General features: G+C 44.5%; 46 protein-coding genes (1 of these 46 running past the window's edge). 29 read left to right on the top strand and 17 right to left on the bottom strand.

Annotated features, from left to right (window positions below; all coding sequences use genetic code 11):
• A protein-coding gene (gene mnmA, locus BGI33_RS10145; protein ID WP_100091061.1) for a tRNA 2-thiouridine(34) synthase MnmA crosses the window boundary here: on the top strand, positions 1-317 show its final stretch. The gene continues 790 nt to the left of window position 1, outside the view; only the last 317 of its 1,107 coding nucleotides appear in the window; its start codon lies off the left edge, out of view; it ends in the stop codon at positions 315-317.
• A gap of 151 nt (positions 318-468) precedes the next feature.
• The gene (locus BGI33_RS10140; RefSeq protein ID WP_100091060.1) at positions 469-2,133 is read left to right on the top strand and encodes an AMP-binding protein; all 1,665 of its coding nucleotides are present in this window, start codon (positions 469-471) and stop codon (positions 2,131-2,133) included.
• Positions 2,134-2,681: 548 nt separating this feature from the next.
• Here the strand turns inward: BGI33_RS10140 and BGI33_RS10135 are convergent.
• The 5 genes from BGI33_RS10135 to BGI33_RS10115 all read right to left on the bottom strand — a co-directional run bounded on the left by BGI33_RS10135 (position 2,682) and on the right by BGI33_RS10115 (position 5,489).
• A complete protein-coding gene (locus BGI33_RS10135) occupies positions 2,682-3,170 on the bottom strand; it encodes a PTS sugar transporter subunit IIA (RefSeq protein WP_100091059.1) in 489 nt (162 codons plus the stop codon).
• 228 nt (positions 3,171-3,398) lie between these two features.
• Positions 3,399-3,896, bottom strand: coding sequence for a 5-(carboxyamino)imidazole ribonucleotide mutase (purE, locus tag BGI33_RS10130; RefSeq protein ID WP_100091058.1), 498 nt, complete (start codon positions 3,894-3,896; stop codon positions 3,399-3,401).
• Between the two features lie 25 nt (positions 3,897-3,921).
• The gene (locus BGI33_RS10125; RefSeq protein ID WP_100091057.1) at positions 3,922-4,587 is read right to left on the bottom strand and encodes a tetratricopeptide repeat protein; all 666 of its coding nucleotides are present in this window, start codon (positions 4,585-4,587) and stop codon (positions 3,922-3,924) included.
• Between the two features lie 30 nt (positions 4,588-4,617).
• Positions 4,618-5,286 (bottom strand): O-methyltransferase, encoded by a 669-nt coding sequence (locus tag BGI33_RS10120; protein WP_100091056.1) that lies wholly within the window; start codon positions 5,284-5,286, stop codon positions 4,618-4,620.
• A 17-nt stretch (positions 5,287-5,303) separates the two neighbouring features.
• Positions 5,304-5,489, bottom strand: a complete 186-nt coding sequence (locus BGI33_RS10115) for a DUF3460 family protein (RefSeq protein WP_100091055.1) — start codon at positions 5,487-5,489, stop codon at positions 5,304-5,306.
• 206 nt (positions 5,490-5,695) lie between these two features.
• Between BGI33_RS10115 and pcnB the strand changes: the two genes are divergently transcribed.
• The 12 genes from pcnB to BGI33_RS10055 all read left to right on the top strand — a co-directional run bounded on the left by pcnB (position 5,696) and on the right by BGI33_RS10055 (position 18,827).
• On the top strand, positions 5,696-7,030 hold the full coding sequence (gene pcnB, locus BGI33_RS10110; protein WP_100091054.1) for a polynucleotide adenylyltransferase PcnB: 1,335 nt from the start codon (positions 5,696-5,698) through the stop codon (positions 7,028-7,030).
• Entirely contained in the window at positions 7,027-7,533 is a 507-nt protein-coding gene (gene folK, locus BGI33_RS10105) for a 2-amino-4-hydroxy-6-hydroxymethyldihydropteridine diphosphokinase (RefSeq protein WP_100091053.1), read from the top strand. The genes pcnB and folK overlap by 4 nt, the downstream gene beginning before the upstream one ends.
• Before the next feature lie 13 nt (positions 7,534-7,546).
• Complete coding sequence (locus tag BGI33_RS10100; protein WP_100091052.1) at positions 7,547-8,179, top strand: deoxynucleoside kinase; 633 nt, start codon at positions 7,547-7,549, stop codon at positions 8,177-8,179.
• A 585-nt stretch (positions 8,180-8,764) separates the two neighbouring features.
• Complete coding sequence (gene panB / locus BGI33_RS10095) at positions 8,765-9,556, top strand: 3-methyl-2-oxobutanoate hydroxymethyltransferase (protein ID WP_100091051.1); 792 nt, start codon at positions 8,765-8,767, stop codon at positions 9,554-9,556.
• 166 nt (positions 9,557-9,722) lie between these two features.
• Entirely contained in the window at positions 9,723-10,553 is an 831-nt protein-coding gene (gene thiD, locus BGI33_RS10090) for a bifunctional hydroxymethylpyrimidine kinase/phosphomethylpyrimidine kinase (RefSeq protein WP_306807380.1), read from the top strand.
• Between the two features lie 86 nt (positions 10,554-10,639).
• Positions 10,640-11,299 (top strand): uracil-DNA glycosylase, encoded by a 660-nt coding sequence (ung, locus tag BGI33_RS10085; RefSeq protein WP_100091049.1) that lies wholly within the window; start codon positions 10,640-10,642, stop codon positions 11,297-11,299.
• 86 nt (positions 11,300-11,385) lie between these two features.
• On the top strand, positions 11,386-13,386 hold the full coding sequence (rep, locus tag BGI33_RS10080) for a DNA helicase Rep (protein ID WP_100091048.1): 2,001 nt from the start codon (positions 11,386-11,388) through the stop codon (positions 13,384-13,386).
• A 94-nt stretch (positions 13,387-13,480) separates the two neighbouring features.
• On the top strand, positions 13,481-13,960 hold the full coding sequence (locus BGI33_RS10075; protein WP_100091047.1) for an FKBP-type peptidyl-prolyl cis-trans isomerase: 480 nt from the start codon (positions 13,481-13,483) through the stop codon (positions 13,958-13,960).
• 209 nt (positions 13,961-14,169) lie between these two features.
• Entirely contained in the window at positions 14,170-16,863 is a 2,694-nt protein-coding gene (gene glnE / locus BGI33_RS10070; RefSeq protein ID WP_100091046.1) for a bifunctional [glutamate--ammonia ligase]-adenylyl-L-tyrosine phosphorylase/[glutamate--ammonia-ligase] adenylyltransferase, read from the top strand.
• 146 nt (positions 16,864-17,009) lie between these two features.
• Complete coding sequence (gene hda, locus BGI33_RS10065; RefSeq protein WP_100091045.1) at positions 17,010-17,678, top strand: DnaA regulatory inactivator Hda; 669 nt, start codon at positions 17,010-17,012, stop codon at positions 17,676-17,678.
• Positions 17,675-18,340: an HAD family hydrolase gene (locus BGI33_RS10060; RefSeq protein WP_100091044.1), complete on the top strand. Its 666-nt coding sequence runs from the start codon at positions 17,675-17,677 to the stop codon at positions 18,338-18,340. The genes hda and BGI33_RS10060 overlap by 4 nt, the downstream gene beginning before the upstream one ends.
• Positions 18,341-18,350: 10 nt before the next feature.
• Positions 18,351-18,827, top strand: coding sequence for a GNAT family N-acetyltransferase (locus tag BGI33_RS10055; RefSeq protein ID WP_180297079.1), 477 nt, complete (start codon positions 18,351-18,353; stop codon positions 18,825-18,827).
• Between the two features lie 107 nt (positions 18,828-18,934).
• Here BGI33_RS10055 and BGI33_RS10050 read toward each other — a convergent pair whose 3' ends face one another.
• The gene (locus BGI33_RS10050) at positions 18,935-19,309 is read right to left on the bottom strand and encodes a hypothetical protein (protein ID WP_100091042.1); all 375 of its coding nucleotides are present in this window, start codon (positions 19,307-19,309) and stop codon (positions 18,935-18,937) included.
• A 476-nt stretch (positions 19,310-19,785) separates the two neighbouring features.
• On the opposite strand from BGI33_RS10050, the gene BGI33_RS10045 reads away from it, so the two are divergent.
• Positions 19,786-20,001 (top strand): hypothetical protein, encoded by a 216-nt coding sequence (locus BGI33_RS10045; protein ID WP_100091041.1) that lies wholly within the window; start codon positions 19,786-19,788, stop codon positions 19,999-20,001.
• Positions 20,002-20,018: 17 nt separating this feature from the next.
• Positions 20,019-20,309, top strand: coding sequence for a DUF4760 domain-containing protein (locus BGI33_RS10040; RefSeq protein WP_180297078.1), 291 nt, complete (start codon positions 20,019-20,021; stop codon positions 20,307-20,309).
• A gap of 604 nt (positions 20,310-20,913) precedes the next feature.
• On the opposite strand, the gene BGI33_RS10035 is transcribed toward BGI33_RS10040, so the two are convergent.
• Both BGI33_RS10035 and BGI33_RS10030 read right to left on the bottom strand, forming a co-directional pair.
• Positions 20,914-22,182 carry a glycerate kinase type-2 family protein gene (locus BGI33_RS10035; RefSeq protein WP_100091039.1) on the bottom strand — a complete coding sequence of 423 codons (1,269 nt, stop codon included), beginning with the start codon at positions 22,180-22,182 and terminating at the stop codon, positions 20,914-20,916.
• Between the two features lie 31 nt (positions 22,183-22,213).
• Positions 22,214-23,071: a LysR family transcriptional regulator gene (locus tag BGI33_RS10030; RefSeq protein WP_100091038.1), complete on the bottom strand. Its 858-nt coding sequence runs from the start codon at positions 23,069-23,071 to the stop codon at positions 22,214-22,216.
• 114 nt (positions 23,072-23,185) lie between these two features.
• Here BGI33_RS10030 and BGI33_RS10025 point away from each other — a divergent pair, with 114 nt between their 5' ends.
• Complete coding sequence (locus BGI33_RS10025; protein ID WP_100091075.1) at positions 23,186-23,605, top strand: DoxX family protein; 420 nt, start codon at positions 23,186-23,188, stop codon at positions 23,603-23,605.
• An 850-nt stretch (positions 23,606-24,455) separates the two neighbouring features.
• Here BGI33_RS10025 and BGI33_RS10020 read toward each other — a convergent pair.
• Positions 24,456-28,358, bottom strand: a complete 3,903-nt coding sequence (locus tag BGI33_RS10020; protein ID WP_180297077.1) for a translocation/assembly module TamB domain-containing protein — start codon at positions 28,356-28,358, stop codon at positions 24,456-24,458.
• A complete protein-coding gene (locus BGI33_RS10015; RefSeq protein WP_257379385.1) occupies positions 28,358-30,241 on the bottom strand; it encodes an autotransporter assembly complex protein TamA in 1,884 nt (627 codons plus the stop codon). Before BGI33_RS10015 ends, BGI33_RS10020 begins: the two co-directional genes overlap by 1 nt.
• Positions 30,242-30,552: 311 nt before the next feature.
• On the opposite strand from BGI33_RS10015, the gene kdsA reads away from it, so the two are divergent.
• Positions 30,553-31,392: a 3-deoxy-8-phosphooctulonate synthase gene (kdsA, locus tag BGI33_RS10010; protein WP_100091074.1), complete on the top strand. Its 840-nt coding sequence runs from the start codon at positions 30,553-30,555 to the stop codon at positions 31,390-31,392.
• Positions 31,393-31,474: 82 nt separating this feature from the next.
• On the opposite strand, the gene BGI33_RS10005 is transcribed toward kdsA, so the two are convergent.
• Positions 31,475-32,041: an adenine phosphoribosyltransferase gene (locus tag BGI33_RS10005; protein WP_100091035.1), complete on the bottom strand. Its 567-nt coding sequence runs from the start codon at positions 32,039-32,041 to the stop codon at positions 31,475-31,477.
• 195 nt (positions 32,042-32,236) lie between these two features.
• On the opposite strand from BGI33_RS10005, the gene BGI33_RS10000 reads away from it, so the two are divergent.
• Positions 32,237-34,447 carry a RelA/SpoT family protein gene (locus BGI33_RS10000; RefSeq protein WP_100091073.1) on the top strand — a complete coding sequence of 737 codons (2,211 nt, stop codon included), beginning with the start codon at positions 32,237-32,239 and terminating at the stop codon, positions 34,445-34,447.
• Between the two features lie 426 nt (positions 34,448-34,873).
• Here BGI33_RS10000 and BGI33_RS09995 read toward each other — a convergent pair whose 3' ends face one another.
• From BGI33_RS09995 to BGI33_RS09980, 4 genes are all read right to left on the bottom strand, one after another.
• Positions 34,874-35,209, bottom strand: a complete 336-nt coding sequence (locus tag BGI33_RS09995) for a hypothetical protein (protein WP_100091034.1) — start codon at positions 35,207-35,209, stop codon at positions 34,874-34,876.
• 602 nt (positions 35,210-35,811) lie between these two features.
• On the bottom strand, positions 35,812-36,306 hold the full coding sequence (locus BGI33_RS09990) for a hypothetical protein (protein ID WP_100091033.1): 495 nt from the start codon (positions 36,304-36,306) through the stop codon (positions 35,812-35,814).
• Positions 36,307-36,358: 52 nt separating this feature from the next.
• Entirely contained in the window at positions 36,359-38,221 is a 1,863-nt protein-coding gene (uvrC, locus tag BGI33_RS09985; RefSeq protein ID WP_100091032.1) for an excinuclease ABC subunit UvrC, read from the bottom strand.
• A 99-nt stretch (positions 38,222-38,320) separates the two neighbouring features.
• The gene (locus BGI33_RS09980; RefSeq protein ID WP_257379384.1) at positions 38,321-38,767 is read right to left on the bottom strand and encodes a DUF4124 domain-containing protein; all 447 of its coding nucleotides are present in this window, start codon (positions 38,765-38,767) and stop codon (positions 38,321-38,323) included.
• 186 nt (positions 38,768-38,953) lie between these two features.
• Between BGI33_RS09980 and guaB the strand changes: the two genes are divergently transcribed.
• The 8 genes from guaB (at position 38,954) to BGI33_RS09940 (ending at position 50,219) form a co-directional block, all read left to right on the top strand.
• Positions 38,954-40,414, top strand: coding sequence for an IMP dehydrogenase (gene guaB, locus BGI33_RS09975; RefSeq protein ID WP_100091031.1), 1,461 nt, complete (start codon positions 38,954-38,956; stop codon positions 40,412-40,414).
• Between the two features lie 309 nt (positions 40,415-40,723).
• Entirely contained in the window at positions 40,724-41,857 is a 1,134-nt protein-coding gene (gene carA / locus BGI33_RS09970; protein WP_100091030.1) for a glutamine-hydrolyzing carbamoyl-phosphate synthase small subunit, read from the top strand.
• 56 nt (positions 41,858-41,913) lie between these two features.
• Positions 41,914-42,591 carry a leucine efflux protein LeuE gene (leuE, locus tag BGI33_RS09965; RefSeq protein ID WP_100091029.1) on the top strand — a complete coding sequence of 226 codons (678 nt, stop codon included), beginning with the start codon at positions 41,914-41,916 and terminating at the stop codon, positions 42,589-42,591.
• A gap of 72 nt (positions 42,592-42,663) precedes the next feature.
• On the top strand, positions 42,664-45,888 hold the full coding sequence (gene carB / locus BGI33_RS09960; RefSeq protein WP_100091028.1) for a carbamoyl-phosphate synthase large subunit: 3,225 nt from the start codon (positions 42,664-42,666) through the stop codon (positions 45,886-45,888).
• A gap of 1,555 nt (positions 45,889-47,443) precedes the next feature.
• Positions 47,444-48,196: a Nif3-like dinuclear metal center hexameric protein gene (locus tag BGI33_RS09955; RefSeq protein ID WP_100091027.1), complete on the top strand. Its 753-nt coding sequence runs from the start codon at positions 47,444-47,446 to the stop codon at positions 48,194-48,196.
• A 160-nt stretch (positions 48,197-48,356) separates the two neighbouring features.
• On the top strand, positions 48,357-48,962 hold the full coding sequence (locus BGI33_RS09950) for a glutathione S-transferase N-terminal domain-containing protein (RefSeq protein ID WP_100091026.1): 606 nt from the start codon (positions 48,357-48,359) through the stop codon (positions 48,960-48,962).
• 25 nt (positions 48,963-48,987) lie between these two features.
• A complete protein-coding gene (locus BGI33_RS09945) occupies positions 48,988-49,428 on the top strand; it encodes a ClpXP protease specificity-enhancing factor (RefSeq protein ID WP_100091025.1) in 441 nt (146 codons plus the stop codon).
• Between the two features lie 491 nt (positions 49,429-49,919).
• Positions 49,920-50,219, top strand: coding sequence for a hypothetical protein (locus tag BGI33_RS09940; RefSeq protein WP_100091024.1), 300 nt, complete (start codon positions 49,920-49,922; stop codon positions 50,217-50,219).
• 98 nt (positions 50,220-50,317) lie between these two features.
• Here BGI33_RS09940 and BGI33_RS09935 read toward each other — a convergent pair whose 3' ends face one another.
• A complete protein-coding gene (locus BGI33_RS09935; RefSeq protein WP_100091023.1) occupies positions 50,318-50,941 on the bottom strand; it encodes a DUF2238 domain-containing protein in 624 nt (207 codons plus the stop codon).
• A gap of 445 nt (positions 50,942-51,386) precedes the next feature.
• On the opposite strand from BGI33_RS09935, the gene ahpC reads away from it, so the two are divergent.
• Together ahpC and ahpF are read left to right on the top strand one after the other, a co-directional pair.
• Positions 51,387-51,953 carry an alkyl hydroperoxide reductase subunit C gene (gene ahpC / locus BGI33_RS09930; protein WP_100091022.1) on the top strand — a complete coding sequence of 189 codons (567 nt, stop codon included), beginning with the start codon at positions 51,387-51,389 and terminating at the stop codon, positions 51,951-51,953.
• Positions 51,954-52,108: 155 nt separating this feature from the next.
• The gene (ahpF, locus tag BGI33_RS09925) at positions 52,109-53,677 is read left to right on the top strand and encodes an alkyl hydroperoxide reductase subunit F (protein ID WP_100091021.1); all 1,569 of its coding nucleotides are present in this window, start codon (positions 52,109-52,111) and stop codon (positions 53,675-53,677) included.
• 253 nt (positions 53,678-53,930) lie between these two features.
• Here ahpF and BGI33_RS09920 read toward each other — a convergent pair whose 3' ends face one another.
• Complete coding sequence (locus BGI33_RS09920; RefSeq protein ID WP_100091071.1) at positions 53,931-57,437, bottom strand: autotransporter outer membrane beta-barrel domain-containing protein; 3,507 nt, start codon at positions 57,435-57,437, stop codon at positions 53,931-53,933.
• Between the last annotated feature and the right edge of the window lie 234 nt (positions 57,438-57,671).

Raw genomic sequence — 57,671 nt, 5'->3', positions numbered from 1 at the left:
TGCCGCGTAATGAGCTTGTGGTGGTGCAGGGGCATGATCACCCACTATTATTCAGCCACAGCCTGATTATGCATGATTTGAGTTTTACTACTCCACAGCGACCGGCTGAAGGCCGTTATGGGGTAAAAACCCGTTACCGGATGCCAGACGCACAGGCTACTTTGCGCTATCTGGATGATGGTTGTGCCGAGCTGGTGTTTGATGAACCGCAATGGGCAGTGACGCCCGGGCAGTCTGCAGTACTGTATGCTGGCGATATTTGTCTGGGTGGTGGTATTATCAGCGATACCGATAGTCACAGTATTTATAATAATTAGTTTGGTTTCAACAGATTGTCTGGATACAGGCAGTCATCTTACTGGCAATGATGCTGAAGTTCTGATTTGATGTTTTCTTTACAGTCGGTTTCGACTGAAATTTCCTTACTTCCTTTTAAATCAGACGCGTTGTTGCAAAGGATAAAAGATAATGGAAAAAATCTGGTTAAAAAGTTATCAGGAAGGGGTGCGGGCAGAGGTGGATGTGCGTGCTTATTCGTCGATTATTGACGTGCTGCACACCAGTGTGAAGAAGTTTGGCCCGCAGCCAAGTTTTTCCAATATGGGCACAACGCTTACTTATACGCAAACTGCTACTTATGTGAATCAGTTTACTTCTTATTTACAGAATGTACTGAAGCTGCAAAAAGGTGAGCGGGTGGCCATCATGATGCCTAATGTATTGCAATATCCGATTACCGTATTTGGTGTATTGCAGGCCGGTGGCGTAGTGGTAAATGTCAATCCGCTATACACACCAAGAGAGCTGGCACATCAGTTAATTGATTCGGGTGCTACTGCCATTATCGTGCTGGAAAATTTTGCCCATACAGTGGCCGAAGTATTGGCGCAAACAGCAGTCAAACAGGTAATTGTGGCCAGTATGGGCGATATGCTTGGCCGGCTGAAAGGCAGCTTCGTCAATTTCATGCTGCGCAAAGTTAAAAAAATGGTGAAGCCTTTTCATCTGCCCCAGTCGATTACTTTTGTTCAGGCATTGGCGTTGGGGAAAAAGCAGCGTTTTACCCCAGTACCATTGGAACTGGAAGATTTGGCACTATTGCAGTATACCGGCGGCACAACTGGTGTTTCCAAAGGGGCAATGCTGACACATGGCAATATTGTGGCCAATATGCAGCAGGCATCGGAATGGATTAAGGCCAATCTCACGCCGGGCGAGGAAGTGGTGGTAACGCCATTGCCGCTGTATCATATTTTTTCACTCACTGTGAATATTATGATTTTTGCCAATACTGGCTCCAAGAATATTCTGATTACCAATCCGCGTGATATCAATGCTTTGGTTAAAGTATTGAAAAAGAATCGGGTAACGGTAATGAGCGGAGTCAATACACTGTTTAATGCCCTGATTCATAATGAGGAATTTAAAACGATTGATTTTTCATCATGGAAATTGGTTCTGGGTGGCGGTATGGCTACTCAGAAAGTAGTGGCGCAGGAATGGAAAGCTATTACCAATGTACCGATTATCGATGCCTATGGCCTGACTGAAGCCAGCCCGGGCGTGTGTGCTAATCCTTTAAATAATCCTGAATACACAGGTACAGCAGGCTTGCCAGTATCGAATACGGATATCGAAATCCGTGATGATAATGGTAAAGTGCTGGGTATTGGTGAAGTAGGCGAATTATGGGTACAGGGGCCGCAGGTGATGAAAGGCTACTGGAACCGGCCGGAAGAAACCGCTAAAGTGCTGGATAGCCGTGGCTTTGTGGCTACTGGTGATATGGCTGAAATTGATGCAAAAGGCTATGTGCGTCTGGTTGACCGCAAGAAAGACATGATTCTGGTATCGGGATTTAATGTTTATCCGAATGAAGTGGAAGAAATAGTAGCCGCTATGCCCGAAGTATTGGAAGTAGCCTGTATTGGCGTACCCAATGAGAAAAGTGGTGAAGCGATTAAATTATTTGTGGTTAAGCGCGACCCCAATCTGACGCGTGAACAGATTATTGCTTATTGCCGCCAGAATTTGACTGGCTATAAAGTGCCAAAAGATATTGAGTTCTGCACTGAATTGCCTAAATCTGCGGTAGGCAAGATTCTGCGTAAAGATTTACGCACCAACAAATAACTTTTCAGGTACAGAAAAACGGTTACTGCTATTATGCAGTAACCGTTTTTGTTCTATCCGTGTGCATTCTCAGCAGACAGGATAATAGCTAGTTCTATAATAAGTGATATGATAATAACTATGTTATAAAGTCTAAATAACAGATAATCTGCTAATGATTTATATAATCACTCATTAGTCAGTTCAGTTTGTAATATTTAGCTGTGATTAAATTTTATTCGTATTTTATTTATAGTTTTAGCTAATGAAAATAGGTAGTCTGCAAATATATTTATAAAAAAACAATGACTTTAAATTATATTAATCAATTAATTGTTATGATGTATAGGATTTTTGATTAAATGATTTGTTGTCAATATTTAAAATAGAAATGAAGCCTATGCGGGGTAGGCGAGAATTCTCAAAATTCAATAATGTTCGTTTGCGTATAACTAGATTATGGGTAAAAATGAAAATAAGTAATTATGCGTTTAATTTATTGACTATTTCGCACGAGTTCGGTTGCACCGATGGCATAAATAGTCAGAGCTTGATAATGAATCTAAAAATTAAAAAATTATTGAGTCTAGCAAAGCGTCAATGGTGTGCTCGAGCAATGTTACTTTATCATTTTTTCCAGTCAAAATATTAATAACATCTTCGACAGTTTTTATATTTTTGATTTTTTCTTCAATACCGTCCTTACTTATATTGCGTGTTAATTTGTCAAGAAAAGTGAGTTGTTCATCTGAATTTGCTGCAATGCTGATTACGATATAAGCCAATTTACCATTCTCACCCCAAACAATACCTTGAGGAAAGTGAAATATTTGTACTCCGGCTTTTTTAATTAAATGACGGAATACGGTTGTAGATATTATTGCGATTCCATTATCCAAATAGCTTGCCGCTTGTTGTTCACATTGCTGTATCTCTTCACTATAGCCATCTTCTACTAAATCTGCGTCAACCAAAGCTTGGGCAATACTCTTGATTGCTTGTATTTTACCGGTTGCACTTTGATTTAAATGAATATCCTTTTTAGTTAATTTAAACATTCAATACCTCTGTATTTTATTAAATGTATTGATTCAGCACTAAAGTTCGGCAATAGAGCAGCAAACAGGTAATGATGTGATAACTAATCTGAACAGGTAATGAATATGTGTCGTGGCAGCAATACTATACAGGTTTTTATCTGAATAAAATGCTGTAGGAGCAGCAATAGGGTAATTCTGTTCAGCACGGGCTGTTATTCAGAAGATGGCTATAAGAAGTTATGGCAATCAGGCAGGCTGGCTGGGTAAATTCATGGCCAGAACGCTTTGTTTCTGGTTTTCACGAAAATCAGCCAGTTTTTGTGCCAGCTCGGGATTATCATTGGCTAGTAGTGAGATGGCAAACAGGGCAGCATTGGCTGCACCAGCCTCACCAATGGCGAATGTGGCTACGGGTACCCCTTTAGGCATTTGTACAATAGACAATAATGAATCTTCACCACGCAGATATTTGCTAGGAACAGGTACACCCAGTACTGGAATGGTGGTTTTGGCGGCAACCATACCTGGCAGGTGAGCAGCACCTCCGGCTCCGGCAATGATCGCTTTCAAACCACGAGCACGTGCATTTTCGGCATATTCAAACATTAAATCCGGAGTACGATGGGCGGAAACAACGTGTATCTCATATGGAATGCAGAATTGTTGCAGAAACTGTTCTGCCTGCTGCATTACCGGATAATCGCTGTTACTGCCCATAATGATGCCGATTAGTGGAGTGTTCATGTTGTACCTTATTTACTATAACAGGTTATTTTTTTAACAAATGTCTGGCTCTGCTGGCCGCACTGCTGTTGGGGTAGCTGCTGATAATGCGCTGATAGGTGGTACGAGCAATATCCTGCTGCTGTAAATGTGCCTGACATTGTGCCACCTGATACAGCGCATTGGGACTATGGCTGTTCTGCGGGAATAAGTTGGTAAAGCGTTTGCCAATATTGATAACCGATTCGCAGTTGTTTAATCGGGCATGGCTTTGCAGGAGTAACCACATGCGTTCCTGTGCCGAAGCGCTGCCATTGCCACCACTATCAGCATTTTTAAGCAATCGGATACTTTGTGCATAGAGCCCTGCATTGTATAAGCGGCGTGCTTCGCTGGTATTATCGTTAGCGGCCGAGTCGCTGGTCGCACTCACCTCACTGGCCGGAATACGTACATTTATATAACGCGACAGGGTTGTCTGTTGCTGGCGAATATCGTTCATCTGATTTTGCAGACCATCAATCTGGGTTTGCAGGCTGGCCAGTTGTGTCTGAATCTGGCTGAGCTGGTCAGCAGTTTGGGTAGTATCAGATGCTGATTTAGTTGAAGTGACGGTAACCGGTGCGCCAGAGGAAGACATGGTGCTACATGCGCTGATGGTGAGAATGGCTATTAGTGCCAGACTGAAATGGCGATAGTTTGAAAGTGGCATGAAATGCTTTTCTCCTCTGGGTAATCGTTATTATTTTTTCTGAATAAGTGTCAGGCCATCGCCTAGCGGTATGGTTAATGGGCGTATGCGCTGATCGTATATCAGGCCAGCATTAAACTTACGCATGATAAGGACACTTTCAGACTCACTACCACCGGCTGCCTGAGCAACACGGCCATGCAGCAGTACATTATCTATGGCAATAATGCCGCCGGGGCGAACCAATTGCAGGCAGCGTTCAAAATAATGGGGAGTGGGTGTTTTGTCGGCATCTATCAGTGCGATGTCGTAATGATTAGCCTGATTACTGGCAATCAGTTTATCCAGTGTGATTAGCGCCGGTTGCAGGTGTAACTGTATTTTGTGGCTGACATTAGCCTGCTGCCAGTAGCGACGGGCAATATCGGTATAAGTAACATTGATGTCGCAGGCTGTAATGTGCCCGTCTTCAGGCAGTGCCAGTGCCATTGCTGTACTACTGTAGCCGGTAAATACACCGATTTCCAGATAGTTGCGTGCCTGAATTAGCTGTGCCAGCCACACCATTAATTTTGCCTGTTCCTGTGCAATACTCATGGCGCCCTTGCGATGCCGCGCAGTTTCAGCCCGCAGCTGTACCAGCAATGGCTCTTCTACAGGATTAATCCCGGCCAGATATTGCTCCAGTGCCGGCGTACTCAGACAGGTATGTTGACTCATGACAGGTCAGCCAGCGATTATTCAGTCAGATAGGTATAGCCTTTTTTTGGCAGTTTGGCTGCGGCGAAGTTTGCTTCATCTTCTGGATTGAGCTGAACATCCCATAACATGGCACGATGTTTTAGCTGAACCTGAGCTTCTTCGGGGTGTTTAGCCATAAATTCATTCAGAAATTGGGTAGTGTCAGACTGATAATTGTACATATTGGTTTCTTCTTGGATATGGTATTCAGAAACGAGAGTATTATTATATACAAATTAGACCGTACTGGTGTAAATGCTGGTCTAATTGCACTGGTTTTAGCAGCAGGGAATGATGAGAGGTGAACAGATAGGTTATACTATGCCGCTTTATCGGTCGTGTTTGCTGCGGCACGCGAGTATTTTTTTCATAAATTATTGTATTATTTATGCTAACAAAGTGGTTACACAGGGTTTTACCGCGAAAGACTGCCCGCGGTGGCAGAAAACGGGAAATACCATTAGCACAACACCATATTCAGGCAGATGAGCTTAGTTTTGCTGCGGAAAAAGTAATTGTCCGCTTGCAGAAAGAAGGATATCAGGCCTATGTGGTGGGTGGTGCCGTGCGTGATTTGTTGCTTGGTGTGACACCTAAAGACTTTGATGTGGCGACTAATGCCACGCCTGAGCAGGTACGTAAGCTGTTTAGACGTAGCCGCATTATTGGCCGGCGTTTTCCGATTGTACATGTTATGGTGGGCCCGGAAACGATTGAGGTAACAACTTTCCGGGGTGGAGTCGTCAACAGCCACAATGAGCTGGGTCGGATTATGAAAGATGCCAGTTTCGGCACTCTTGAGCAAGATGCAATGCGCCGCGACTTTACCGCCAATGCTTTGTACTATGATCCGAAACGTCAGGTTATTCTGGACTTCCATCATGGCGTTGAAGATATCCGTAACCGGCGTCTGGTGATGATCGGCAATCCACTGGAACGCTATCAGGAAGACCCGGTACGGATGTTGCGTGCGGCTCGACTATCAGGCAAACTTGATTTTACTGTGGATAAACATACGTCTAGGCCGATTGCTGAATGTGCGCAATTACTACAGCGTGAACCGCCAGCCCGGCTATTTGACGAAGTGCTGAAGATTTTATTCAGTGGGAATGCGCAAGCATGCCTGCACCAGATGGCTGTTCTTGGGCTGAAAAATGTTCATCCATTGCTGGATGCACTGATGCCGGGCGGTGAAAGTAATGATAATATTGTTGCACTGGCTCTGCATAATACGGATGAACGTCTGCGGGCAGATAAATCGGTTTCGATGGGCTTTGTACTCGCTGCTGTATTATGGCCGCACATCAGAGATGCATGGCAGCGCGAACAGGCTGCTGGCATGCGTACCAATGCGGCTATGAATGCGGCAATCGCTTCGGAGCGCCAGTATGTGGACAAACGCTGGGGTGTGCCGCAGCGGTATAGTATTACCATGCGTGAAATCTGGTCTTTACAACCTCAGTTTGAAATTATGCGTGGGGCACGGCCTTATCGTTTACTTGGCCAGCCGCGTTTTCGCGCCGCTTTTGATTTTATGTGTCTGCGTGCAAATCTGGGAGAAGTGCCACAAGAAGTTGTTCAATGGTGGCAGGCTTTTCAGCATGGCTCGGATACAGAACGTGAGCAGTTGATTGGTACTGCCATGCAAATGGAAAAAACATCAATAAGACAAAAACGATATCGTAACAAACGAACTAAGCAATCTAAGCAGGAGGAAGCATGAATACAGTGACAGCGGTTATTGCTTTAGGGGCTAATCTGGAAAATCCGCGCCAGCAGGTTGAAGCAGCCATGGCTGCTTTAAATCAGGTTAAAGGAATTCGAGTTAAGGCAATTTCACCACTTTACACTACTAAGCCTGTAGGGCTGACTGACCAGCCTGATTTTGTTAACGCGGTGGTATTGGTTCATACCTCGCTGAGTGCATCGGAGCTGTTACACACCTTGCTAAAACTGGAAGAGCAGCAGGGCCGGGTACGCGATATCCCTAATGGCCCGCGTGTAATTGATTTGGATCTGATTGATTATCATCATCAGATTTTTAATGATGCTGATTTGGTTCTGCCTCATCCGCGTGCGCATGAGCGTGCCTTTGTGATGGTTCCGCTTGCGGCTATTGCGCCGTATTATGTAATTGGTACACACGGTAGTGCCTCAACTCTGGCCGCAAAATTATTAAAGGCACAGCCAGATGCGGTGACGATTATTGCAGACGGTCAGGACTAGGGCGGAGGAAAATATGGATTATCGCTACATTGTCGTAGAAGGGTCTATAGGCAGTGGCAAATCAGCTTTAAGCCGTCGTCTGGCGCAGTATTTCGATGCCTTGCTGTTATCGGAAATACCGGAAAGCAATCCATTTCTGGAAAAATTTTATCTGAATGCCACTAATCATGGCTTGGCCACCGAGATGCATTTTCTGATGCGTCGTTGTGAGGCAATCAATGTGATTTATGCTGAGGATGAGCGGCGTTCACGGATTATTGCTGATTTTCTGCTGGAAAAAGACCAGATATATGTACCGGTAATTTTGCGTGAAGGTGAACAGACTCTGTACTGGCAAATCAAACAGAAAGTGATGCCGAAATTTCCAGTACCCGATCTGGTGATTTATCTGGAAGCAGATGATGATTTACTGGACAGACGTCTGCATCAGCGTGAAGATGGGATGATAAACCTGTTTCCTGCGGGTTATTTACAACAGATTCATGCAGAGTATCGTCGTTTTTTTCATTTATACCAGCACGCGCCTTTGTTAATTGCTAATACCAATGAGCTGGATTTTTTGGGTAATGACGACCATTTTGAGCTGTTGCTCAATACCATTGCCAATATGAAGGGTAGTCGCAACTATCTGAATTTGAGCGAGTAACTTTCTGATGTGGCTTCCGAAAAGGCTGTTAATATCTGCTGGTTCTGGTAATTATTGAAGCCTGTGTTTGTCGTAAATGTGCTATTTTAGCTAGCTACGCTGTTTAACCTAGGTAAAAATATATCAATGATATTATGCTTTTTGTCTGGTATTTAGTAGACTGATTTACAAATGAGCATGGTAGTGAACTGTATTTTTCCATTGGAAAAGTACAGTTTTTGTATATTGGCTAACTGAATAATTGGTTGTTGGACGCAAAATTCAGCAGTAAATAAAACAGATAAAGTCTGGTGGTAAACGAGTGCTGCCGATTTTAGCTGCATAGCCTGATTATTTTGCTCGAATTGAATTAAATGTTAGAGATTATTTATTAGGCTAATGAAAATGCGGCTGCTGGCAAAATGTTTGTTAATCTGCTCTGGTATGGCGGGCGGCTGTGGTATTTTGCCGGTCATTAATCCAGGCTGGATGCTATTTGCGTTAACTTACACAGATGTCTTTTGTCAGTGTGCTGACGACAGGTAAATAAGCAGTAGCCACCGGCAGTATTTTTCTAATGAACATAATTAACGGATTTATCTGTTTATGCATACTATTCACACTTTAAGAAAGATGAAAGCAGCTGGCGAAAAAATTGCTATGCTGACTTGTTATGATGCCAGCTTTGCCCGCCTGATGAGCGATGCAGGTGTTGATGTGCTGCTGATTGGTGATTCACTCGGCATGGCGATACAGGGGCAAACTTCTACCATACCGGTTAGTGTAGAGGATATTTGCTACCACACGGCAGCGGTGGCGCGTGGCAATCAGCAGGCACTGATTCTGGCTGATTTGCCGTTTGGTGCCTATCAGCAAAGTAAGGAGCAGGCTTTTGCTGCCGCGGTGCGTCTGATGGTGGCTGGTGCGCACATGGTTAAACTGGAAGGTGGTGCGTGGATAGCAGAAACCACGCAGTTTTTGCAGCAGCGTGGTATCCCGGTTTGTGCGCATATTGGTCTAACTCCGCAATCCGTTCATACGCTGGGCGGCTATAAAGTGCAGGGGCGTGGTGAGGCTGCGGCACAATTGCTGGCTGATGCTCAGGCGCATGCTCAGGCAGGGGCGGATATGGTGTTGATGGAATGTGTACCCAGACAGCTGGCAGCACAGGTTACTGCTACAGTAAGCTGCCCAACCATCGGTATCGGTGCTGGAGTGGATTGTGATGGTCAGGTACTGGTAATGCACGATATGTTGGGTATTTATCCGGGTAAAACAGCTAAATTTGTTAAAAACTTTATGCAGGGGCATGACACTATTCAGGCGGCAATCAGTACTTATGTAAATCAGGTAAAGGCAAAAGTTTTTCCGGGCGTAGAGCACAGTTTTACTGACTGATTGTTTTAGTTAATTTTTTGTTTTTATTTGAAAGCATCCCCGCTTTGCGCAATTTTGTCTTTACAAACGGGCAGATTGGGCAGCGGGCGGATATTTTTACAGGCTTGTTTTTTTTGCAGGAAGTATATATAAGTTAATTCCTTGACTAATAGAAATATTTAGAGAGATGCCTATGGCGCTGGCCAAGCCTTACCCTCGTGCAATGACTATTGCTGGTTCTGATTCCAGTGGTGGTGCTGGTATTCAGGCGGATTTAAAAACCTTTGCTGCACTTGGCGCATATGGCACCAGTGTCATTACAGCCATCACTGCACAAAATACTTTTGGTGTACATCAGGTTATGGTTGTACCTCCTGATATGATTGAGGCGCAGTGTGCTGCTGTGATGTCGGATATTCGGATTGATGCGGTTAAAATAGGTATGCTCGCCGATACTGACAGTATTCGTAAAGTGTCAAAGACGCTACAGCGGTATCATCTGCCTTTTACTGTGTTAGATCCAGTGATGGTGGCTACGTCTGGTTCGGCATTGTCTATAGAGAATACAGTACAGACATTGAAGCAACTGCTAATGCCGCTGGCTGATATTGTTACGCCTAACCTGTTTGAACTGTCTACGTTAACGCAGAAACCGATTGCCACCACGGATCAGGAAATGCTGGAACAAGGGCAGATATTGCTGGATGAGGGATGTCAGGCTGTACTGGTAAAGGGCGGGCACCGTAATGATTCTGAAGAAGCTACTGACTGGCTGCTGGAGGTGGATTGCGAACCAGTATGTTTCAAAAGTTTACGGATTAATACTTCTCATACCCATGGTACCGGCTGCACACTTTCAGCTGCGATAGCCGCATTGCGCCCCAAGCATGAGAATCTGGCCAATACGGTTGCAGCAGCTAAAAGCTATGTGCATGGTGCGATTGAGGTGGGCCAGCACTGGCATCTTGGACATGGTTATGGTCCGTTAGCCCATTTCTGGCGCATAAAACGTGATTAGTGGTTTCATCTGTATGCTAAAATTGGCTGCTTGACAGCTAATCAGGGTAAGGCAGTAATTGCCATTTTTCAGACAGGGGAGTGCTAATGCAGACATGGCATCAGGCAATTGGTGCAGAAAAACAGCAACCATATTTTCAGCATATTCTTGAAGTGGTACGCGCGGAGAGGCTAGCCGGCAAGGTAATCTATCCGCCTGCTCAGGATGTGTTCAACGCATTCAAGGCAACTGAGTTTGCTCAGGTTAAGGTGGTGATTCTTGGGCAGGATCCTTATCATGGTCCGCAACAGGCACATGGTTTATCTTTTTCTGTACGGCAGGGTATTGCCATTCCACCTTCATTAGTCAATATCTATAAAGAGCTGGCGGATGATATTCACGGCTTTCATATTCCACAGCATGGTTATTTGCAGCATTGGGCAGAACAGGGAGTACTGCTGCTGAATACTGTTTTAACCGTACGCGCCGGACAGGCGCATTCACATGCTGAACTGGGCTGGGAAACTTTTACTGATCGGGTTATTGCTGTGCTCAATGCCGAGCGTGAGCACGTGGTATTTATGCTGTGGGGTAGCCATGCACAGAAAAAGGGTGCCATGATAGACCGACATAAGCATCTGGTATTGTCTGCGCCACATCCCTCGCCGTTATCGGCTTATCGGGGCTTTTTTGGCTGCAAGCACTTTTCCAAAGCCAATGCATACCTGCAAGAGCACGGCCTGACTCCGATAGACTGGCAGCTATAGTATGCTGTTTATCGGCCAGCATGCCGCAGCTACGGTTTTCAGGTAAATAACCTTGTTCTGCCTTGCTGGAAAGCATCATTAAAACCATGTTAAATCTAAACCCGCAACAACACGAAGCCATTCATTATCTTGCTGGGCCGCTCTTGGTACTGGCTGGTGCCGGCAGCGGCAAGACGCGTGTTATCACCGAGAAAATTGCCTATCTGATTACTCAGGCAAATTATCCGCCACAGCAGATTGCCGCTATCACTTTTACCAATAAAGCAGCACGTGAAATGCAAGAGCGGGTGGGGCATTTATTGCGTAAACCGCAAACGCGTGGTTTGACCATATGTACTTTCCATTCACTGGGCATGCGCTTTCTGCGCGAAGAAGCGGCTGCGGCCGGATATAAGAAACAGTTTTCCATTCTGGACAGTGCCGATGCCGGCAAAATTATCAGTGAGTTATTGGGCAGTAGCGGCCGGGAAATGGTATTTAAAGCGCAACACCAGATTTCACTGTGGAAAAACAGCCTACTCACACCTGAAGCAATTATTCAGCAGGCAGAAGACCCGTGGACACATCAGATCGGGCAGTTATACGCTTCCTATCAGGATACCCTGACCAGTTATCAGGCGGTGGATTTTGATGATTTAATCCGCATTCCGGTTGAGCTGTTACAAAATGAGGCAGAGATTCGTTATAAATGGCAATTACGTTTGCGTTATTTGCTGGTAGATGAATGTCAGGATACCAATACCTGCCAGTATGCCTTGATGCGTCTGCTTACCGGCGCGGAGGGTAAATTCACCGCCGTGGGTGATGATGACCAGAGTATCTATGCGTGGCGTGGCGCCAATATGGAAAACCTGCGCCTGTTACAGCAGGATTATCCGGATTTGAAAATTATTAAGCTGGAGCAGAACTACCGCTCTACAGCACGCATATTACGGGTTGCCAATCAGGTAATTGCGCATAATCCCAAGCTGTTTGCCAAAACCTTATGGAGTGAATATGGCCTTGGCGACATGATTGATGTGATTGCCTGTAAAAATGAAAGCCATGAAGCTGATTTGGTGGTAAGCCGGATTGCCCATCAGAAGCTGGTTGGTGGTGATGCAGTGCATTACCGGGATTTTGCTATTTTGTATCGAGGTAATCATCAGGCAAGGGTATTTGAAGAAGCCTTGCGCAGCCGGCGTATCCCGTACCGGCTTTCCGGCGGACAAAGTTTTTTTGATAAGGCTGAAATCAAGGATGTGCTCGCTTATGTGCGTTTGCTGGCCAATCCCGATGACGATCCGGCATTTTTACGCGCAGTGACGACACCGCGGCGAGGAGTGGGCGAAACCACGCTGGCCAAACTGAATAATTATGCCAAAGTGGCACAATGTAGTCTGTTTGAGGCAGCACGCAGTATGGATGCCTTAGCGGAACTGTCGCCAAAAAGCCGCGAACCTTTACAGCAGTTTATGGCTATGCTGGCTGATTATCAGGCACGTGCCAGTACAGAAGCCGCCGGTAGCCTGCTGCATAATCTGCTGGCTGATATCGCTTATGAGGCTCATCTGCTCAATACCGAAGAAGGGCGCGCCGGAGAAATCAAATGGTGCAATGTTCGGGATTTACTTGGCTGGATAGGCAAAAAAGGTGAAGAAGACGGCAAAAATATCCTTGAAATAGCCCAGACGATTGCACTGATGACATTGCTTGAGGGCAAAGAAGATGAAGATGCGGATATGGTAAGCATGTCAACGCTGCATGCTTCCAAAGGACTGGAATATCCGCATGTATTTCTGGTGGGTTGCGAAGAAGGTGTTTTCCCCCATGCCGACAGTGTGGAAGAAGGCAATATTGATGAAGAACGCCGGCTGATGTATGTGGGTATTACCCGGGCACGGCAAACCCTGACGCTGACTCATTGTCATAAACGCAAACGTGCCGGTTCATGGGAGTTTCATGAACCCAGCCGTTTTATTGACGAGATGCCGGCTGAAGATATTCGTTTACTTGGACGCAAGGGCAGTGAACCCATTGTTAGCCAGTCGGAAGGCAAAAGTATTCTGGCCAGTATGATGGCGCGGCTGAATAGTCTGCAATCCTGATAGTGCACTTTACGGCTGTTGCATGTGGCTTTACCTGTTCCATGTTAAACTAGACACTGTTTGCTGCGAATGCAGTTTATTATGGAAAAATATTATGAAAATCGCCAAAAACTCTGTTGTGACGCTGGATTATGAAATGTTTAATGCTGATAACCAGCTAATAGACAAGACTGAAGAACCGATTAGCTATTTGCATGGTGGTTATGATGGTATTTTTCCACTGGTGGAAGAACAGTTACACGATAAAGCAGTAGGCGATGTAGTGGATGTAACCATGTCACCGGATGACGCATTTGGTGAACAGGAAGAAGATTTGATTCGCATTGAACCGCTGGATGTTTTTCCGGTTGAAGTGGAAGTGGGTATGATGTTTGAAGCTGACGACCCGGAAACTGGTGAGGTAATGGTATACCGTATTACCGATGTGGCCGATGGCAAAGCAGTGGTGGATGGTAATCATCCATTGGCAGGCCAGCGCATTCGCTTCATCGCAACGGTGAAAGACATTCGCCCAGCTACTGCTGAAGAGCTGGAACACGGCCATGTGCATGGCGCGCACGACCATCACCACTAATGACTGGTACAGCCACGTAGTGGCTGTCCGCAGAAATAAAGGGAATATTTGCTCAGGGCTGAATATTCCCTTTATTTTTACCTAATTAACTGGCGCTGACCAGTGTTGCGTGGTTAGCCAGAAAACGATTGTATTTTGGCTGCCAGTTCACAGCACTAGAACCAGACGGTATGATGTAACTATGCGTTAATTTTCTTATTGATAGCATCATGACTCCCTCACAAATTCTCGCCGCTGCCCGCCCATATTCACTATTTCTTAGTCGTTTACTGGATAATCATTTACTTGATCAGGACAAGCTGTATCCATGGCTGCAACGGCGTCTGACAGCAGATGATTTTCATGATTTTGCTGATTGGAGGCAATTACAGGTTAGTGAAAATGAAGCCGAACTGGCACGGCAGTTACGCCTACTTCGTCGTTATGTGATGGCACATATCATGGCGCGGGATTTGGCACGTGTGAGTGACCTGGCTGAAGTTACCACCACCATTACCCATCTGGCTGATTTTGCCATTAATGTTGCCGAGCAGTATGTGCATGCCTATTATGCTGGCCTATATGGCGAACCGATTGGTTATCACAGTGCCACGCCTCAGCGCCTCAGTGTAGTGGGTATGGGCAAAATGGGTGGTTATGAACTGAATGTTTCTTCTGATATTGATTTGATTTTTGTTTTTCCCGAAGCCGGTGACACTAATGGCAAACGACAGAAAAGCAATCAGGAATTTTTTACCAAAGTTGGTCAGAAAATCATTGCTTTATTAAATGATATTACTGGCGACGGGCAGGTTTTTCGTGTTGACATGCGTCTGCGGCCTGATGGTGATGCCGGAGCGCTGGTGATTAATGAAACGGCACTGGAACAGTATCTGATTCAGCACGGACGGGAATGGGAGCGTTATGCATGGACAAAAGCGCGTCTGATTACTGATTATCCGAATAATATAGCGACACTGGTGCGGCCGTTTGTGTATCGTAAATATTTGGATTTTAATGCCTACGATGCTATGCGCAGCCTGCATCAGCAGATTCAGCGCGAAGTTACCCGTAAGGGCATGGCCGATAATATCAAACTTGGCGCTGGTGGCATCCGCGAAGTGGAATTTGTCGCACAGATTTTCCAGTTGATACGTGGCGGACAAGTACGCAGCCTGCAACTGAAAGGTACACAGGAAACCCTGCAAACACTGCTACAGCAAGGCATGCTGACACAGGATAACGTGGATACATTGCTGCAAGCCTACCATTTTCTGCGTGATACCGAGCACCGCTTACAATACTGGGATGACCAGCAAACCCAGATGCTGCCCACAGGCGCAGAACAACAGCAAATGCTGGCACAGAGTATGGGTTATGGCAATTATGCCGATTATCTGGCTGCACTGAATCAGCACAGAGAGGCTGTAAACCAGATTTTTAATGCCATATTTATTGATCCGGATGATAAAGCCAAGCCACAAAACCCGGATATGGTACGCGTATGGCAGGATGAAAGCGACTGCGAAGAAAAAACAGCCCTACTGGCAACGTATGGATTTGATGCTAAAAAGGTATTGCCGCGTCTGCAACAGCTACATCATGGTAGTCAGTACCGACAGTTATCGCCCGCAGCGCAACAGCGTTTTGATGAAATGATACCATCTGTGCTTAGTGTGGCGGCCAAATATGCCCAGCCCGACACCACATTAACTCGCTTACTGGATTTTCTCGAAGCCATAGGCCGGCGCAGCTCCTATCTGGCCTTTATGCATGAGCATCCGGAAGCGCTGGAAAAACTGGCCGGACTGATGAGCCAGAGTAGCTGGGTGGCTACCTATTTACAACAGCATCCGGTGTTATTGGATGAACTGCTCAGCAATGAATTAATGCGCATAGATACCGACTGGGCAGCACATGCACAGGAACTGGTACGCGTACTTGATGACTGCCATGGGGATGTTGAAACACAAATGGATGTTTTGCGCCGGTTTCAGCATGCGTGGACTTTCCGTCTGGCCGTGCAGGATTTGGCAGGTTTGTGGACGGTGGAAGCATTGTCTGACCAGCTTTCTGCTCTGGCCGATTTAATCATTGAAACCGCATTGGCAAGAGTGTGGGCACAATTGCCACGCCGGCACACCGATACTCCTCATTTTGCCGTGATTGGCTATGGCAAACTGGGTGGCAAAGAGCTAGGCTATACCTCTGATTTGGATCTGGTTTATGTATTTGCCGATGATCATCCGGATGCTATCGATATCTATACCCGTCTGGCACGCCGTCTGACTAGCTGGCTTACCGTACCTACTGGTGCCGGTATGCTCTATGATATTGATTTACGCCTGCGTCCGAACGGCGATTCAGGTTTTACTGTTACCCATATACAGGCATTTGAACGCTATCAACGCGAAAGTGCGTGGATATGGGAGCATCAGGCCTTAACCAGGGCGCGCTTTATTGGCGGAGACAGTACAGTGGGTACCCGCTTTGATGCGGTGCGGGACGAAATCCTGTGCCGTCAGCGTGATACAGATGAGTTGCGCACTGAAATCATTGCCATGCGCGAAAAAATGTTTCCTACTCATCCACCCGTAGACAGCAATGTGAAATATGCCCGGGGTGGCGTCGTGGATGTCGAATTCATCGTGCAGTATCTGATACTGGCCTATGCACATCAGTACCCGCAATTATTACAGAATTATGGCAATATCGCCCTGCTCAGCATCGCAGCCGAACTGGGACTGGTAGACAGCAGTCTGGCCGAAGGCGGCCGCGCTGCCTACCGCTATTATCGTCAGCAACAGCATAATACCCGCCTGCGTGATGCCGTCACTACCCCCATAGACGCCACTTTACTGGCGCATTATCAGGTGGTGAAGCAGCTATGGACACAAGTGTTTGCCGCCGTGCCGACTGAATGAATATTTCTGTGTATCTGTCCAAACAGTACTGGCAGACATAAAATCCTTATTCCTCAGCAGAATTACTCCATTGTGCTGCTTGAAATAAACAAAGCAGACAGCGTACAATCAAAGGCCGCACTACCTTTTCAAACTGGTCTACCGTAGTGAACCAACTGATATTTGACTTTGATGATCGCAGCTATCCCGGATTTGATAAATTTCTTGGCCATACCAATGCAGAATTGATTTACGTATTACAACAGCAGGCCGACCCATTTATTTTTGTCTGGGGAGAGGCCGGCAGCGGTAAAAGCCATTTGCTCAAAGCATGGGTGGCACAAGCACAGTCGCGCGGGTTGAAAGCTGAATATGTTGATGCCGCCAGAGAAGGCCTTGGCTACTGGCTGTTTGATCTCGATTGCGTTGCCGTAGACCAGATTGAATTACTTAGTGCCACCGAGCAGCAGCAACTATTTTCTCTCTTCAACCATTTTCGTAACAGCCGTCGTGGTAACTTACTCCTGAGCTCAGCCATCCCGCCCCAGCAGCTCATGATTCGTGAAGATTTACGTACACGCATGGCCTTTTGTCTGGTGTACGAAATCAAGCCATTAAGCGATGATGAAAAATTCAATGCTCTGGTAGGCATGGCACATGCGCGGCAGATACCTGTGGATGCCGAAGTTATCCGCTACCTGCTTGCTCACTGGCGGCGCGATCTGGACAGCCTGCTTCTGATGCTCAATACCCTGAATGACTACTCACTGGCGCAGGGACGGCGCATCACCCTCACATTACTGCGCCAGCTACTCAAACAACAGGAACATGCATGAATCTGGCTATTTTTGACCTTGATAACACCCTGATTAACTGTGATTCGGATAATGAATGGCCGAAATATCTGCTGCAAAAAGGATTGGTAGACAAATCATTTGTCGATATGAAAAACGACAAATTCTATCAGGATTATCTCAATGGCTGCCTGGATATAGATGAATTTCTGCAATTTCAGCTCGCTCCACTGGCACGTTTCAGCCGTGCTGAACTGGATGAAATGCATACCGAATACATGCGCGACTTTATCGTGCCGCATATTTCTACCATGGCAAAAATGCTGGTACAGGGGCATCGTGATGCCGGTGATGAAATGTTGCTGTTATCCGCTACCAATGAATTTATTATCGCTCCGATTGCAAAAACATTTGGTATTCAGAATATTATCGGCGTACAGTTAGAAACGGATGCAGCAGGTAATTACACCGGACGCTATATTGGCACACCCAGCTTTAAAGAGGGCAAAGTTACCCGCCTGCAACAATGGCTGGTACAGCGCGGGCAGCAGCTGAGCGATTTTGCCAAAGTGTATTTCTACAGTGATTCGCACAATGATCTGCCACTGCTGAAGGAAGTAACCGACCCAGTGGCCGTTAATCCTGATGAAAAACTGGCGCAATATGCGCGCCGCCATGGCTGGCCGATACTCAATTTCATGTAAAGGATGCAGCATGAGCGCAACAGAAAAAATGCAGATTGTCGATTATAACGACCGCTATCAGTCTGCTTTTCGGGATTTAAATGCAGCATGGATAGCCAAATACTTTGAAATGGATGACCGCGATTATCAGTTACTCGATAATCCCAGACAGGCCATTATTGAAAAAGGTGGCTACATACTGGTTGCACTGGATAATGGAAAGCCCGTAGGCGTATGCGCGCTGGTAAAACTGGATGGTGATCCCTACGATTTTGAACTGGCCAAACTGGCTGTAGCGCCAGAAGCTCAGGGCAAGCACATTGGTTCACAGCTAATAGAGGCCGTGATAGCCAAAGCGCGAGAGCAGGGCGCGAAAAAACTGTATATAGAAAGCCATACCAGCCTGAAACCGGCCATTCATCTGTACCAGAAAGCTGGCTTTAAAGAAATCACCGACCATCCCAGCTCATTTAAGCGAGTGAATATCCAGATGGAGCTAACCCTGTAATACTCGGAACATAGCTGCATAAATAGTTGTGAATCACGCCGGTATGTGGCAAAAAAGCCAGTATATCTGTCGAACGGATACACTGGCTGCTTTTTAGCCTCAAAGCATTATTGTTTTATGGTGCTCGCATGATATAGGCTGATAGCAAGTGCCTGTTGCCTGATTTCGGCCATACAGTACCACAATCCTCCTATCAGTGTATTCAAACTGCCAGAAAAACTCAGCATTTCTGTCATACTCACCGTAGCCATGCCACCCAGATTTTCACGTTCTATTAACAGCTTGCCCAGTATTTGCATTAGTTCCTGTAAAATATAATCTTCTGATTCGCAGCAGTGTAGCAGCAGTGCAAGGTCTTCTGGGCTAATCAGTCTGGCTTTTTCTGCTACCGATAAATCTGGATTGCGAATAATACCTATAGCCTGAGCATTGAGCAGAAGAGTGGCGGCACCGTCTGCCAATTGTGGTGATAATTTAGTCATAGCATATTTCCTGTTTCAGTATTGTTATTGAAAATAGCTATACTATTAATAATGATTTATGCATTCGCAGAAGAAACTGTTTTGAGATAGGTATAAAATGCTGAATTGATAATTTTAAAAAGAATAAATATCGTCTCTATAGATAAATTTATCAATGGAACTTATTGAACAGTGAACTACTTCAAATACTCAGATTTTATGTTATCTGCTTGAAGATAAGTTTAAGTAAATAAATAGAAAATTTCGATCTGGATATGAGTGTGCTGGCTGCGATCTAGATATAATAGTAAACAGGCTGTTGTTGATACAGTAATAATCGGAGTAACCATATGCTAAACTATATAAATAATTATTGATTATTGGTAACTTTTTGATAATAATGTCTTATGTAAATGGTAAGTTTATTTATTTTGAAAACGAATTATGCCAGCCATAAAGGATTGAATTGATGAAAAGAATTTATTTTGAAGGTTGGGATGGAAATTGAAATTACAAAGCAGGCCAATTTAATACTTGGCGAATCGTATGGCTTCTGGGTGCAAACAGGAGCAGTAATTTTATCTGCGATTACTGCTGTTTATGTTATTTATTTAAATGGGAAAAGGGAGCGTAGACGAACTACTATTGATTTAATCATTGCTACGGAACAAGACAAAGTTTATAAGGAAAATATGCAAGTATCAGCAAATTAATTAATAATGATGTTTGTTTGGTTAATTATGCTGAATTTATTGATACTGTGCATGAACAATTAAATAATATACGATACGTATTGAATCGACTTGAATTTACTGCTTTAGGTATCCGTAGAAAAGCTTTTGATGAGAAAATCTATAAAGAATATATTTGTACAAATTTGCTAAAAATCTGGGAAGCTGTTGCACCCATAGTAGCAGAGATTCGCAGAAGAAAAGAAGTTTTCACCTATCATCAAGAAATAGAATGGCTATCAAATAAATGGGAAAATAAAAAAGTAAACAGAATCAATTCAGTTAGATAATATCTTTTAAGTTAACATTAAATTGTTAATTGATTTGGCATTTATTAAAATAAATCATATAGTCAAGATGGAGATGATATTGAAAATCTAACCACAAATTTCAGGTCAGATATATGGGATATAAAGTTCAAATTTACATTGCAAAAAATTTGTTTATAGTACCAACAGACAATATAAATTTCTATTAAGTTATCTATAATATTTTCAGAAAACTATTTCTATAAATTTATAAATATCATTTAATAATTATATGATTATAATCAACTAAATCACCTTTATGCATACCTGCAACGATTAATATAGGAAGATTCATAGCGGCAGATATCAATCTTGCCTTACTTGCTCCAGTAAAGATTTTAAGTTCGGCATAATATGGCTATTCCTGCAATAGTAGTAGGCAAATTATCACAACTAAAAGTAATCTTTTGAGCACATGCCGCTAAAAGAAATAATATGAATAAGAACGTTATTTTTTCATAATTGTTAGGCATCCTTGTAAATACGGAATTATTTATATTGGCAGTTGTATATATAAATATATGATTTATATTAATTGTTTATGAATTAAGTCTGAGCAGGCTAATTTCTGTTGTATTCAGTTCTGTTATAGCACCAGTATGGCACGAAAATCGTTGATATTGGTGCGGGTGGGGGTGGTCAGCAGTAGTTGTTCTGTTGAGGCAAAGAAGTCGTAAGCACGGTGTTGCTGGAGCATGGTAGTAGCGCATAGTCCGGCCTGCTGTGCTTTGAGCAGGCTGTCTGGGGTAAGCCATGCGCCGGCGTTGTCTTCGCTGCCATCAATGCCGTCGGTGTCTGCAGCCAGGGCGTAGATGTTATCGACACCATTCAGGGCAATAGCCAGTGCCAGCAGAAATTCGCTGTTACGGCCGCCACATCCCTGTTGCTGGTTCAGAGTAACGGTGGTTTCTCCGCCGCTGAGAATTAACAGTGGTTTGCTGTTCTGGCGCTGATGACGCTGAAACAGGGCAATTCCGGCCATAACCTGAGCAACTTCCCGTGCTTCGCCACCAATACGGTCGCCCAGATAAAGTACATCGATATTTTGATTTTGTGCCCAGTTTTGCGCGGCGCTGAAAGCCTGATGCGGGGTAATGATGATATGTGCGCTGCTGTTAGGCAGTTTTTTAGGCGTTTCTGCTTCGGCTGTGTGCAAATAGGTGGCTACACTGGCAGGCAGGTTGAGCTGATACTGGTTTACGATATGTTCAATGTCGGCCAGTGTGGTTGGATCAGCTACTGCGGCGCCGGAACCAATGGTGCTGATATCGTCGCCGACTACATCGGAGATGGCCAGTGTGGTGATATGTGCTGGCGCAGCAGCTTCTGCCAGCCGGCCGCCCTTGATGCGCGACAGATGTTTGCGCAGGGTATTCATGGCTTCTATGGGGACGCCGTGGCTGAGCAGCTGGCGGTTAATATATTGTTTATCGGCCAGTGTAATACCCGCTACCGGCAGGGTAGTCAGGGCTGAGGCACCGCCTGATACCAGATAATATACCTGATCATCTGCATTTAACCCGCTTACCGCATTGAGTAAAGCCTGAGCGGCTGCCTGTCCGGCAGAATCCGGCAGGGGATGGCTGGCTTCCAGTACTTTGATATGCTTTGTGGGTACGCTGTGGCCGTAACGGGTCACAACTACGCCGGATAGTGGCGGATAATCGTGTGGCCAGATTCTTTCCCATTCAGCGGCCATGGCTGCTGCTGCTTTGCCTGCGCCTACGACAACTACCCGTCCACAGGGCTTTTGTGCTGGCAGCCACGCGCTCATTTTATTAATCGGGCTGGCTTCTTTGACGGTGTAATGAAACAGTTGCTGTAAAAAGCTGATGGCGTTGGCGTGGTTGAGCATGCAGTTTCTCCTAGGGCTGTTTGGTTGAATTTTAGTGGTTTTGGTCGGTTGCAAATTTCATGGCCAGAAAGTCGATAAAGCTGCGTACTTTGGCACTGAGAAATTCGCGGTTCATATAGGCGGCATACAGAGTATGGCTTTGGGGACAGGCGAAGTGGTCAACAGCTTGTAAACGCTGGTGTTCGATATCTCCTTTTATCATCCACTCGGGCAGGTAGGCCAGTCCCATATGGTTGAGTGCCATCTGGTGTAATAGCAGGGCGCTGTTGCTGGTGCAAGCAGGGATAAGGGGTAAATCAAGATGGACATACTGTGGTAACAGGCCATAGTGCTGTTTCAGATCGGCGATGGTGTGCGGTATACCGTGCTGGTGCAGATATTGCGGGCTGGCTACCCATAAAAAATCAATTTTGGTAATGGGTTTGACAATCAGGTTTGGTTCGGGATGATTGGTAACGCGCAGAGCCAGATCGATTCCTTCGGCCACTAAATCCGTACGCCGGCTGTCGAGGTAGATGGATAAACTTACATTCGGATATTGCTGTCGGTATTCGGCCATCAGTTCGCCAAAATGACGTGAGGCACACCAGTTGGGGGCGGTAATTTTAAGCAAACCCTGTGGTTTGATTGTACCAGCCTGAGCAATGTGTTTGGCTTCGGTAAGCGTATCAAGTGCTTCTACACAGCGGTGATAGTATTCCTGCCCGGCTTCGGTAAGGCTGATGCGGCGGCTGGTGCGGTTGAGCAGTTTTGCCTGTATGCTTTTTTCCAGATGATGCAGGTGCTTGCTGGCCATTGCAGTGGAAATATCCATGAATTCAGCTGCTTTGGTAAAGCTGCCTAATTCTACTACATTACGGAAAACCCACATGCTTTGTAATGTGTCCATTTATTTTTCTTTACAGGAAATAATTATTCTATAAAAATGATATCGTTTCTCAATGGTAAATTCAATACACTGCCGTTCGTTTTCTTTATTTATGAACAAAGAGAAGGAATTACCATGATTTCTATACAAAAAATTCATGCTGAGGATGCCGGCTATGCACTAGGTTTACTGCGTATGGTTACAGGGTTTTTGTATATTCAGCATGCCACGGCGAAATTCTGGCAATGGCCGCTATCCATGACTGATGGACATGGTGCGGTGCCGCTATTCTCGATGATGGGCGCGGCAGGTGTGTTGGAGTTAATTGGTGGTGTTTTATTGTTGCTTGGTCTGTTTGTGCGGCCTACGGCTTTTATTCTCTGCGGCCAGATGGCAGTGGCGTACCTGTTTATTCATATGCCGTCTGCCGGTATCCATACTTTGCTTATGCCACAATTGAATAAGGGAGAGATGGCGGTATTATACTGCTTTATTTTTCTGTATCTGTCTGTTGCAGGTGGCGGCTGTTTGGCGCTGGATAACCAGCGTAAATAATTTTTTGGATTAGCGTCAGTAATTGATTTGCTGATGTATATAGGAGCAGGTATGTAGCTGGCATACCTGCTGGAACTGTGCTTTTGGACAGCAATATCAGCCGGGTACGCGCAATGCTAGTAAAATTATGCCAGTTTTGAAAAAACTGTCAGGTATTGGTGATGGTTTTATATTACTTATGGATAATTATTCGGCATTTACTAGCGGCGTGATTTTGATTCGATAAAATTAAAATAACTTTAAATTTACGCTAAAAATAGCATCCATATTGCATTGCAATGCTTTGGTCGAAAATAATTGTTTAGCTTACATTGCTGTCAGTTGCTTAATAAAATAATTCGAATTTTAATCTTATATTAAAAAGATGATAAGGATAAAAAAATCGAATAGATATACGATTAAATTATTTTTGTGTATTCGATTGTCTTTGTTATCTGCTATTCTGGGTGAGAATTTATTATAAACAATGTTGACTTGTTGCCAATATTGGCGCTGTTTTTGGTTTTGTTTGTGCTGATGATTATAAATTTTATTATTTTTATCAGTAAATTCGGCTGTAAGTCTGTAAATTGCTGATATCTGTATTGTTATGATAATTAAATATACCTAATGCTGGGTAAAATAATAAAGCCAGATGTGCAGTATATGCAAAAAAGATTCTGGAGTTTTAATTTGCTTGGATGTTATAGAGAATTAAGTAGCCAGTATGGGTATAGATTATTTATTTATCTTAATTTAATTAATCAGCCCCGAACAGATTAAGCCAGTTATAAAGTTTTCAGAGTGCTTGTGCCCATGTTAAAAAATTATGCTGGTTCTACACTCTGAAAACTCTGATTGGTGATGTGCTTTAATCAAAACGGCGGGTATAACGGATTTCACCACCAGCTGATTCGGTACCCACATGTATGATGCTTTGCAGGGCGCGGCTGATCTGGTAGGTAATGCTAACTGTCTGGGTGGCACTTTCAATACCATACAGATAGCTGACATACAGGTTGTTGGACAGATGCTTGCCGATGGTAATGGCCTGTTCTGCCGGATTCATTTCACCAGTCTGGCTATTGCGGGTTTGCTGGCTGGTGAGGCCGATTTCGTCGAGCAGGCCGAGTTTGTCGTTCAGGCCACCGGCCAGCCAGGCACTGGCGGCGGCAGCAATGGCTGCTTCGTCGCCGGCACTGCCGCTGCTGGGGCGGTTCAGTATCAGCCATGACAGTTTGTCTTTTTCGCTCATGGGCTCGTTGGCTATAAGGTTAATGCGCGGGCTGTCGAGGCGACCCAGTGCTTCAACGCCGGCGCCTACCTGTGAATAACGGCGTTTGGCACGGATTTTCAGGTTGGGATTGTCCATCGGGCCGACAAAGGAGATGGTGCTGCCATGCTGAATGACCAGATACTGTCCATAAGCTTTGTACTGGCCGCGAACGACGTTTACGGTACCGACAATCTGGATGGTGCTGCCAGGGTTGGCGGTGGCGGTAAGCTGACCGCCAAGCAGGACATCAATGCCTTCGCCGCTGAAGCGGAAGGCGTCATTCATGTCTAAATCAAGGTTGAGGCGGATTGGGGTAGCACGCTGCTGTTTGGCTGTTTTTTCGCGACCGAGTACGACAACATCGTCGTCCAGTTGGGGCATACCGGATTTCTGCATGCCAAAGAGGCCTTTATCTACTTTGAGTTTGCCACTTAAAACGATGCCATGGGCAATGGTGTAAAGTAGTTGGGCGTCACCGCTGAGGGTGAGGCGGCGGTTTACCTGGTCGAAGATGTTGTAGTGGTCAAGGTGGGCGGTAACGTTGATATCAGGCGTGAGTTTGGTCATGTCAACAACGCCGTTGAGTTTGATGGTGCCATCGCGGCGGGCAAAGCTGAGGCTGTCAATTAGCCAGCGCCGTCCCTGAAAATGGCTTCGGAGGCTGCCGTTTTCGAGGATGGTACCGTTGGCCTGATCGCGGTAATAAAGGTTGTCGCCGATGAGGTTGCCATTGAGCAGGGGTTCATTCAGGTGGCCGCTGATGGTGGCATCTGCATGCATATTGCCTTTAAGCTGCATGCCGATGGGCAGCAGGTTACGGGCGGTGCTGAGGTCGGGGCTGTCGATTTTAATGTGTCCGCTGATGGGCGCGGTGCTGATTTTGCCATTGCTGTTAGGGGTAATAATCAGTATGGCATCGGTAGTGCCATAACGGGTAAGGCCGTTCAGGTGGTTATTGATATGCCCATTCTGAAACTGGGTATCCAGCCGTACGTTTTGTAAGCCAAGTTTTTGCTGGTGCTGGGGCAGGGTGATGTCGCCGCCCTGTTGATAGAGTTTCAGATAGCCTTGCATATTATGGCTATAGCTGAAGTTCCAGTCGCCACCTATGACCAGATTCTGTTCGACGGGTAATTCGATGACGTTGTGCAGTTCGCGCAAGGCCAGATTGCTGGCTGTCCCCCGGGTAGTCAGGCCTTTGTTTTTGTCCCAGTTGAGATTGCTCAGGTTAAGGTTGCCACCCAGTGCTGCCCAATGTGCATTCTGCATGTTCACGCGCTGGGTTCCGGCTTCGAGCTGGATGGGGTTGAGCAGTTTCAGATTGAGGACGCCGCTGATATCCAGAGCGTTAACTCGTCCACGCCACTGGTAGTTTTTGTCCAGACCGCCATGAGCGTTGATATTCAGATGATAGGGTTTCCCATCCAGAGACAAGTTGCTGCTGCCCTGTAACTGATGCTGGCTGCCGCGGCCGTTGATTTTGATGTCGGTGTTGTTGATTACGGTGGGTTTGCTGCCGTCACTGCCGGCGATGTCGATGTGGTCGGCAATCATGTTTACCAGCAGGGGCTGATTGATGTCTGGAGAACCAATGATTTTGAAATCCAGCTGATTGATGTTGAGTAGCTGACCGATTTGCAGGTTGCGTGCTGCGCCGTTTAAATTGGCCGTGATTTTTTTCGGTTCGCCGGCGATAAAGCCTTTGGTGTTGAGCAGGCCTTTCAGGCCAAAGCCGAATAGTCCCAGATTGGGTGCATTGATGTCGAGATTAAGCTTGTCGCTGGCTTTGCCGAAGCTGCCATTGGTGAAAATCCGGTTTTGGCCGGCAATAAGGTTGATGTTGGCCTGTTCCAGATGCTGATTGCGGTAACGGATAGTGGCTTTGCCTGAAAGGGCTGCACCGGAAAGTATGCTGTTATGCCATAGCATGTCTGCCTGAATGGCTGGTTGTTGTGCCAGCTGGCCGTTAATTTTAATGTGGCCGTTAATGCTGCCGCTGGGAAAGCTGGCATTGACTCTGGCAGGATTGAAGTTGTTGCTGTTGATGATAAGTTGCAAAGCTTTGTTCTGATACAGTGCCAGACTGCCCTTGGCATTGAAGCTGCCGCCGCCATTTGGTGTCAGGTTTAATTTGTCGAGTATCAGGGTTTGCTGATGTTTTTGTTCATCGGTAATAATCTGGATGGCACCGTCGCTATTGCCTTTTTCGCTGGCCAGCAGCCATTGAGTGGTTAAGCCATTAAAGCTGCCGAAAACGCGAATATGGCCATTGAGTGAGCCAGACAGCGGTGTGGTGAGCGCATCACTGGCGTAGATGCGTAACAGTTCACTGTTGATGTCGAGCTGTCTGGCTGCGTTGTCTACACTGCCGCGGGTGATGATTTGTCCCTGTTGCAGCAGGCGTGTGGTCAGGGCAGGTAATATCAGTTTGCCATTACTGTCGATGTTGATGTCGCCATCGATGCTGCGAATAGGTAGTCCAGTGGTTTTGGAACCATTATAGGCACGGGGTTGTTCATTGCCGAGTTTGATGTGGCCTGTAAGCTGGTTTTTGCTGTCATTGACTGGCGCCAGATTCAGGTCCAGGTTGAGATTAAGGTCGGCAAAAGGTAGGCTGCTGCTGAAAGCTGCCGGATTAATGTGGCGGCTTTGCAGGTTGATGCTGACGATTTTGTGATTTAGTTGCAGGGCATAGGGTTTGAGGATGGCATGGGTACGAAAGTGGATATTGCCACCATCCAGACGGGCAAAGAGGTCGGGCTGTTGCAGGCTGCCCTTGATGAGGGCTGCACTTTCAACTGCGGTTTTATCAAGAGTACCGTTGCCGTCAAGTTGTCCGCTCAGGGCAAACGGCGTCTGGGTAGCGATGCTTACTGTGCCCTGAAGGTTTTGCCACGGGGTATTCAGCTCATTGAGGACAAGCTGGTGTTTGCGATGATCATAAATATAGCTGGCCTGACTGGCGAGTATAATCGGCGTTTGATTTTTGCCAAGGGTAAAGCCGCCAAGCTGAAGCTTATCAATATTAATCTGTAGTGGCAGACTGATGCTGTTGGGCAAGGTGGAAACAGGTTTGTGCTTGGATTGGGGTACGCTGTGGTTGATGTAGTTGATTTTACCTATGTCCAGTAGCTGTACGTGAAAGCGTCGTTGCCATAGTTCGCGGTTGTTCCAGTTGAACTGAATTTTAGCAATGGATAAGTCAAAATCGCGGTGGCTGACGCGAATATCGGTGCCGGCAAAACCACGCCAGATGGTGCCTGTTAGCTTGTCCGTACTGATATGCACGCCAAACCATTTTGGGATGGTGTGAACGCTGAAACGCAGACCTGATTCGGTACCAGCCAGCCAGCATAATATGGCGATAATCATGATGAGTAAACCAAGCAGAAAATACAGGCTGGCTTTCAGCCAGTGTTTCCAGAGTGGTTTGCGTGGCGGTACGGGTGCAGTAGTGGTGGCTGATGATTCGCCTGAATTGAGTGTGGTTTCAGCCATTAGAATTTGGTTCCCAAACTGATAGACCAGCGCCATTTTTTATCATGATGGCCATAGGCAATGTCAAATGCAAATGGAGCCACAGGGCTAAACCAGCGTACGCCGAAACCGCTACCATGACGCCATTGCATGTCACTGAAGTTTTTTGAGACAGAACCGGCATCGTGAAACAGTGCCAGTGCAACATCTTTATACACCGGAATCTGGTATTCCACACTGGCTACAGCCAGTGTACGGTTGGGTAAAACCGAGTTTTGTGAGCTGTTGATACCGATGCTGTCCATTTCATAGCCGCGTACGCTGTTGGCACCACCGGCGCGAAACATCAGGATGGAAGGTACATTGACTGTATCACCGGTATGTACATAGCCAATCTGGCTGCGTAATACCCAAGTGCCGTATTTTTTGTTTTCTGGTGTGAAATAGTAGCCGCCACTGGCAGTTACCCGCTGCATGGATGCTGATGACAGCAGTTTACCCATGGTGGTGCCGATTTTACCTTCCAGATAATAGCCATTGGCCGGACGCAGCTGAGTTTCGATATTTTGCCGTTTCCACGAGGCAGTAAGCATGGTGGCGTAGCTGTGTCCGAGGTCGGGGCCGTTTTCAATTTTGCTGCTTTCGGTAACATACTCAACGCCAACACGGGAGTCAATTTCGTCACGGTCGCGTACTTTCCAGAAGCCGCTGGATAAGGCGCGGCTTTGAAGGTGTTGTACAGTAGAGTAGGTATAGTTGAGATTGCTGGTCCAGTAGTGGCCGCGGTTATTACGTGGCTGGCTCAGGCCGATGCCGAAAGTGGTTTCGTAGCGGTCGGTATCGAGCAGGGTAGAACCAACAAAGCCTTTATGAAAAACATTATAGTGGTCATAGCCACCGCGGAAACCGGGGCCATTTTTGGTATCGTAGCGTAAACCAAAGGTGAGTTTCTGGCGCTGCATTTCGCTTACTTTTACCAGCACTGGCACATGGTCGTTTTGCATATGGTCAAAGTCTGCGCTGACAACAGCGTTGCCATAATGACTATCCTGCTCCAGTGCCTGCTGATAGTCGAGCAATTTGTCCAGATCATAGGGCGAACCCGGGCTGAAGCTGGCCATGCCGGTAACAATGGAAACAGGATAACGCTCATTACCGCTAACCTGAATATCACCAAAATAGACAGGCTGTTTGCTGTCTACCGTGAGCGACAGTTCGGCCTGATTTCTTTGCGGGTCAATGGTGGCTCGGCTGGCACTGATGGTTGCCAGCGGATATTTTTTGCGCACTATGGCGGTAAGTACAGATGATTTACTTGCCGACCAGTTACTCTGGGTAAATGGGTCACCTACTGGCAGCACCCAGTTGTCAATGGCGCTTTTGTAGTAATTGGTCAAACTGTCATCAGCAGTAACATTGCCGGTAAGGGAAACATCCACATTTTCAATGTGGGTACGAGGACCAGTTTCAATATGGACAATGTAACCATTGGCCTGTTTCTCCACATTTACTCTGGCATTGAAATAGCCTTCAGTTTCAAGCATGGTTTGTGTCTGTTCCGGCGCTTCTTCGGCCAGAAAGCTGACCTGTTCGTCATCCAGATCTTCAATTAGCTGTTGAGTAATCAGTGGCAAATGGTCATTAATCAGTTTGTGCAGGGTTGCATTATCTATATCAATGATGACAGGAACCCGCGGCGTTTTAGGTGGCTGGGGTTTTCTTTCTTCACGATGTTCCCGGCCATGCAGCAGTCTGTGCAGCAATCCGGTTTTAGGTGGTGGAATATCGTCATCTACATCATCACTATCCGCTGGCAGGCTGGCTGCCCATACCAGTGAGGTAAGGGAAGACAGTAACATGCTCAATAGCAACCAGTGCAAGCGTTTCTGCGTGAAGTATGCCAAGATTGATCCTGAATGGTTATAAAGTTGTTACTTTTAAAAGGATAAAATTTATGTCAAGTGGGTGTGGCAAAGTTATTTTGTTATTGTAGCGCGAAAATAGTTGCTAAACCTATATCTGAAACGGTGCTATTTGCAGATTAGAGTAAAATATATCTGTAAATTTGTATTAAAAGGTTTGATATGGTTAATGGTTATCAGAGTCATGCCGGTTTGGACGCTGGGCTGACTATTTTGTAGAATGCTGGTTTTGTGGTGGTCTGGGCATTGATGTCCATGAGCCGCAACCTTACTGAGGATTGATTGTGACCAAGATTATTCGTGTAGGCAATATTGAAGTAGCTAATCATTTGCCGCTGGTGTTGTTTGGTGGCCTGAATGTACTGGAAAATCTGGATTTGACTTTGCGTACCTGTGCACATTATGTAGAGGTAACACGTAAACTGAGTATTCCACTGGTGTTTAAGGCATCATTTGATAAGGCCAACCGTTCTTCAATTCACTCATATCGTGGTGTGGGTCTGGAAGAGGGAATGAAGATTTTTACGGCGGTGAAGCAGGAATTTGATGTACCGGTGATTACTGATGTTCATGAACCTTTTCAGGCTGCGCCGGTGGCCGAGGTGGTTGATGTGTTGCAGTTACCTGCATTTTTAGCCCGACAGACTGATCTGGTGGTGGCGCTGGCACAAACTGGTAAAGTGATTAATATCAAGAAACCGCAATTTTTAAGCCCGCATCAGATGAAAAATATTGTGGAAAAATTCTATGAAGCCGGCAATAAACAACTTATTCTGTGCGAACGTGGCAGTAGCTTTGGTTACGATAATCTGGTGGTTGATATGCTGGGCTTTGGCGTAATGAAAAAAGTTTGTGCTGATTTGCCGATTATTTTCGATGTAACCCATGCCTTGCAGCAACGTCAGGCAGATGCAGCCGCTTCAGGCGGGCGTCGCAGTCAGGTACTGGATTTGGCTTTGGCCGGTATGGCCACCCGTCTGGCTGGTTTGTTTCTTGAAGCGCATCCAGACCCAGACAAAGCTCTCTGTGATGGTCCCAGCGCTTTGCCATTAGCGATGCTTGAACCATTTTTGGCACAGGTTAAGGCAGTAGATGATTTGGTGAAAACCATGCCGGTACTGGATATTAACTGAACATAAACTGACACTAAAAAAGCAGGGTTTTAAAAACCCTGCTTTTTTATCTGTCTGGCTGAAAATCAGGCAGCAAGAATTTTTATTGCTCAACTGAACCGGAATTCTGATACAGAGTAAAAAGAGGTACACCCTCATCACGGATTTTTTTGCCGCCGGGTAAATCGGTAAATTCGATAATCGCGGCGGCTTCCACCACTTCTGCACCCAGCTTGCGAATCAGCTTTACGCCTGCGGTCATGGTACCGCCAGTTGCTACCAGATCATCCACCAGCAATACACGGGTACCGGATTTTACCGCATCAGTATGCATTTCAATGGTAGCATGGCCATACTCAAGCTGATAACTTTCTGCAATGGTAGTAAAAGGCAGCTTGCCTTTTTTACGGATGGGCACGAAACCTACATTTAGCTGATACGCCAGCGCAGCACCGATAATAAAACCACGTGCATCCAGACCGGCAACAACATCGATTTTCTGCCCCATATAACGGTAAACCATTAGATCCACCAGCAAACGAAAGTACTGCGGACTTTGCAATACCGGAGTAATGTCGTGAAATAAAATGCCTTCCTGTGGCCAGTTCGGAATTTTGCGAATTTTTGCAGCCATCGCGTCAATACCTATGACTTCTGGGTGAGTCTGCATTATAAATCCTTTAAAAATAAAGACTATATGCGAAAGTTATAAACGCAGGACGAGCGAAGTTATTTGCATATAGTGTATGCGAAAGGTGCGCATAATAGCACTATTCCCATTTTTCTACAGCCCATTATGAAGCAGAAAATGATGGCTTTTGGTACAATTGCCAGCATAATTTACACAAATCAACAGGTTGATAACATGGTTAGCACACCTGATCAAGTTCTTGCCACCAATTCCTGCTCACCCTGTGTCTGGTTAGACGATTATATTGCTTCTGTATCGCCGGCCATGGGAACAATGCTGCGGCATGCACAGGTTTTGGTCAACAGTAGCTATCCGCAGGATGCGGTTACTTTTTGTGGCGAAAACCTGTATACCAATCTGATGATTGCCGCCAAAACAGTAGCAGATATGGATTTAATGGCTGATGCTGTAGCCGCTACCATGCTGAGCTGTCTGCCTAACTATGTAACCGATTGGAAAAACATTGTACAAGAACAATGTGGTGACAGTGTAATGCAGCTGGTGACTGGTTTGTATCAGGTACAGAAGCTTACCTATTTTGTCAGCATCAGCCCGCCGGCTACTCAGGAGGAGCGTCAGCAGCAGGCAGAAGCAATGCGCCAGATGCTGCTGGCGATGGTGTCCGATATCCGGGTGGTATTAATCAAGCTGGCTATGCGTGCTCAAACCATGAATTATCTGAGCAAGGTTACCGATGAGGTATTGAAAAAAACGGTTGCCAAGGAAACCATGACAGTATTTGCACCTCTGGCCAATCGTCTGGGGGTATGGCAGCTGAAATGGCAGCTTGAAGATTTAAGCTTTCGCTACCAGAACCCGGATGAATACAAAAGAATTGCGCGCCTGCTGGATGAAAAACGGACAGAGCGGCTGAATTATATTGAGCATTTTGTCGAAACCCTCAAACAGCAGTTGAGCCGGCTGAATATGCACTTTGAAGTAGCAGGACGGCCAAAGCATATTTATTCCATTTACCGCAAAATGGTAAAAAAGAAGCTGAATTTTGATGGCCTGTACGACATCCGTGCTGTGCGCATTCTGGTAGACACTGTGGCAGACTGTTATGCCACGCTGGGGATTGTGCACAGCTTGTGGCAGCCTATTCCGGGTGAATTTGATGATTATATTGCCCATCCCAAACCCAATGATTATCAAAGTCTGCATACCGTAGTGGTGGGGCCGGATGACAAAGGAGTGGAAATCCAGATTCGTACCTTTGATATGCACCGGTATGCTGAATTCGGCGTGGCAGCGCACTGGCGCTATAAAGAAGGCGGCAAGAGCAATGAAGCCTACGAGCACAAAATTGCGTGGCTACGCCAGTTACTCGACTGGCGCGAAAATATTGCGGAAAGCGGTAATGACCGCGAAGATTTGTCGCGTGCTTTCCAGACTGAACTTTTTAACGATACCATTTACGTCCTGTCTCCGCATGGCAAAGTATTTTCCTTACCAGCAGGTGCCACGCCGATTGATTTTGCCTATGCTTTACACACCGATATCGGTAATCGCTGCCGTGGTGCCAAGGTGGACGGACAGATTGTGCCTTTATCCACGCCACTGGAAAATGGTCAGCGCGTAGAAATCATTACCGCACGGGAAGGCAAACCTTCAGTAAACTGGCTACATGATGGCTGGGTGAAAAGCAATAAAGCCATCAGCAAGATTCGTGCTTATATTCGTCAGCAGAATGGCGAGTCGATACGCGAGTCCGGTCGTACCGCACTGGAAAAACAGCTAGTGAAAATGCAGGTACAGCCGAATACGCATAAACTGGCTGAGGCACTTGGGTTCAATAATGTAGACGACTTATATCTGGCCATGGGGCATGGAGAAGTTACCGGCCGCATGATTCAGAAGGCAGTCGATACCTTACTGGAAAAACCGGAAGTTCCAGTAACCGAAAACCATTTAGTCAAACGCAGTAAAATCAAAAACAATTTTGGCGGTGTGCTGGTGGATGGCGAATCCGGCCTGCTCACTACGCTGGCCAAATGCTGTAAACCAGCGTTTGGAGACAATATTATCGGGTTTGTAACGCGTGAACGGGGTATTTCCATTCATCGCAGCAATTGTTCCTCATTTCAGTATCTGGCGCATATCTCACCAGACAAGGTATTACCTGCTTCCTGGGCTGATGAATCAGCCAATCAGGTTTTTGCCATTGATATCGAAATCCGTGCTCAGGATCGCAGTGGCCTGTTACGCGATATTTCTGAAACACTGGCACGTAATCGCCTTAATGTTACCGCCGTGCAAACTTTATCGCGTGACCTCGAAGCGCAGCTGCGTTTTACAGTTGAAGTCCATCAGGTAAATGATTTACCGCGGGTACTAAGTCAACTGAGCGATGTAAAAGGCGTATTAGCTGTGACGCGATTATAGGATATACTTTTTGTATGTCAGGCAGAGTATCAATTTGTCTCAGAGAAAAACCATAAAAAAGCCACGCACTAAAAACGATACGTTCGTGGCAGCATACCTGAGAATGCACTAAAACACGTTTATCTGTTTATTCAGAGTTTATGTGGCGGAAAAATATTTTTCTGCCAGAGTATACAGACTGGCTGTGGTTTCACTGGGCAGAGTGCCAGCATAATTTTTCGGACAAAAGTGGCGCTGAAAAGCACGGGTTAATTTTCTGAACTGTACTGCATCAGTATCTGCACCAGTAATATCATAGTCATAGTGATTTAACTGCTTCAGAATAGTTGCATTATCAGGTATCCCTAGTTTTTAAACTGAGCGATATAATGTGCTTTAATTTTTGCATCATACCACTACCACCAATAAGCAAATTTTCCGACCAAGTCAACGAACGGTGGTTTTATCGCTAGCAAAGCGCAGATAAAGGTATTTAGTGGTTTTGTTGAAAACAATAATAAAAAGGATGATACCGCGACAAAGCAAAAAGAAAAGTATTGTTAAATAAATAAAACCAAAAGCAAAAATACCCGTAATAGCTGAATCTGAATCCCAATTCAAAGGTAAATAACTTAATAATAAACACCCAGCGTAAAATAATAAAAGTATAAATGCTGCTGATGCTAATTCGATAAATAAAGACTTAAATGCAGGTGGCTGGCTATTGCCAAAGCAAGAAAAAATATCTATGATGGTTTTAAAAAAGATGATAATGTTTAACATTATAAGAAAGCTGATTACTCCACTCCATAAAATAAAATCAAGTGTAATCTGCTTAAAATTATTAATGTATATCCCGCCAAATATTGACATTGTGAATATAAAGTGAAAAATTAAGAACAGCACTGTTTTTTTAATCAGTTGTCTGTTACGTATATAATTTTGAATTCTTTTTAATATTTTCATTTTCTCTAAATAAAATATGTATTATTGAATTGATATATTTGTTTTAATGTAAAGTAGTGTAGACTTACATAGTCAGTATTCAGAATGATATTTTCAATCTGGCCGCATCCATCCCGTGCAAATTGTAAAACCGGTTAATAGTACTTGTTGCTGTTTACTATAACTACCGAGAATATTGTACAGATATAAAATCACTCTGATATTTGCACCTTTGTGGCGGAGGCCGGTAATTGCAAAGTGGTGTGATTCATCATGCACACCGTACAATAAGTGTAGAAGAGAGTAGTGTAATCTAGCCGGATATTACATTACTGATATGGAATTATCAGTTTTACCAGTAAGAAAAAATTTATTTTCTGTTGATTCAGTATTATCCGGCCTTAACCCGTTATCAATAAATAGCGATTCCTATCCTCTGTTCAAGAAACGGTATTATTGTGAGCTGAACGCAAAAAAAGCAATTTTATGGTTTTGGCAACAAAAAGAATAAATAAGCTTATACAGCAACAAAGCAAAAAGAAGAGTATCCATATATAAACAGCTGTAAGCATTGATTCCGGATTGAAACCAATATCGAATGAAACTAATAAATATCCACAGCCATAAAAATATAAGAAAAATACAAGTATGAATAATGTTAATTGAATAAACAATGCCTTAAAAGAAGGCGAATTGTTATCGTTAGAACGTGAAAAGATAGATTTAAGGGTTTTATAGTTGACAATAACTAAATATACAAAAAAGGTAATTAGTCCGCATATACCCAAAAAAGCACACGAACCAGCCTGTTCACAATTATCAAAGTAATACCAGCCAACAGTACCTAATATAAATACAAAATAACTTGCTAATAAGATTACTAATTCTTTAAACAGTTTTTTTGTACGTAAGTTAGTAACAATTTTCTCAAACATTTATTATTCTCTGTAAAATTAAGTATCATTGTATTATATTTATGTATGTATCTTAATGTAAAGCCGCATAGATTTTTTCAGCCAGAGCCAGGCTAATACCTTCAGTCTGGCTTAAATCATGCACGCTAGCAGCAACCACACCCCGTAACCCGCCAAAACGGGTCAATAATGCCTGCCGGCGTTTGCTGCCAATGCCCGGTATATCGTTTAGTGACGAAGTCACTCTGGCTTTGGCTCGTTTCTGGCGATGGCCGGTAATCGCAAAGCGGTGTGATTCATCACGTACTGTTTGCAGTAAATGTAAAGCCGGATTATGTGGTTCTACCCGGATATTGCGCTGCTGATGTGGAATGATTAGCTCTTCCAGACCGGCTTTGCGTTCCGGGCCTTTGGCAATGCCAACGATTGGAATATGAATGCCTAGTTCCTGCCATACATCCAGTGCCATATGTACCTGACCTTTACCGCCATCAATCAGTACCAGATCCGGCCATGTGCCAATGCTTTCATCATTGTCAGCCAGACGGCCATAGCGGCGGGTTAATACTTCACGCATGGCGGCATAATCATCACCAGCTTTGGCTGTTGTAATATTGTAGCGGCGGTATTTAGCCGGCTGCATGGCTTCGTCTTCATATACCACGCAAGAAGCAATAGTGGCTTCACCCTGAGTATGGCTGATATCGAAACACTCAATACGGTTCAGACTTTCAGCATCCATATCCAGTAGTTGTGCCAGTGCTTCAATACGGTGTTGCTGACTGTGCTGTTGCAGCCGGTGTTGTTCAATGGCCAGTTGTGCATTGCGCTCTGCCATCTGTAACCAGATTCGCCTTTCCCCAACGGTATTATGTACAAACTGTATCTGTCTGCTGTTTTCTGCATTCAGCGCGTCGCACAGGCTTTTGGGCAACTGAAAATTGCTGATAATAATATCTGGTTTGCTTTTACCCAGATAATGCTGGGCAACAAAAGCTTCTCCATAATGATTAAGTTTTTCAGCGACGCGATAGCGCGTATCCGGAAAAAAGTTTTTATCTCCAACATGGCGGCCGCCACGAATGCTTACCCAGTGAATACACACGATATCGTTTTGTTCAGTGAGGGCAAGAATATCGATATCGCTGTGGCGTGCATGTTTACTGTCTATGAATTGCTGCGATTGCATCAGCCCCAGAGCCTGAATCTGGTCGCGAATCTGTGCAGCGGTTTCGAAATTCAGCTGTTCAGCTGCCTGCTGCATTTTTGCATGCAATGAGGCTGTTAATTCACTGGTTTTGCCTTGTAGAAAGCTTACTGCGGCTTTTACATTACTCTGATAATCCTCAACACTGATATGGCCGACACAGGGGCCGGAGCAACGTTTAATCTGGTATAGCAGACAGGCACGGTCGCGGTGTTCAAATACACTGTCTTCACAGGTACGCAGCCTGAATACTTTTTGTAGTGTCTGAATACTGTTGCGTACTGCATAGCCATTGGGATAGGGGCCGAAATACTGATTAGGCTTTTTCAAAGTGCCGCGGTAATAGGCCATCTGCGCAAAGCGGTGGCCGCTGAGCATCAGATAAGGATAACTTTTATCATCACGAAACAGAATATTGTATTTCGGTGAGAGTGCCTTGATAAGATTGTTTTCCAGTATCAATGCTTCTGTTTCCGAATGAGTTGCCGTGATTTCAATTCGCGCTACCTGTTTGACCATCAGCTGAATTCTGGGCGATAAATCGGTTTTCTGAAAATAACTGCTAACCCGGCGTTTCAGATTCACAGCCTTACCTACATATAGCACCTTGTCATTAGCGTCCAGCATGCGATATACACCCGGCACTAAAGGCAGGTTTTTGAGAAACACGGCTAAATCAAATTTATTATTGCCTGTTGGACTGGATAAAGTGGCGGCAGTATCGTTCATGATGGTGATTGATCAGGTTAACAACTGTACAGCCATAAAAAATCCATAAGCTGCATACACAACTTATGGATGATAAGTGAAATAGTCAAGAGTAAAGATTTAGTTACAATTAAGACGTACGTCTTCATCATAACGCTGAATCAGTGCATCGCGGTTATTGGTACGCAGACTGTCAGCCATTTTCCGGTTTAGCTGTGCTGTTTTACAGGCAGCCTCACGAGCTTTCTTGTTTTGTGCCTCAATTTTTTTATTTTGTTCGTCTCTCAGCTTATTCTGTTCTTCAATCTTGCGGTTAAGCTGTGCCTGTTGTTCAGCCAGTGAATCGGAACTGGCCTGAGCATTAGGCTGTGGTGTAGCCAGCGGAGTGGAACTATGTGTGCGTACATTGAAACGCTGGGTTTTGGCCGGAGTGAGTTGAACAGGTGCATCTGAATATTCAGTCACACCTCGCTTATCACGCCAGGTGTATACATCTGCCGCACCTGCCATTATCGTGCTGCCTGTCAGGACTATTGCCAGTGAAATTTTCAGTATTTTGTGACGCATATTTACTTTTCCTTCGCGTTTGAAAATATATGTTTTGGCTATTATACGATAAAAAAAACTTCTGTTTGCCGATTGGCAAGATTGTGTAAAAGTATATTTTGCCAGTGTGTCGTAAATTTGTTAAAATTGCTCGCCAATTCCCCTATCTAATTTTTCTCCATCTTCCTCTAAAAAAGAAGCTCTAAAATGCGTATAGTCGAAAAAGCTTACACTTTTGACGACGTGCTACTTGTACCTGCTCACTCTGAAGTACTGCCGCGCGACGTTATCCTGAAAACCCCGCTTACCCGTCATATTAATCTGAATTTACCGCTGGTATCTGCTGCGATGGATACCGTTACTGAAGCCAAACTGGCCATCTCCATGGCTCAGGAGGGCGGTATTGGTATTATTCATAAAAATATGAGTGCTGAACGGCAGGCACGTACTGTTGCCAATGTTAAGCGTTATGAAAGTGGTGTAGTCAAAGACCCGGTAACCATTACTCCGGATACACTGATTGGCGATTTGATTGGCCCCGGCCGCAAATACAAGGTATCCAGTTTGCCGGTACTGGAAAATGGCAAGGTAGTTGGTCTGGTAACCAACCGCGATTTACGCTTTGAACGTAATCTGCAACAAAAAGTAGCCAATATCATGACGCCGCGTGAACGTCTGGTAACAGTAAGTGAAACCACCAGCATCGATGACGCTCGTGAACTGATGCATACACATAAAATCGAGCGGGTACTGGTGGTGAATGCTGAATGGGAACTGAAAGGTTTGATTACCGTCAAGGATATTCTGAAAAATACCGCATTTCCCAATGCCAATAAAGACAGCGAAGGCCGATTACGCGTTGGTGCTGCTGTGGGTGTGGGACAGGATACAGACGAGCGCGTGGCAGCTCTGGTGCAAGCCGGTGTGGATGTACTGGTAGTGGATACAGCGCATGGACACAGTCAGGGTGTGATTGAGCGTGTTCGCTGGGTGAAAAAGCATTACCCGGATGTAGACGTAATTGGCGGTAATATTGCTACAGCAGCCGCCGCACGTGATCTGGTAGCTGCGGGTGCTGATGCCGTTAAAGTGGGTATTGGCCCGGGTTCCATCTGTACTACACGTATTGTCGCTGGGGTGGGTGTACCGCAATTAACAGCAATTCATAATGTGGCTACGGCACTGGCAGGCACCGGCGTGCCGCTGATTGCTGATGGTGGTATCCGTTTTTCCGGTGATCTGGCCAAAGCCCTGGCTGCTGGTGCTTCAGCAGTGATGCTGGGTGGCATGTTTGCCGGTACGGAAGAAGCACCGGGCGAAATTGAGCTGTATCAGGGGCGTTCCTATAAATCCTATCGCGGAATGGGTTCAATGGGTGCCATGAGCCAAGGCTCATCCGACCGCTATTTTCAGGATAATGTGGCCAGCGCCGATAAATATGTACCAGAAGGCATTGAAGGCCGTGTACCTTACAAAGGGCCGATTAACCAGATTATTCACCAGTTAGTGGGTGGGTTGCGTTCCAGCATGGGTTATCTTGGCTGTAAAACCATTCAGGATATGCATAGCAAAGCTGAATTTGTGGAAATTACCGCTGCGGGTATGAGCGAATCGCATGTACACGATGTGCAGATTACCAAAGAAGCACCAAATTACCATGTTCGCTAAATTATTATTGTAAAATCTGATGCTAATGCACTGGGCAATCTGCCGGCAGCCCAGTGCAATAATAAATTTTCTTTTTTATTATTCAGACCAACATTGCCAAAACGAAAAGAATTAGCTAGAATGCATTGCTTACATGGCAGTGTCAGATATACCTATCCCTGCCATTATCAAGCACGTAGCTCACGTCATTTTGCGTGAGATGGCGTGTTTTTTTTTGCCCGTAACTGGTAACAGGAAGCACGATTATTTACCCATAAAAAACAGACTGTCGCCATGGCAATGGTCTGCATAAATCTACAGGAATCATTCATGACTACAAACGCAATTCTGGTGTTGGCTGACGGTTCCGTATTTCATGGTGTCAGCATTGGTGTGGCAGGGCAGGCAGTTGGTGAAGTAGTCTTCAATACCAGCATGACTGGCTATCAGGAAATTCTTACCGACCCATCTTATACCCAGCAGATGGTTACCCTCACTTATCCGCATATCGGCAATACCGGCGTAAACAGCGAAGATACAGAAAGTAAGCAAATTTATGCTGCCGGTTTGATTATTCGCGATTTACCTTTATTACACAGTAATTTCCGCGCTAAGGAAAGTCTGGCTCAATACTTGCAACGCCACAATACTGTGGCAATTGCCGATATTGACACGCGCCGTCTCACCCGTCTGCTGCGGGATAAAGGTGCACAGGCCGGCTGTATTCTCACAGGTGCTGATGCCAGTGCAGAGCAGGCACTGGCATCAGCACAAGCTTTTGGCAGCATGGCCGGTAAAGATCTGGCTCGGGAAGTAAGCTGTACCGCAAAATATCAATTTGCACAGGGTGAATGGCAACTCGGGCAGGGCTATGTTCAGCCACCAGCAGCCCAATACCATGTTGTCGCCTATGATTTCGGGGTAAAAACCAATATCCTGCGCATGCTCAGCGAGCGCGGCTGTCGCTTGACAGTTGTCCCCGCTACCATGCCGGCTAAAGAAGTACTGGCAATGAATCCGGACGGCGTATTCTTGTCTAACGGCCCCGGCGACCCAGAGCCCTGTGATTACGCCATCGCTGCCGTACAGGAAATTCTCGCACATAAACTGCCATTATTTGGTATCTGTTTGGGACACCAGCTACTCGGCTTAGCGTTGGGTGCACAAACCCGTAAAATGCCTTTTGGTCATCATGGTGCCAATCATCCGGTACAGGACCTCGAAACTGGCCGGGTAGTGATTACCAGCCAGAATCATGGCTTTGAAGTAGATGCAGATACCTTGCCACAAAACGTGCGCATTACCCATAAATCACTGTTTGATGGCTCATTACAGGGCATCAGCCTGACCACACAGCCGGCCTTTTCATTCCAGGGACACCCTGAAGCCAGCCCGGGACCACATGATGTGTCCTATCTGTTTGACCGGTTTATCGAACATATGCAGGCAGCGCGTCAGAACTAATGACCATTTTTTACCAACTAGTCTCTTGAAAATAACAAAAATGGACAGGATTCCCCATGTTTGGTATCACTGATCTGGGAACATATATTATCGGTGCCATTGCCATCGTTTTATTGCCCGGACCCAACTCCATGTACTGTCTGGCCATGGCGGGAAAATATGGCGCCAGAGCAGCCTATTGTGCTGTAGCCGGTATATTTCTGGGCGACAGCGTGTTGATGTTGCTTTCATCTTCTGGTGCAACATCAATTATAAAAACCATTCCTGTATTGTTTTTATTACTGAAACTAGCTGGTGGATTATATCTGTTCTATCTGGGCTGGCAGTTACTACGCTCAGCAGCCAGACAATGGAACAGCAGGCAGCAGGCAGCAGAAGCTTTCAGGCAATCACTGCGTGAACCCGATACAGCTGATAAGCCACCTTCAGCACACCATTTATTTCAGCGCGCACTACTGTTAAGCCTGTTAAATCCCAAGGCTATATTGTTTTTTCTGGCGTTTTTTGTCCAGTTTGTAGACCCGCATTATGCACATCCAGCATTCAGCTTTCTGTTGCTGGCTATTATTTTGCAAATTTGCAGCCTAACCTATCTGAGTGTACTGATATTCAGTGGTTTATCGCTGGTAAAGTGGTTTCGTCATTATCAGCGGCTGGCTGCCGGTGCAGTAGCCACAGTTGGGCTGATGTTTATAGCGTTTGCACTGAAATTATGGACGGCAAGTATCGACTGAATATTTAACTACAGTACAGAACTGCTGCCGAGCTACTAAATTAAACAGATAATCATTAATAAAGGTATCAATATGCCTAAGCGCACAGACTTAAAATCCATTCTTATTATTGGTGCCGGCCCCATCGTGATTGGTCAGGCATGCGAGTTTGACTATTCCGGTGCTCAGGCATGCAAGGCATTGCGTGAAGAGGGCTACAAAGTCATTCTGGTTAATTCCAATCCGGCCACTATCATGACCGACCCAGACATGGCCGACGTTACCTACATTGAGCCGATTATGTGGCAAACAGTAGCGAAAATCATTGAAAAAGAACGCCCGGATGCGATTTTGCCAACCATGGGTGGGCAAACTGCACTCAATTGCGCTCTGGATCTGGCTCATAACGGCATCCTGAAAAAATATCAGGTTGAGCTGATTGGTGCATCGCAAGACGCCATTGATAAAGCTGAAGATCGTGGCCGCTTTAAAGAAGCCATGAACAAAATCGGCCTGCACACCCCCAAATCCTTTATCTGTCACAGCATGGATCAGGCACTGGAGGCACAGGTGCAGGTAGGTTTTCCGGCACTGATTCGCCCATCATTTACCATGGGTGGCAGCGGTGGCGGGATTGCCTACAACAAAGATGAATTCATCACCATCTGTGAACGTGGTTTTGATGCCTCGCCTACACATGAACTACTTATCGAGCAGTCAGTACTGGGCTGGAAAGAATATGAAATGGAAGTAGTGCGCGACCGCGCCGACAACTGCATTATCATCTGTTCCATTGAAAACTTCGACCCTTGCGGTGTGCATACCGGTGATTCCATTACCGTAGCACCGGCACAAACGCTCACCGATAAAGAATACCAGCTGATGCGCGATGCTTCACTAGCCGTATTGCGCGAAATCGGCGTCGATACCGGTGGTTCCAACGTACAGTTTGCAATTAATCCGCAAAACGGCGAAATGATCGTGATTGAAATGAATCCGCGTGTCAGCCGTTCTTCTGCCCTGGCTTCCAAAGCCACCGGTTTCCCGATTGCCAAAATTGCCGCCAAACTGGCAGTAGGCTATACCCTGAACGAACTGCAGAACGATATTACCGGCGGGCGTACACCAGCTTCCTTCGAGCCATCAATTGACTATGTCGTCACCAAAGTGCCGCGTTTTGCCTTTGAAAAATTTCCCACAGCTGATGACCGCCTGACTACCCAAATGAAATCAGTTGGTGAGGTGATGGCCATCGGACGTACATTTCAAGAATCCATTCATAAAGCCCTGCGTGGTCTGGAAGTTGGCCTGTGTGGCTTTGACAGTCGCAGCAGTGATCGTGCAGCTATTCAGCGTGAATTGGCCAACCCCGGGCCAGAGCGCATCCTGTATGTGGCCGATGCCTTCCGTGCCGGATTCACACTGACCGAAATCCAGCAGATTTGTGCCATTGACCCATGGTTTCTGGCACAGATTGCCGACCTGGTGGCAGAAGAACAGCAGCTCATCAGTCGCAACCTGAATGAAATAGACTATACCTGCATGCGCAGACTGAAACGCAAAGGCTTTGCCGATAAACGGCTGGCACAGCTACTGCGCAGTGATGAAACCAGCGTACGCCAGCATCGTCATACCCTCAAGCTGCATCCAGTATACAAACGCGTAGATACCTGTGCGGCCGAATTTGCCACCGATACCGCCTATCTTTACTCCACTTACGAAGAAGAGTGTGAAGCACAACCCAGCCAGCGCAAAAAAATCATGATTCTTGGCGGTGGACCGAATCGTATCGGGCAGGGCATTGAATTTGATTATTGCTGCGTACATGCCGCTTTAGCATTACGCGAATCCGGTTTCGAAACCATCATGGTTAACTGCAATCCAGAAACCGTATCCACAGACTACGATACTTCCGACCGGCTTTATTTCGAGCCGCTTACATTGGAAGATGTACTCGAAATCTGCCATACCGAACAGCCAGATGGACTAATTGTGCACTATGGTGGACAGACTCCCTTAAAACTGGCGAATGAACTGGTAGCCAATGGAATAAATATCATTGGTACATCTGCGGATGCCATTGATGCCGCAGAAGATCGCGAACGCTTCCAGCAGATTCTGCATACATTAGGTTTGCACCAGCCAGAAAACCGTACAGCACGTACTGAGGCCGAAGCACTGCAAATGGCCGAAGAAGTAGGCTACCCACTCGTAGTACGCCCATCTTATGTACTAGGTGGTCGCGCCATGCAAATAGTGCATTCTGCCGCCGAATTACAAACCTATATGCGCGAAGCCGTACAAGTATCCAACGACAGCCCCGTATTGCTGGATTACTTTCTCAGTCATGCCATCGAAGTAGACGTAGACTGCGTTTGTGATGGCCAGCAAGTTGTCATTGGTGGCATCATGCAGCACGTAGAACAGGCTGGCATACATAGCGGTGACTCCGCCTGCTCAATACCCCCGTATTCGCTCAGCAACGCCATTCAAAACGAAATCCGCCGCCAGACTGCGGCCATGGCCAGAGAATTGCAGGTTATCGGCCTGATGAACGTACAGTTTGCCGTTCAGGATGACGTAGTCTATGTACTTGAAGTCAATCCGCGCGCTTCACGTACTGTACCATTTGTTTCTAAGGCTACTAGTGTACCACTGGCTAAAATCGGTGCACGAGTAATGGCAGGTATATCACTGCAACAGCAAAACTATACCCATGAAGTAATTCCCGAATTTTTCGCCGTAAAAGAAGCCGTTTTCCCATTTATCAAATTTCCCGGCGTCGATACCATTCTCGGGCCGGAAATGCGTTCTACCGGCGAAGTAATGGGCGTAGGCGAAACCTTTGCCGAAGCCTATCTCAAAGCCCAGCTTGGCGCAGGTGAGCGTATGTCCGCAATTGGCAAAGTTTTTCTGGCCGTGCGCGATGAAGACAAACCACATGTAGTACAGGTAGCCACTAATTTCCAATCACTTGGCTATGGCTTGTGTGCTACACGCGGTACAGCAGCATATCTGGCGCAGCACGGAATCAACGTGCAGATAGTCAATAAAGTAACGCAGGGCAGGCCACATATAGTAGACGCAATCAAAAATGGCGAAATTGCCTTGGTAGTAAACACAGTAAGCAGCGATGTGCAGTCAATACAAGACAGCCACTCCATCCGCCACAGCGCCATCAATATGCGTATACCCCTGTATACCACCATCGCCGGTGCTTTGGCCATGAGTGAAGGCGCAAGCGAGCTGTCTCATACCGAAGTGTACAGCATCCAGAATTTGCACCAGCGTATAGAACCAGTAACAATGCAAGACTAATTTGTTTAAATAGCATAAGGCTACTAACAGCATTCATCGCAGTTAGTAGCCTTTTATATATAAAATAAACACTTCAGTCAATTACAGTATATTCACATAACGAACATTGAATACTAATAAATGATTAATTAATATAGTGTTAAAGCAATTTACTGATTAATTCAGTGCCAATACTGACTAAATTTAGCTATCTAACACGCCTGTCAGTTAAAGAAAATATCATTTAGTAGTACCAGTCATATTCGAAATTAAATACTAAATATAAATAAAAACATAAATAACAAAAAATGATACTAGCAATTGATGTTTACTATATAGAAAATTAGGCAAAAACCGTAGGTATTTTGTTCCAACACTGGACTAATACAAAACCAGATATCTATACCATAATTACTGATTATCAAAATAATATTGCCCATTATCAGTCTGGTCAGTTTTACTGACGCAAATTAGCCATGCATCATAGCACTATTAGCTAAAACTAATTTATCAACCATTTCAGCATTGTTATCGAGGGATATGTACATCTGGCAGAAAGAAAAATCGGCTTACGTGGCATGTTTTAAATAAAATCATTCCTAGCTATTTAATAAAAATTACTCGTGGCCAAAGCAAACAACTATTACATATTACTGCAATCGGCATACCATTAGAAAATACGGCGGCAAACATTAAATTAATGGCGGGAAAATATCGCCTGCCTGATTTACTCAGTTTTCTAGATCAGCAAACCAAACTATTCAAAGCTGAAAAAGCGCATAAATAAAAACACTATATTCATAATTATCATTATTGAAATTCAAATTTAAAAGATAGATACCCTTTTGACCCTATAAGCACTTATGCTCAGTATTGTGTTTGCTTTAATGTAGAAATTATTTAATTTACATTAAAATAAAAATATCCTTTTCTGGTTTTATATGCAAAACAGAAAAACTCATATACAGATAAAAACAAACTTTACTAATACCAATTTTCAGCAGATTAAATTGGCTATCTCATGCACTAATAGTATAAATTAACCATAACATAGCGCTGTTTCACCTATATCAATTGGGTTATCTTATTGATTTATACAAGTAGATTGATAAATAGTAACAGTAAATTAATTGTTTAAAATATATTATTAGCTGTTTCAATTTAATGATTATTTTCTGGAAAATCTATCCCAAACTTGTTATATTATTTTACTAATGATAATAACATTATTGCTAAAACGATATATAAATAATTTATTTATATTAGCTAACCACATCATGATTATTAAAAATCTTTTAAATATTTAATTGTGAGTCAATTATCTTATTGTATTGATAAATATAAATGCTTCCCCTGAAAAAATTTTAAAGTATATATGGTATAGACAGGACTAAACTGTGTATCTGAAATTGAATGAGTATTAATTTGGTAAAGCAAAGGGCTATCTGTAATGTACATAACGGGCTGCGTACAGAAGCCTGAATATAAAATATGCCGGTTTGAATCAGGCTAATGCTATTATCAGAAAAATATAAATGGTATGTTTAATCTGATCAAGCATGGTTAAAGGAAAATGATGGCCAAGAGAAAAGAAATTCTAGACTGGTGTGCTCAGCAGCTTGCTATCGCCCAGTTTCGTGATTTTAGCCCTAATGGATTGCAGGTAGAGGGCAGGGATGAGGTCAATAGTATTGTTTGTGCGGTAACGGCCAGTCAGGCTGCTATTGATTTTGCTGTAGCACAGCAGGCTGATATGTTGCTGGTACATCATGGTATGTTCTGGAAAAATGAAGCCGTAGCGATTACTGGCTGGAAAAAACGTCGTATCCAGACATTGTTAGGTAATGACATCAATCTGGTTGGCTACCATCTGCCACTGGATGCGCATCAGCAATGGGGCAATAATGTGCAGCTGGCACGGCATTTGGGCTGGCAGATTGATGGTTGTGGCGGAGAGCAGAATCTGGTGCAGTATGGCTCATTGGTGCACCCGCAATCAGCACTTGAGCTGGCAGGGCAAATGGAGCTTAGTCTTGGCAGGGCGCCGATGCTTTTATGTGCCGATGCGCAGCGGCCGGTACGCAGGCTGGCTTGGTGCACTGGTGGTGGTCAGGGCTTTTTTCAGTATGCGATTGATGCCGGCGTGGATGCGTTTATTACGGGTGAGGTATCTGAACCACAATATCATCTGGCACAAGAATGCGGGGTGGCGTTTATTGCTGCGGGGCATCATGCCACGGAGCGCTACGGTATACAGGCACTTGCTTTTGCAGTGGCCGAGCAGTTTGGCATCAGGCAACAGTTTTTTGATGAGCTCAATCCGGCTTAAGCCGTCATTGTATGAATAATTATTATAATTATCAGGAAAAATTTTTAATAAACATAAGCTTAAGCTATTTTTCTGGTAAAAATAGAGTCATTTGTCTATAATTGGGTAATTTAGACACTACACTGTATTGATATTATACAGTAATCTTGGGAAATTGATTATGATGACATTATATGCGGGTATGACTTGCCCGTTTAGTCAGCGTTGCAGCTTTGTCCTGTATGAAAAGGGCATGGATTTTGAAATCAAGGATGTAGACGTATACAACAAGCCAGAAGACTTGGCTATAATGAATCCATATAATCAGGTGCCTGTACTGGTTGAACGCGACCTGATTCTGTATGAATCCAATATTATTAACGAGTATATTGATGAACGTTTTCCTCATCCACAGCTGATGCCAGCTGACCCGATTATGCGCGGCCGTGGTCGTCTGGTACTGTATCGTCTGGAAAAAGAATTGTTCAGTCATGTTCTGGTGCTGGAAAATCCAGAATCCAGTAATAAGGATATGAATAAAGCCCGTGAAGCGATTACCCAGGGCTTAACCATGCTGGCACCGGCATTCAGCAAAAATAAATACATTATTGGTGATGATTTCTCTATGATTGATGTGGCTCTGGCTCCGCTCTTATGGCGTCTGGACCACTATGATATTAAGCTGCCGAAATCAACTGCACCTTTACTGAAGTATGCTGAGCGTATTTTCCAGCGTGAAGCATTTATTGATGCATTAACGCCAGCAGAAAAGGCAATGCGCCGTTAAACAATCTTGATAAGGGGAGAAGGCAATGAGCAAGCTAAGTACCAAACCGTATATTTTGCGTGCATTATATCAATGGGCGCTAGACAGTGGTTATACGCCGCACATTGTTGCGTGGGTAAATGATAAAACCTGCGTACCCCGTCAGTATGTACGTGATAATGAGATTGTACTCAATATCGGAGCGGCTGCCGCGCACAATCTGAATATTGATAATGAGTGGGTTAATTTTGCTGCCCGTTTTAACGGTGTATCTCATGATATCTGGATTCCGGTTGGCCATGTCATTACCCTTTTTGCCCGTGAAACCGGCGAAGGTATGGGTTTTGAGGTGGAACCGCTTACCGATGATGATGCGCCGATAACTGAGGCCGATGAGGCAGCAGAACCTGAGGATGCAGCAGAGAGTAAACCGGCGGAAGATAGTGGTAAATCCGGCGGCAAAAAGGGGCTGAAAATTGTCAAATAGCTGGTTGTTCTCAGGTAAGCTTTATTCCTGAGACGCGGGAAAATTATATTGAAGTAAAAAGGGCTGAAATCTGCTGATTTTAGCCCTTTTCTTATATCTGATTTGGTATTTAAGGCTAATAGCTGTTTACCGGGCCTTCTGTAAAGTGCGTTACAAGTGATTATGGTTGTATGGCTGATGGATATACTGTTTAAGCTAAATTTTATTCATAAGATTAATTACAGGATGTGTTTTTGATAACTAAGTATAAATTTTATCTATATGCATTTTAATGTAAAACTACTATGAGCGAGTTAATGTTTATACAGGCATATATGTTATGCTGGTGTATGTGTATATCAGACAAATCTGTACTAATAAGCTATTTTAATCGTATTTCTGCTAAAAATAGTGCTTCATTCTGAATAACGATATAAGTTAAAATAGTGCTGTTAAGTAATTAATCATTACACTAATATTTATTAATTTTACATTTGCTGGAGTTTGAATAGATGAACCAAACTATTGATTCTGCAACAGCCGGTAATGAATTAAGCGTGCAGCTAGCACAAAAGGAACAAAAATTTAAAAGGGTAAAATTCTATTTTAATGTTATTTTTGCCTTGTGTTTTTTGGTATTTGCCTTAGGTTTGCTGTGGATGAATGTAATGGCAATTGCCAGTTCATTTATCACGGCTATGATGTTTGGCATGGCCTATCTGGGGGTGATTATGATATTTGAAGAAGATATCAATGAAATAAGAATCAAATTGGAAGAATCAGCAGAAAAAACAGCATCTGTTTCTATCTGATTTGCCTTGGTAGCTAGAGAAGGCAGCTTTTGTACAAAGCTGCTTTTGTAGATTGATGTATCAATTCTGCTGTGGCTGGCTGAGGGTAATTAGATTCGCTATTTGTTCTGGTGCCCGCTTTTTTCTGTGGCAGCCTGTTGCAAGTGCTGTTTGCTGCAATACAAATAAGCTAGCATGATGCTACAGCCAATCAGGCACCACAGCATGTCTTGCTGTGTGTCCCACACATCGCCCTGTGTCCCAAGAAAAGTAACTGCTTGCTGATTGCTGATTTCGGCTACCAGCCATTCAAACAGCTCATAGATGGCACTAATGGTCATACAAATACAGCCACTTAAAAAAACTACCCAGCCGCGGCGGCGCACAATCTGTAAGCGCCAGAGTAATTCGCTGGCGATGATGGCAGGTGAGAAGCCCTGAAAAAAATGTCCGAGTTTGTCGTAATTATTGCGTGACCAGTCAAATACGCCGCGCAGGTAATTAAAAACCGGTTCCTCTGCATAAGTGTAATGTCCGCCAACAAGCAGAATGATTGCGTGAGTTAGTACTACCCAGTACATCAGGTTACTGAAGCGAAAACGTGTATATGTGTACGCAAGTATCACGACACCCGCTAATGCTGGAAAAACTTCCAGACACCAGGTTGGATAGTCATGTGGCCGATAGGCAGACCAAAGTAATACTATTATAAATATCATCAATTGCAGAATATGGGTTTTCATGGGATACCTCTGCTGCAAGTGTCCGGAAGCACTGTCTGCTTGATATGAATAAAAGGAAAACAATCTCTGCTGGTTTAATAAACAGTATCAATAAAAATAATGTCTAATCGGTTTTTGTATTAATATCTGTATCTTAATCTGAATAAACTGTTCAGGCAAATTAGGCTGGATGGCTGGAAAAGGTTTTTTTTGATTTTGCTATAACTAAGATATATCTGTATTTGTAGCTGTATGTGAGGTTGTCTTCGCAGATACTAAAGTGTAATTTTGCGGCTTTTTTGCGGATATATTAGCTATTTGTTTAAAGTGGATTTATAAGTCTTTGTTTTTTATGTTAAATAAAAACTATGGGTTATATAAAATCATTTGATTATATTTATGATGTGAACTTGTGTACTATACATGCATTACTTAATTCAACCTGTTACATTCAAGGAGATACTTCATGGTTGCCAACGTTAATACTGAAATCAAACCATTCAATACCACTGCTTTTCATAATGGTAAATTTGTAGACATCAGCGATGCTGACGTTAAAGGTAAATGGTCTGTATTCTTTTTCTATCCAGCCGACTTCACTTTTGTTTGTCCTACTGAATTAGGTGATCTGGCTGACCACTATGAAGAATTGCAAAAGCTGGGTGTGGAAGTGTACTCTGTATCTACAGATACTCATTTCACTCATAAAGCTTGGCACGATGCTTCAGAAACCATTGCTAAAATCAAATATTTTATGCTGGGCGACCGCAATGCCACTCTGGCTACCAATTTTGGCGTACTGCGTGAAGGTCAGGGCTCTGCTGACCGTGCTACTTTTCTGGTTGACCCGCAAGGCATTATCCAGAGCGTAGAAGTAACTGCCGAAGGTATCGGCCGTGAAGCTGCTGATCTGGTACGTAAAGTTAAAGCCGCACAATATGTTGCTTCTCATCCGGGTGAAGTTTGCCCAGCCAAATGGAAAGAAGGCGACAAAACTCTGGCTCCTTCACTTGAGCTGGTTGGTAAAATCTAATAACACTTAAACACACACATCACTATTTTTGCTGTTAAATAACAGCCATTCAGCCCGAATACCGGCTGCGGTATCCGGGCTTTTTAGTAAGATAAAAATATAGGCTATCAAAAATAGAATATCGATTGTTAATATTAATGTAACGGAGCTGTAATATGTTAGACGACACCCTGAAAAGCCAACTAAAAGCTTATTTAGAATATGTAACCAAACCGGTTGAAATCATTGCTACGCTTAACGATAGTGCAGGTGCTCGCGACATGTTGGCACTGTTACAGGAAGTGGAAGCGCTAAGTGATAAAGTTAGCCTGCGGACTGATGGCCAGTCTGAGCGTAAACCTTCTTTTGAAATTACCAATCCTGGTATACATACTGGCCTGGTTTTTGCCGGTAATCCGATGGGGCATGAATTCAGCTCACTGGTGCTGGCTTTACTACAGGCGGGCGGCCATCCCTCCAAGGAAGCAGAATCTTTGCAGCAACAGATAAAGAATCTGCAAGGCAGTTATCATTTTGAAACCTATTATTCTATTACTTGCCATAATTGCCCGGATGTGATTCAGGCACTAAATCTGATGGCCATTCTTAATCCGAATATCAGCCATACTGCTATTGATGGTGCTCTGTTTCAGGACGAAGTTGAAGCAAAACAGATTATGGGCGTACCGGCAGTGTTTCTGAATGGCGAGCCTTTTGGTCAGGGACGGATGGAACTGGCTGAAATTGTGGCGAAACTGGACAGCAATGCTGCTAATGATGCAGTTGAGGCGCTGAATGCAAAAGAGCCTTTTGATGTACTGATTGTAGGTGGCGGGCCGGCCGGTGCAGCCGCAGCGGTGTATGCAGCGCGTAAAGGAATCCGTACCGGTATTGTGGCCGAACGCTTTGGCGGGCAGGTACTGGATACGATGGATATTGAAAATTACATTTCAGTTTTGCGTACCGATGGCCCGCGTTTTGCCCGTGATCTGGAAAGCCATGTACGCAGTTATGATGTGGATATTATGAATCTGCAAAAAATCAGCGCGCTGATTCCCGCTACCAGCAAAGGTGGATTGATTGAGGTACATACGGAAAGCGGTGCTGTTCTGAAATCGCGTAGTGTGATTTTGTCTACTGGTGCGCGCTGGCGTTCCATGAATGTGCCCGGTGAACAGGAATATCGTACCAAAGGGGTGACTTATTGCCCGCATTGTGATGGCCCATTATTCAAAGGCAAGGATGTGGCTGTGATAGGCGGAGGCAATTCCGGAGTGGAAGCTGCTATTGATCTGGCCGGCTTGGTTAAAAGTGTTACCTTGTTGGAATTTTCCGATAAATTACGCGCGGATGAAGTATTGCAGCATAAGCTGAACAGCCTGCCAAATGTAAAGGTTATTCGCAATGCTCAAACGACGGAAGTTACCGGTGCTGATGGCAAGGTCAGTGGTCTGAATTATCTGGATCGGTTAAGCAATGTAGAACAGCATCTGGCATTGGAAGGTATATTTGTGCAGATTGGTCTGTTACCCAATACCGGCTTTTTGCAGGGCACAGTTGAGTTAACTGAACCAATGCATGAAATTGTGATTGATGCCCATGGCAAAACCAATGTACCGGGTGTATTTGCTGCCGGTGACTGCACCAATGTACCATACAAGCAGATTATTATTGCCGCAGGTGAGGGTGCTAAAGCAGCATTAAGTGCTTTTGATTATCTGATTCGTACCAGCGCACCTGAATAACCTTATTTTAATAGCGAGCCCCGCAAAACTTTTGGTTTTGCGGGGCTTTTCATTTCAAGGGTTTGTGGCTGCATTGCTTGAGCGTGATTGTTGCCTGTATATATCTATTTACCTGTATAGAAGCTAAAGCCAGCTTTCCAGAAAGTAATCTTAGTTAATTATATAAATAAAAACAGAGCAAAACCGTAAACAGTTTTGCTCTGTCAGGAGACATAGCAGTGGCTGTATCACACAGCAACTGCTATGAGTGTGGTTATAACCAAGTGTATTTATAGCCTAGTGTGCCTTTGAAACCTTTATGTTTAGCACTGCCAAAGTTTTTCTCATAACGCACATCGCCATAGAAATGGCTTTGACGGGTTATCGGTAGCTGGATGCCTACACCTACTTCACCCCAGGTTTTGGCATATTCTTCTTTCAGGCTGTCGCGGCCGATATCAACAGATTTCGGATTGACAAAGTCGTGCCAGATATTGGTAATACCATAGAAGGATGAAGGCGGTAAATTATCAGTTGTAGCACCATTGTAACCAAAACGCATACCCACACGGCCGCGCAGGGCAGATGGATTATGCTGATCAATATGGCGAATTCCGTCATTGAAATTGTCCAGAGACAGATACTGGTATGCCAACTGAACCTGTGGTTCGACAAACCAGTTATTTCCATAGACAGTGAAAGATTTACCGGCTTCGGCTGACACTGCTGCACCCCAGCCGTTCTGGTGTACAGATTCATTGGAACGGGCATTGTATTTATTGCGCAGATAGCTTACCTGACCAACCAAATCAATATAGCTGCCATTATTGGCATAGAATGTGCCATAACCGCCAACACTTACTGCATCAGTACGGCCTTTACCGGTGTAATGGTCGTCAACAACATAGCCATTCTTGGCGCGATACTGATCGCGGAAATCATTTTCATTATGCCCATAGGACACATAGGCACCTATATGCCGGCGGGTTCCGGTTTTATTGTTTTTATCCAGAATAAAATCGTGGCCAATCTGGAGTACGGATTGATTACCAACTGTATCCAGACGTTGTTTGCCATTCTTATCCAGATGTTTCACCAGAACTCTACCCCATGTCTGTTGCTGGTTATCGCCAAGGGCAGTATTGTTGGTGCCAGTAATGTTGTAGGTCTGATTGTCACTGCGCCGCTCATATAGTGTACCAATAGTGGTAAAGCCCAGCTCCATATTTACTGTAGGCATCTGTACGTAGCCAGATACCGGCTCCGCATAAATCGGTACTTCTTTAGGTGGAGTAGGTTTAGCCGGATTGGTAGGTGTTTTAGCTGTTAATGTCCATGCATAATCAGTGCCAGTTCCGCCGTATAAGCTCTGATCTATTTTCCTGAGCTGAGCTTCACCAGCATTCTTAGTTGCAGATGTACCCTCAAAACCTTGTCCAGTGATTTGTCCATCTACGTGAATAACAGTTTTTGGATGAGTGATCGGTATCTCTTTTTGTGTTATGTCTCCGTAGATACCTTCTCTGGTCGCTACTGTTGTGACGTCACCGGTTACATCACCTCCAATATTAACGCGGTCGGTATAACCAGTGCCATTTTTACTGGTGGAATCATCATTCCAGAGCGTATTAACATATATTGTGCCGCCACCGGTATAGTTACCTTGTACTGTGATGGTATGGTATTTATTTTCATCATTGATATCAGCTAAAGGTATTTTTGAAAATTCAATAATGCCGGTGTTAGTCAGTTGTGATAACGTGGAATCTCCGGTATTTATCCAGCTGCCCTGATTAATTAGATTTATTTTTCCGTTTGCAACGGAATTGTCGGTAGTGCCAGTGAAGATTCCTGTTTTTGTATTTGTGGCGTCAATAAGACCTAAGCCAGTATTATTGATAAGATTGCCTTTGAATTCACCATTATTGGTAAATGAAATATTTCCAGTTCCATGCATCTCATTGATAATATTTGTATTGTTTAAGGTTTTATTGTTGCGTACCGTAATTCCACCGTCACCAGCATTGATAATTTCAGTGTTATCACTGATGCCTGAATTTATTAAGGTAACTTGACCAGACCCCATATTGGCAATTTTACTTTTAAGTAAGCCTTCATTGTTTATGTGTATAGAAGAATCATCTGAACCACTGTTAATAATATTGCCGGTGCTTGTACCGCTATTGCCTAGGGTAATTGCACCAGTACCTGAGTTGGTAATAGCACCGGTAGTTTTACCTTTATTAGTCAATATAATCTTACCAGCCTGTGTATTGCTTATCGTACTTTCAAGCTCTGTGTCAGGCTCATTAGTTACATCTATTAGAGAAGAGGCTGAACCACTGTTAATAATATTGCCGGTGCTTGTACCGCTATTGTTTAAGGTAATTTTACCGTCAGCCGTATTCTTAATTTCACTGGTACTTGTACCGCTATTATTTAGGGTAATTGCGCCAATACCTGAATTGGTAATATTGCCGGTGCTTGTACCGCTATTGCCTAGGGTAATTGCACCAGTACCTGAGTTGGTAATAGCACCGGTAGTTTTACCTTTATTAGTCAATATAATCTTACCAGCCTGTGTATTGCTTATCGTACTTTCAAGCTCTGTGTCAGGCTCATTAGTTACATCTATTAGAGAAGAGGCTGAACCACTGTTAATAATATTGCCGGTGCTTGTACCGCTATTGTTTAAGGTAATTTTACCGTCAGCCGTATTCTTAATTTCACTGGTGCTTGTACCGCTATTGTTTAAGGTAATTTTACCGTCAGCCGTATTCTTAATTTCACTGGTACTTGTACCGCTATTATTTAGGGTAATTGCGCCAATACCTGAATTGGTAATATTGCCGGTGCTTGTACCGCTATTGCCTAGGGTAATTGCACCAGTACCTGAGTTGGTAATAGCACCGGTAGTTTTACCTTTATTAGTCAATATAATCTTACCAGCTTGTGTATTGCTTATCGTACTTTCAAGCTCTGTGTCAGGCTCATTAGTTACATCTATTAGAGAAGAGGCTGAACCACTGTTAATAATATTGCCGGTGCTTGTACCGCTATTGTTTAGGATAATTTTACCGGCACCTGTATTGGAGATATTCCCTTCTAGCTTAGATTCATTATTAATTTCGAAAGTACCGGATCCTTGATTAATAATCTTGCCTATTATGGTTCTATTGCTCAAATCATCTTTATGATCAGAAAGAGGAAGATCGTTCTTATTTTCAATAGTGATATTACCAGTACTATTTTCTGTACTTGTAATATCACTAGCTATCAGGAATTGGTTCTTAATTGTAATATCACCTGCTCCTTCATTAGTAATACCACCCTTTATTTCTCCATGATTGTTTCGAATAATCAGATTACCTGCGTTGTCACTGTTAGTCGTATTACGGATCTTACCTTCTAGGATAAAGTGATCCTGAATTAGGATGTTAAAATCTTCCGACTCATTTTGAACGATATTACCAGATGCTTTATGGCGTGAGCGACCTAAAAACCGAAGATCAACCTTACTCCCAGAAATGGTACCGTCACTATGAATAAAATCGCTTGTTGTGTTTCCTTGTTTAATTAGCTTAGTACAATCAAGAGTAGGACAAATTTCACGATCATCAGGAACATCATCAGCAGCGAGAACACTGGTGCTAGCTAATGCCAGAGCTACGGCTGCTACTATTTTCAGACCATTACTTTTGCATTTTCCTCGCGCTAGTTCTGAGCAGGCTACCCATGTCTGGGTAGATTCATTCCATTTGGATTTGTAGATGTTATTCATCAGTTTTCCTAAATTGTGTAAAATATCTAAGATAAAATTTAAATGTTTAATTAAGATTTACTATATATATAATAAATATAATGTTTGTTGATAAATAAAAAGAATTACCAATAAATTGATTATATAAGATAAGTTATATCACATCAAAATTAAGTTATATTAATGCTATTTGTATATTGATGATATGGTAGAGCTAGTCTGAGTGAAGGTGATGAAAAAAGGGTAATATTTTCA

This window comes from Snodgrassella alvi, from assembly GCF_002777425.1.
Lineage (GTDB): Bacteria > Pseudomonadota > Gammaproteobacteria > Burkholderiales > Neisseriaceae > Snodgrassella > Snodgrassella alvi_B.
Note: the sequence above shows the minus strand (reverse complement) of the source record. Positions and strands in the feature narration are given on the sequence as shown.

Excerpts from the sequence above, each read along its gene's own strand:
- BGI33_RS10005 (WP_100091035.1), bottom strand. The coding sequence starts at position 32,041 with ATGCAGACTCACCCAGAAGTCATAGGTATTGACGCGATGGCTGCAAAA.
- BGI33_RS09980 (WP_257379384.1), bottom strand. The coding sequence starts at position 38,767 with ATGCGTCACAAAATACTGAAAATTTCACTGGCAATAGTCCTGACAGGC.
- pcnB (WP_100091054.1), top strand. The coding sequence starts at position 5,696 with ATGCTAACAAAGTGGTTACACAGGGTTTTACCGCGAAAGACTGCCCGC.
- folK (WP_100091053.1), top strand. The coding sequence starts at position 7,027 with ATGAATACAGTGACAGCGGTTATTGCTTTAGGGGCTAATCTGGAAAAT.
- carA (WP_100091030.1), top strand. The coding sequence starts at position 40,724 with ATGACTACAAACGCAATTCTGGTGTTGGCTGACGGTTCCGTATTTCAT.
- BGI33_RS10140 (WP_100091060.1), top strand. The coding sequence starts at position 469 with ATGGAAAAAATCTGGTTAAAAAGTTATCAGGAAGGGGTGCGGGCAGAG.
- ung (WP_100091049.1), top strand. The coding sequence starts at position 10,640 with ATGCAGACATGGCATCAGGCAATTGGTGCAGAAAAACAGCAACCATAT.
- BGI33_RS10035 (WP_100091039.1), bottom strand. The coding sequence starts at position 22,182 with ATGCTCAACCACGCCAACGCCATCAGCTTTTTACAGCAACTGTTTCAT.
- BGI33_RS10075 (WP_100091047.1), top strand. The coding sequence starts at position 13,481 with ATGAAAATCGCCAAAAACTCTGTTGTGACGCTGGATTATGAAATGTTT.
- BGI33_RS09995 (WP_100091034.1), bottom strand. The coding sequence starts at position 35,209 with ATGTTAAACATTATCATCTTTTTTAAAACCATCATAGATATTTTTTCT.
- glnE (WP_100091046.1), top strand. The coding sequence starts at position 14,170 with ATGACTCCCTCACAAATTCTCGCCGCTGCCCGCCCATATTCACTATTT.
- rep (WP_100091048.1), top strand. The coding sequence starts at position 11,386 with ATGTTAAATCTAAACCCGCAACAACACGAAGCCATTCATTATCTTGCT.
- BGI33_RS10000 (WP_100091073.1), top strand. The coding sequence starts at position 32,237 with ATGGTTAGCACACCTGATCAAGTTCTTGCCACCAATTCCTGCTCACCC.
- BGI33_RS10115 (WP_100091055.1), bottom strand. The coding sequence starts at position 5,489 with ATGTACAATTATCAGTCTGACACTACCCAATTTCTGAATGAATTTATG.
- BGI33_RS10050 (WP_100091042.1), bottom strand. The coding sequence starts at position 19,309 with ATGACTAAATTATCACCACAATTGGCAGACGGTGCCGCCACTCTTCTG.
- uvrC (WP_100091032.1), bottom strand. The coding sequence starts at position 38,221 with ATGAACGATACTGCCGCCACTTTATCCAGTCCAACAGGCAATAATAAA.
- BGI33_RS09945 (WP_100091025.1), top strand. The coding sequence starts at position 48,988 with ATGAGCAAGCTAAGTACCAAACCGTATATTTTGCGTGCATTATATCAA.
- BGI33_RS09990 (WP_100091033.1), bottom strand. The coding sequence starts at position 36,306 with ATGTTTGAGAAAATTGTTACTAACTTACGTACAAAAAAACTGTTTAAA.
- BGI33_RS10055 (WP_180297079.1), top strand. The coding sequence starts at position 18,351 with ATGAGCGCAACAGAAAAAATGCAGATTGTCGATTATAACGACCGCTAT.
- ahpC (WP_100091022.1), top strand. The coding sequence starts at position 51,387 with ATGGTTGCCAACGTTAATACTGAAATCAAACCATTCAATACCACTGCT.
- purE (WP_100091058.1), bottom strand. The coding sequence starts at position 3,896 with ATGAACACTCCACTAATCGGCATCATTATGGGCAGTAACAGCGATTAT.
- BGI33_RS10030 (WP_100091038.1), bottom strand. The coding sequence starts at position 23,071 with ATGGACACATTACAAAGCATGTGGGTTTTCCGTAATGTAGTAGAATTA.
- BGI33_RS10120 (WP_100091056.1), bottom strand. The coding sequence starts at position 5,286 with ATGAGTCAACATACCTGTCTGAGTACGCCGGCACTGGAGCAATATCTG.
- BGI33_RS10045 (WP_100091041.1), top strand. The coding sequence starts at position 19,786 with ATGGAAATTGAAATTACAAAGCAGGCCAATTTAATACTTGGCGAATCG.
- guaB (WP_100091031.1), top strand. The coding sequence starts at position 38,954 with ATGCGTATAGTCGAAAAAGCTTACACTTTTGACGACGTGCTACTTGTA.
- BGI33_RS10020 (WP_180297077.1), bottom strand. The coding sequence starts at position 28,358 with ATGGCTGAAACCACACTCAATTCAGGCGAATCATCAGCCACCACTACT.
- BGI33_RS09940 (WP_100091024.1), top strand. The coding sequence starts at position 49,920 with ATGAACCAAACTATTGATTCTGCAACAGCCGGTAATGAATTAAGCGTG.
- BGI33_RS09955 (WP_100091027.1), top strand. The coding sequence starts at position 47,444 with ATGGCCAAGAGAAAAGAAATTCTAGACTGGTGTGCTCAGCAGCTTGCT.
- ahpF (WP_100091021.1), top strand. The coding sequence starts at position 52,109 with ATGTTAGACGACACCCTGAAAAGCCAACTAAAAGCTTATTTAGAATAT.
- carB (WP_100091028.1), top strand. The coding sequence starts at position 42,664 with ATGCCTAAGCGCACAGACTTAAAATCCATTCTTATTATTGGTGCCGGC.
- panB (WP_100091051.1), top strand. The coding sequence starts at position 8,765 with ATGCATACTATTCACACTTTAAGAAAGATGAAAGCAGCTGGCGAAAAA.
- BGI33_RS10100 (WP_100091052.1), top strand. The coding sequence starts at position 7,547 with ATGGATTATCGCTACATTGTCGTAGAAGGGTCTATAGGCAGTGGCAAA.
- thiD (WP_306807380.1), top strand. The coding sequence starts at position 9,723 with ATGCCTATGGCGCTGGCCAAGCCTTACCCTCGTGCAATGACTATTGCT.
- BGI33_RS10060 (WP_100091044.1), top strand. The coding sequence starts at position 17,675 with ATGAATCTGGCTATTTTTGACCTTGATAACACCCTGATTAACTGTGAT.
- BGI33_RS09920 (WP_100091071.1), bottom strand. The coding sequence starts at position 57,437 with ATGAATAACATCTACAAATCCAAATGGAATGAATCTACCCAGACATGG.
- BGI33_RS09950 (WP_100091026.1), top strand. The coding sequence starts at position 48,357 with ATGATGACATTATATGCGGGTATGACTTGCCCGTTTAGTCAGCGTTGC.
- BGI33_RS10135 (WP_100091059.1), bottom strand. The coding sequence starts at position 3,170 with ATGTTTAAATTAACTAAAAAGGATATTCATTTAAATCAAAGTGCAACC.
- leuE (WP_100091029.1), top strand. The coding sequence starts at position 41,914 with ATGTTTGGTATCACTGATCTGGGAACATATATTATCGGTGCCATTGCC.
- BGI33_RS10125 (WP_100091057.1), bottom strand. The coding sequence starts at position 4,587 with ATGCCACTTTCAAACTATCGCCATTTCAGTCTGGCACTAATAGCCATT.
- BGI33_RS10025 (WP_100091075.1), top strand. The coding sequence starts at position 23,186 with ATGATTTCTATACAAAAAATTCATGCTGAGGATGCCGGCTATGCACTA.
- BGI33_RS09935 (WP_100091023.1), bottom strand. The coding sequence starts at position 50,941 with ATGAAAACCCATATTCTGCAATTGATGATATTTATAATAGTATTACTT.